The organism is Aeromonas sp. L_1B5_3, assembly GCF_963866575.1.
Taxonomy (GTDB): domain Bacteria; phylum Pseudomonadota; class Gammaproteobacteria; order Enterobacterales; family Aeromonadaceae; genus Aeromonas; species Aeromonas jandaei.
This window is the reverse complement of sequence record NZ_CAWMDN010000125.1, coordinates 1-55,565: the sequence shown is the minus strand read 5'-3', so window position 1 is coordinate 55,565 and position 55,565 is coordinate 1. Positions and strand designations below refer to the sequence as shown.

The following is a 55,565-nucleotide window of genomic DNA, read 5'->3' as shown; positions in this document are numbered from 1 at the left end:
CTTTGACGACCAGCGTTTCGCCGAGCGCAAGGCCTTGATGGAGAGCCGGGTGGCCGCCATGCAGGCCGGGCATCCCAAGGCGCGCATCGAGCTGACCCTGACCGACAGCTATCGCAATATGCGCAGCCAAATCGAGCCGCACATGCATATCGTCGAGCTGGCTCGCACCGCCATGGAGGCCGCCGACGTGGTGCCCAAGATCAAACCCATTCGCGGTGGTACCGATGGCGCCCGCCTCTCCTTTATGGGTCTGCCCTGCCCCAACATCTTTACCGGTGGTCACAACTTCCACGGCAAGCACGAGTTCATCCCGCTGCAATCCATGGAAAAAGCGGTCGCCACCCTGGTCGAGCTGGTGCGCCTCACCTCGGCCTGGCGCGGCTAAACCGGCCATCGTCACCACAGTGACAACCAAGAGGGGAGCAGCTTAACCGGCCCCCCTCTTTGCCATCAAACTGTCATCCGGTCGACATCTGCCGGGAACAGTAACCCGCCATGCTGGGGGCAAAGGATCGCCGGAGCCCCCAGATGTTCACTATCGATACCCTGCTTGCCCAGCACTTCCCGCGCCTCAATGGCCATCCCCGGCTGGCCAGCCTCGGCAAACGAGCCCTTGGCTGGCTGCTCAACGAACCCGCCTTTAACGACTTTGCCCTGCGCCATCCTCACCTGCGCGGGCTCGACTTTGTCGAGCAGGTGCTGGCGGAGCTGGCGGTAGATTGCCGGGTGAACGAGGCGCAGCTGGAGCACATTCCCGCCAGTGGCCGGGTCATTATCGTTGCCAATCACCCCATCGGCTCCATCGACGGGCTGGCATTGCTGCGCCTGCTCGGCCGCATCCGCCCCGATGTGAAAATCGTTGCCAACCGCTTGCTGGCCCAACTCGCGCCGCTGCGTCCCCTGCTGCTGCCGGTAGACAACATGGAGGGCAAGACCGACCGGCAGGCCATTCTGGCCATGGGGGATCATCTTGCCAGAGAGGGGGCGCTGGTGATCTTCCCCGCCGGCGAAGTGTCGCGCCTCGGCCCCGGCGGAATCAAGGATGGCCCCTGGCAGGGCGGTTTTATCAAGCTGGCCAAACGCACCGCCACCCCGTTGGTACCCATCCACGTGGGAGGGCGCAACAGCGTCGCCTTCTATCTCGCCTCCTGGCTCAACAAACCCGCCTCAGCCCTGCTGCTGGTGCGCCAGCTGTTTCGCCAGCAGGGGCAGATCCTGCCGCTCACCATAGGGGCGCGCATCCCGGTCACCGGCTTTCAGGAGCTGCCAGCCAAGAGCGCGGCAAAACTGGTGCGCAGCCACCTCTACCGGATTGGCTGCGGCAAGCCGGGACGACTGCAGACCGAAGCCCCCATCGCCCTGCCGGAGGATCGTCGCCAGCTCAAACAGGCCATCGAAAGCTGCGAGCTGCTCGGCACCACCCCGGATGGACAGGGGATCTACCTCTACCGCCGCCACGAGGCGAGCCACTCGGTGATCCTGCGCGAACTGGGTCGGCTGCGGGAGATCGCCTTTCGCGCAGTGGGGGAAGGTTCGGGCAAAAGACGGGATCTCGACCCCTTCGATGATGACTACCACCACCTTATCCTCTGGGATCCTGCCCGGCTCGACATCATCGGCGCCTACCGCTTCGCGCCGGTGGCCGAGCTGCTGGCCAGCAAGGGGCTTGGCGGTCTCTACAGCCACACCCTGTTCGGCTTTGAAGAGAAGCTGCTGCCACGGCTGGAGCTTGCCATCGAGCTTGGCCGCAGCTTTATCCAGCCCGCCTACTGGGGCAAACGGGGGCTCGATTATCTCTGGTTCGGCATCGGCGCCTATCTGGCCCGTTATCCTCGCTACCGCTACCTGTTTGGCCCGGTGTCGCTCTCCGGCAGCCTGCCACCGCAGGCCAAGGATCTGCTGGTGAGCTTCTACCGCCAGCACTTTGCCCCCGAGCTGGCGCTCGCCCCCTCCCGCCGCCCCTATCCCGCCACGCCAGCGCTGTTTACCGGTCTCGACTACGGCGTCGACCTCAAGGAGCTCAAGGAGCGTCTCGGCAATCTGGGTTGCGCCATTCCCACCCTCTACAAGCAGTACTCCGAGCTGTGCGAACCGGGCGGCGTCCAGTTCATGGACTTTGGCATCGACCCCGACTTCAACCACTGCATCGACGGGCTGGTGTGGGTCGATGTGAGCCGCATCAAGCCCCACAAACAGGCACGCTATATCGGCCCCCTCGCCAGCACGATAACCGGCGAATAGCCGAAGCTGACGGGCAACAAATGAAAAAGAGAGGGAGGCCAGCGCCTCCCTCTCTCATCTTGTCCGGCAATCCACTCTTACTCGGCAGCAGGTTTGCGATCCGAGTGACCCAGATCCCGCTCGGGTGCGATGACATCGCGCACCCGCTGCTTGATCTCCTTGGCCTCGGGGAAGCCGTCATCGACCACCCGATCCCACACCAGCACACCGTCCACCAGAATGCGGAACTCCCCTTTGCTGGCGGGCACCAGCGCCACCTCGCCCAGCTCGCTGTCGAAGGTGGAGAGCAGCTCCTGCGCCAGCCATGCAGCGCGCAGCATCCAGCGGCAGAGAGTGCAGTAGCGGATCTCGATCCGCGGTTTAACTGGGGAAAGGGTCATGTCGCTCATGCGGTTCTCCATCAAGGGCATCGAAAGGGAGCAGGGTAGCTCACTGCTCGACCCCGTGGAAGTCGGCCAGCCAGTAACGGGCGATGGTGCGCATGGTGGACTCCGGCAGCTCGAACAGGCCGGGCGCCAGCGGACCGGCGGCCAGCATGCGGATCCCCTCCATGATCTCAGCCAGCACCAGATAGACGTATTCGCCAATGACGGCGCCATGGACGAAATTGACCGCCTCGCCCCGGTTGAGCAGATAGATCTGGGTGCCATCGGGCCGGTTGAGGGCCAGCACATGGGGGCACACCTCCTCCGTCGGCCAGGGCAGCTGGGCTAGCGAGAAGGCGAACTCGTCGTCGGCGGAGGTGACCGAGGCGACCATGGTGCCGGGGCGCAGCAGTTGCAGATCCGCCAGATCGAGCGAACCGTTGCCGGTGGAGCAGATCACCAGCTCGGCGCGGCTCAGGGCCTCCGCCTTGCTGATGAGACGAAAACCGTGGGAGAGCGCCTCCACCTGACGCAATACGTCGGTCTCTACCAACCCGAGGTGAAGGTTGCGACAGCGCAGGTCGCGCGCGATGCTGCGCCCCACCTTGCCATAGCCAAACAGCGCCGCCTCGCAGACGTTGAAGGTACGGTTGAGATTGCGGGCCAGCGACTCGGCGGAGTAGACCACGCTCAGACCAATCTGGATATCCTCGGCCTGTTTCAGGGGGCTGCGCGCCACCGAGACCACCGGGGTCGCCAGCACCTCCTGCTCATAGCGCTGATGGCCGTTTTCGGTCATCTCCACCACCCCGAGCAGACGGGGGCCAAAGTATTCGCTGAGGGTCACCTGAGTCGTAGCAAAGTAGCCACCGATATCGAGGATCAACAGCCTCTCATGGGGGGCCACCAGCGGCGCGATCTGCTCGATGACGCCCTGCGGACAGTTGGTCCACTGGCGATTGAGTGGTACGACCGGATAGTGACGGGAGACCCACTCCAGGGTCGGGCCGTGTACCGATTTGGGTTTGGGCAGGATGGCGCCGATACGGCCAATCTGGCTGAGAGCCTCGATGAAACGGGGACGATCAGGAAGCAGGTGGGTAACCAGCAGAATGCAGAGACCTTCGATACGGCCCTGCCCGGTGAAATGGCGAAAAAACAGATGCTCAGATCCTTGACTGCGCAACTGTGGCCTCCTTAATTTGCCCCAAAATGTGTGCTGCAAAGCAAGCAAACAGAACCCGGCGCAGCCGGGTTCTGTGTGTGTCCAGATAAGTGAAAATCCTTTTTATCTTAAACACATAGGAGGGCTCAATCTTTATATCTCAAGAGTATGAGCAGGTATGCAAAAATGACCGTAATTGGCTGTTTTTCATGCGAAAATCAGTATAAAGAAGCGGCAGGCCAGACATGCCACAGACTGAGTCCGCTACCCGCCCCGGCCAGCAGGAGCAAAGCCCCCCAACGCAGAGGTGCTCCCTTGCCGCGCAATAGCCACTCCAGCAGCGGCAGCAACCAGACCGGCAGCAGAACTACCAGCGGCACCTCCACATATTGCCAGGCGAGCATCTGGACGAAAGCGAGGGCCAGCGCCAGACCGGCAGGCGCCACATTGACCCCGGCAAACGTGGCAAGCAGTGCCCGAAAACCGGCGAAGGCGGCCAAGGCGCCGGCCAGCTGGGCAATCAGCAGGCTGCCATCGATACCGATCACCAGCGCCAACCAGATGAAACCAAGGGCAAAACCAAGCCCCTCGCGGCTGTCACCGCGCAAGGCGCTCCAGCCAAACCAGAGGATGGCGGGCAACAGCGCCAGCCAGATCATCGGCTCGCTTGTCAGCACCGAGGCCAACCCCTGCCACCAGATCAGGGCGCCGACCACGGCAAAGAGCAGCAGCGAACCGCGCAGATCGCTCACCTGCCCCGCGATGGCCGGCACCAACAGCGCGAGCGGCAGCCACTGCCACGCCTTGACCGGCAGACCATAGGCTCCGCCGAGCAAGGATCCCACCAGCCAGATCGCCAGCGCGCCCCAGAGATAGCCCAGCCGTGGCCAGCGCCACGACAGCAAAGCGGCTCCCAGAGGAGCCGCCAGGGTTTTCAGCAGAAGTGAAGCGCCCATTACTTGCGCACGCCTTCAACAAACAGATTGATACTCATCTCGTCCGGGATGTTCGGCACCATGTAGTTCACGCCAAAATCGCTGCGCTTGATGGTGGTGGTGGCGTTGAAGCCGCTGCGGTAGCCACCCCAGGGATCCTTGCCTTCACCAACCTTCACCAGATTGAAGGCCACCTCTTTGGAGACGCCGTGCAGGGTCAGGGTGCCTTTCAGTACACCTTTATCCTTGGTTCCTTCGTAAGCAGAGCTGACGAAGGTCATCTTCGGATACTGCTTCACATCGAGAAAATCGGGGCTGCGCAGGTGTTTGTCACGGGGCTCATGGTTGGAGTCCACGCTGGCTGCATCCACCTCGAAGCTCGCCTTGGCGGCAGCCGGATTGGCGTCATCCATGCTGAAGGTGCCGCTGAAGGTGTTGAAACGCCCCACCAGCTCGGAGAAGCCAAGGTGGCCCACCTTGAACTGCACTGTGGTGTGCGCCGGGTCGACATCGTACTCCGCCGCCATCAGGGGGGCAGCCATAAAGAGGCAGGAGGCCAGCAGGGCTTTGCTCATTTTCATCCGTTCGTTCCTTCATCTTGGGGTTCACATCATTGGCTGACATGCTAACCTCGTCGTTAGAATGAATAATCAGTGATTCATTAAATTCATTATTTACTGAGGATGGAAAATGGATCAGATCGCCGCCATGCGCACCTTCATCAAGGTGGTGGAGTGCCAGAGCTTTACCAAGGCAGCCAACCAGCTTGGCATCTCGGTGGCCATGGCCTCCAAACTGATGCAGCAGCTGGAGGAGTCCCTCGCCACCCGCCTGCTGTCGCGCACCACCCGTCAGGTCAACCCCACCGAAGCGGGCCAGTTTTACTACCAGCGCTCCCTCGCCCTGCTGGCGGAACTGGAAGAGACCCACAGCCAGCTGACCCACCACAACCAGCAGCCCAACGGCACCCTCAAACTCTCGGTGCCGATGGACTTTGGCTACCTTCACCTCTCCCCCGCCCTGCCGCTGTTTCGCGAGCGCTTCCCCGATCTCAAGCTCGATATCGAGTACAGCGACCGGCGAGTCGCGCTGGTGGAAGAGGGGTTCGATCTGGCGCTGCGCATCGGCCACCTCAGCGACTCCTCGCTGGTGGCGCGCCAGCTTGCCACCATCCGGGTCGAGCTTTGTGCCAGCCCCGGCTATCTGGCACGCAAGGGGTGGCCGGAGAAGCCCGAAGATCTCAAGCAACACGACTGTCTGGTCTACACCCTGACCCAGCCGGAGTGGCACTTCAAACGGGGAAGCGAGCAACAGAGCATCCGGCCACAGGGGCCGCTGCGCGCCAACAACGGGGTAGCGCTGACCCGCGCCGCTTGTGATGATCAGGGCATCATATTGCAGCCCACCTTCATCGTCGGAGAAGCCTTGCAGGATGGCAGGCTGGTCAGCCTGCTGCCGGAGTGGGAGAAGGGCGAGGTGGGGCTCTATGCGGTCTATCCGCACCGCCGCTTCGTCTCGGCCAAGGTGCGCTGCTTTATCGAATTCGTGCAGGAGCGCTATCTCGCCCCGCAGCAGTGGGAAGCTTAAGCCTTGGCGGGCGTTGCCGGGGACAGGAGTGCCCGCAGTTGCAGCTCATCCGGGATCAGCTGCCAGCGCGGCAGTCGGGTGCGGATGGTGGCAAGCTGTTGTTCGCTCAACGCATAGGGAAGAGCTACCGTCACCTCGGGGCAATCGAACATGGCGGCCAGTTGCAGGATCAGGATGAGGTTGGCCTCATCACTGCGGCGATTGTTGACCCGCTTGGCAATTTCCTGGCGCAGCTGGGTTTGCGGATCCTCGGTCATCGCCTGCCAGCCAAAACCAAACAGGGGCACCAGCGCACTGACAATGCCAAGGGCAGTCAACGGCCGTTTGGGTGGATGATAGAGCGCGTTGAGATCCAGCAGAAGAGGCTCCTGCATCTGCTCACCGCCACCAAATAAAATCGTTTTCGTCATTGGATTACCCATTATATTCCACTAGACTGCGCCGCATATTAAGCCCGCCATGCCAACGAGGTGCTGATGCTAAGCGATATCGAGATCTCCCGCCACTCCCCCCGCCTCCCCATTCACGAACTGGCCAAGCGCCTCGCCATCCCGACCAACATGCTCAGCCCCCATGGCCACTACAAAGGCAAACTCAGCCTCGACCTGCTCAAATTACAGCCAGAACAGAGCGGCAAGCTGGTGCTGGTGAGCGCCATCACCCCCACCCCGCTCGGCGAAGGCAAGACGGTGACCACGCTGGGCCTCTCCATGGGGCTCAACCATATCGGTCAACCCAGCATCGCCACCATCCGCCAGCCGAGCCTCGGCCCGGTGTTCGGGGTCAAGGGGGGGGCAGCCGGCGGCGGCCACGCCCAGGTAGTGCCGATGGAGGAGATGAACCTCCACCTCACCGGCGATTTTCACGCCCTCACCGCAGCCCATAATCTGGCGGCGGCCGCCCTCGATGCTCGCCTGTTCCATGAGCGCAAACTCGGCGACCAGTTCAGCGCCAAAACCGGCCTGCCGCGACTCGATATCGATGCAGACAACATTCTCTGGCCACGTACCCTCGACATGAACGATCGCGCCCTGCGCCACCTCACCATCGGTCAGGGTGGCGCCGCCGACGGGGTTGAACGCAGCGATCGCTTCGTCATCACCGCCGCCTCCGAGCTGATGGCCATTCTGGCGCTGGCAAGCGATCTGAAAGACCTGCGACAGCGCATCGGTCGCATCCAGCTGGCCCGCGACCTGCACGGCAAGCCCATCACAGCCGAACAACTGGAAGTGGCGGGCGCCATGACGGTGCTGCTCAAGGATGCCCTGCAGCCGACCCTGATGCAGACCACAGAGCAGACCCCGGTGCTGGTGCATGCCGGCCCCTTTGCCAATATCGCCCACGGCAACTCCTCGGTGATCGCCGATCGCATGGCCCTTGGTCTCACCGATTACGTGGTGACCGAAGCGGGTTTTGGCTCCGACATGGGGCTGGAGAAGTTCTTCAACATCAAGTGCCGCCAATCCGGCCTGACCCCCGCCTGCGTAGTGCTGGTGGCCACAGTGCGCGGCCTCAAGGCCAACAGCGGCCTGCTCGACATCCGTCCGGGCCAGCCGCTGCCGGAAAGCCTGCTGCGTGAGGATCTGCCGACCCTAAAGCAGGGCTGCGCCAACCTCGCCTGGCATATCGCCAATGCCCGTCGTTACGGCGTGCCCGTGGTGGTCGCCATCAACCGCTTCCCCACCGACAGCGAGGCCGAACTGGCGTTGCTGGCCCGTGAGGCGATGCAGGCCGGCGCCTGTGGCAGCGCCATCTCCAACGCCTTCACTCTGGGTGGCTCTGGCGCAAGCGAGCTGGCCCGCGCCGTGGTTGCCGCCTGTGAACAGCCGGGCAAAGTCAAATTGCTCTACCCCGACGAAGCGAGTCTCGAAGCCAAGCTGGCTACTCTGGTGGAGTGTGGCTACGGTGGCCGCGGGGTACAGCTGTCGGACAAAGCGCGCCAGCAGCTGGCACAACTCTCTGCCGAGGGGTGGGATCACTTGCCGGTCTGCGTGGCCAAGACGCCGCTCTCCATCAGCCATGACCCGTCCCTCAAGGGGGTACCGACCGACTTCGAAGTGCCCATCGACGAGGTGAAGCTCTGCGCCGGTGCCGGTTTCGTCTATGCACTGGCGGGCCCCATCATGACCATGCCGGGCCTTGGCAGCCTGCCGGCCTATCGTCACATCGACATCGATGATAACGGCGACATCGTCGGCCTGAGCTGAATGGTCGGATAAAGGATCTGGTTCCGGCTGATTAGGCTGCGCTAATCAGCACTGCGATAAAAAAACTGCCAGAAACAACAAGGCCCCGTCACTGGACGGGGCCTTTTGCTATCTGCCAAACGCTCTTAGAGGGTAAAGCGCTGGGTCATATGATGTAGCGAGGTGGCCAGTTTGCTCAGCTCGATGCAGGCCTGAGCGATCTGCTGCGCCCCCTGGGCATTCTCATCAGCCGCGTTATGGATGTTGACGATGCTGCGGTTAAGCTCTTCGGTCACCGCATTCTGCTCCTCGGTAGCGGTAGCGATCAGGGTGTTCATGTCGGTGATGTGCACCACGGCACCATTGATGGTATCGATGCTGTGTCCCGCTTCCCGTGCCAGACCCACACTCTCCTGCATCTGCTGACGGCTCAGCTGCATGGCGCTGCCCGCCTCGGCGGTGCGCGCCTGCAGCACCTCGATCATCTTGCTGATCTCGGCAGTGGAGTTCTGGGTTCGCTGGGCCAGGGAGCGCACCTCGTCCGCCACCACGGCAAAGCCACGCCCCTGCTCGCCAGCGCGGGCCGCCTCAATGGCCGCATTGAGGGCCAGCAGATTGGTCTGCTCGGCAATACCGCGAATGACGTCGAGCACCATGCTGATATTGGTGCTGTCCTGCTCCAGCTGCTGCACCACGGAGCCCGCTTCCTCTATCTTGACCGACACCGCCTCGATGCTGCCGATGGCGCTGCGCACCACCTGATTGCCCTGGGTCGAGGTGCGGGAGGCATCCTTGGCGGCGCTCATGGCATCCGTGGTATTGCGGGCCACCTCGTTCACTGTGGATTGCATCTCGTTCATGGCAGTCGCCACCTGAGAGACTTCGCTCTGCTGACGCGCCATGCCGCTGGCAGATTGATCGGAGATGGCGCTCACCTCCTCCACCGCGCTGCTGAGCTGACTCACCGAGCCGGCGATCTCGCTCACCAGATCAGCAAGGGCACCCTGCATGCGGTCAATGGCTGTGCCGAGCTGACCCAGCTCGTCACGCTTGAAGCGATTGCCACGAATCCACTCCTGCAGCTCCCCCTTGCCCAACGCGCCGCTTGCGATGCGCTGGGCCTGACGGGCCAGCATCACCAAGGGATCGCGGATCTGGCGGGTCAGTACCACGGAGAGCGCTACCGCAAGAATCAGACCGATCACCAGCGCGATGGTGACGCTCAGATTGGCAGATTGATAAGACTCGACAATGTCACTGCGGGATTCAGATGCGTAGCCATGGTTAATCTGGATAAGGGAGGCCACTGACTTGCTCAGCGCGGTGTAAAGGGGAACCCCCTCCTCCAGGAATATGCGTTGGGCTTCAGCAAGCTGATCGCTGTCTTGCAGTTGTTTGACTCGCTGGTGCAGGGCGACATAACGATCCCAGTCAGATTTCACCGTATCGAAGGTACGGCGCTCCGCCACATCCTCAGGCCAGATAGTCTTGTCATGGGCACTCAGCTGCTGTGCGATCGAGTTAAGCTGTTGACTGGCAATATTCCGATATTCAGCCCTTTTTAGCGGCTCGGCGGCCACCACGAAATAGCCCAGCTCATAACGACGCAACTCACCGAGAGAATCCCCAATCGCACTGGTGCGATTGACAGCAGGCAAGATACTGTCGGTAAACCGGATAGCAACATCATTCATGTTGCCAAACTGGACAAGGGCAAAACCGCCGATAAAGGCGACCATCAAACCGAGCACGGCAAAGCCGGCGGTGAGTTTTTTACCTATGGTCATGGTATTCATGGCATGTCCTGGATTTGAGTGAACAGATAACGCCCGTCTGAACCGTATGAATACGGTTCGCTGTCACCACCTCCATGGCGGCTCATCCAGCCTTGATCAATCTGTGTCCCTACCTGAACGAAGCGAACGCGTTAACAAGATGCTGCCAGCCTGACCGCCCACGGCAGCAGTAACGGCAGGCTATGTTGGCCAAAAAGCCAGCGAAAGGAGGCACCTTGCTGGCTTGCTTGCACTCTCCAGGAGAGCCAGACAAGCCATGGCGACTTATATCGACCGGGAGGGGCGATCCCTTGAGGAGATTTATCGATGAAACTGACGGGCTACGAGCAGGAAAAATTGAGAGAAATATCAAGGAGACACGGCGCTGCGGCACCATGTCTCCTTGCCTGTCAGCCCTTCAGGCCGGAGAGAAACTCGGCGCGGGTATCGGGCTGGGTCTTGAAGACGCCACCGAGGGAGGTGGTGGTGGTATAGGAGGTGGAATCCATCACCCCGCGCGCCTTGACGCAGTAGTGGGTCGCCTTGATGCTGATGGCCACATCCTTGGTGCCAAGCAGGGTCTGCAACGCCAGCAGGATCTGCTGGGTCAGTCGCTCCTGCACCTGGGGGCGGCGGGCAAAGAACTGCACGATACGGTTGATTTTGGAGAGCCCGATCACCTTGCCGCGAGGGATATAGGCCACATGGGCCAGCCCGTCGATGGTGACGAAGTGATGCTCGCAGGTACTGGTGAGACTGATGTCCCGCACCATGATCATCTCGTCCACCTGCATCTTGTTCTCGATCACCGTCACCTTGGGGAAGGTGGAATAATCGAGGCCGGAGAAGATCTCGTTGACGTACATCTTGGCAATGCGATGCGGCGTTTCGGCCAGACTGTCATCGGCCAGATCGAGCCCCAGCGTCTCCATGATGGCACGCATGTGGCCTTCGATCTTTTCGCGCTTCTGCTGGCTGTCCAGCTCGTTGGCAACCAGGGGGGTTTCCAATCCCTGGGCCTCGAGGGCCGCCCTGACCAGCAAGGCTTCCTGACTCAGTGTTGTCATTCTCTTCTCTCCCATGCTCAGGGACGTCGGGGCCGCCACACGGGCCACCCCAAGCTTGATGATTGTAAGGCGGCATAGTAAACGGCCATTGCCGCCAATATTCAAGTCAACTTGCGTCCGTCATCATACTTTATGACCATAGCCCGACTTTTACCGCCCCATCCGCTGCCCATCCCCGGCAATTTTTGTGATAATCCCGCCCTCAATCATCACAAGAGGTCATGACGATGGGATTTGATACCAGCGGACTACTGCCGTTAAGCGATGCCCTACAAGGAATGCTGGAGCAACTCGCCTGCTGTTGCGACAGCGAGCAACCGCCCCTGCCACAGGCCCTTGGCCGGATCCTTGCCAGCGACATCGCCTCTCCCCTCGCCGTGCTCCCGTTCGACAACTCCGCCATGGACGGTTACGCCGTGCGGTTGGCCGATCTCGCCGCTGGCATCCCGCTCATCATGGCGGGCAAAGCCTTTGCCGGTCAGCCCTATCAGGGCGAGTGGCCCGCCGGTCACTGCGTGCGGATCATGACCGGCGCCCCGGTTCCCGAAGGGACAGATGCAGTGGTGATGCAGGAAGAAACGCAGGCCGACGGCGATCGGATCACTTTTCTGGCACAGCCCGAATCGGGCCAGAATATCCGCCGCGCCGGCAGCGATATCGGCAAGGGGGCCTGTGTGTTGCAAGCTGGCACCCGCCTTACCCCGCGCGAGATGCCGCTGCTTGCCTCCCTCGGCATCGCGACCGTGCCGGTACGCCGACCGCTGAAAGTGGCTATTTTCAGCACAGGTGACGAGCTCAAGCCGGTTGGCACCCCGCTCGCCCACGGCGACATCTACGACTCCAACCGCTACGGCGTGCGGGCCATGCTGGCGCGGCTGGGCTGCGACTGCCTCGACCTTGGCATCATCCCGGATGATCCCGCCCAGCTGCGTGCCGCATTTATCCGCGCTGATGAAGAGGCCGATGTGCTCATCACCACCGGCGGCGTTTCGGTAGGGGAAGCGGATTTCACCAAACAGCTGCTGGACGAGCTCGGCGAGATCGGCTTCTGGAAGCTGGCCATCAAGCCGGGCAAGCCATTTGCCTTCGGCCGCCTGCCCCGCGCCTGGTTCTTCGGCCTGCCGGGCAACCCGGTCTCCGCCATGGTCACCTTCGATCAGCTGGTGCAACCGGCGCTGGCCAAGCTGGCTGGCCAACGCTTCGAGCGCCCGCTTCAGCTGCAGGCCGTCACCACCGAGCAACTCAAGAAGAGTCCGGGCCGACTCGACTTCCAGCGCGGCATCCTCAGTCAGGGACCAAACGGTCTCGAGGTACGCAGTACCGGCTCGCAAGACTCCGCCGTGTTCAGCTCCCTGTCACGGGCCAACTGCTACATCATTCTTGAGCGCGAGCGGGGCCGCGTCGCTATGGGTGAAACCGTCACCGTCGAACCCTTTGGGGGATTGCTGCTGTGAGCGAGATCCTGAGCGACGTCGAGCTACTGCGCTACAACCGCCAGATCATCCTCAAATCCTTCGATTTCGAGGGACAGGAGGCGCTCAAGCAAGCCAGGGTGCTGGTGATCGGCGCTGGCGGTCTTGGCTGCGCCGCCAGCCAGTATCTGGCCGTGGCCGGAGTAGGCCAGCTTACTCTGGTCGATTTCGACAAAGTGGAGCTCTCCAACCTGCAGCGGCAGGTGCTGCACACCGATGAGCGCATCGGCCACTACAAGGTGGACTCAGCAGCGCAGTCCCTGCGCGCCCTCAACCCCTGGCTCAACGTGGAAACCCACGCCGCCGTGGCCGACGAGGCGCTGCTCGATACCCTGTTGCCCCGCCACCAGCTGGTCTTGGATTGCACCGACAACCTGGCCATTCGCAACCAGCTCAATCAAAAGGCGCGCCAGCACAGGGTACCGTTGGTCAGCGGCGCCGCCATCCGGCTGGAGGGTCAGCTCTGCAGCTTCACCTGGCAGGAAGATGAGCCCTGCTACGCCTGCCTCAGCGCCCTGTTTGGCGAGCAGGCCCTCACCTGCGTCGAAGCCGGGGTACTCGCCCCCGTGGTGGGCCTGGTGGGCAGCCTGCAAGCGCTCGAAGCCATCAAGATCCTGGCCGGCATAGGCAAGAACTACAGCGGCCGCCTGCTGATGATCGACGGCCTGAGCGGCACCTTCCGGGAGATGAAGCTGCCCAAGCGCCCCGACTGCCCGGTCTGCTCACATCCGTAAGCACGGCAACTCATGCATAGCGAGGAGCTCAGTTGCCGCCAATAAAAAGCCGACCCCATGGGTCGGCTTTTTGCATTGTTTTTTACGTCAAGTGCCGTCAGAAAATACCCTTGGCCTTGACTCGTTTGATGTTGGCGACTTGAGCTGACAGATCTTCCACTATGGGCTCAGCCTCAGCGCCATCACTCCCCTGTCGCACTGGCGCACTGGCCAGCCGCTGGATCAATCTGTGCTGCTCGCGGATCAGACGCGATTGCTCTTCCAGCTGACGGGATAGCAACTGGATGCTGCTCTGCAGCGGCGCCAGATCCTGCTCGCCTGCAGTTGATGGCAACTTGCCCGCAATCGCTTCAGCCAGCTGATCATGATCGAGAGGGGTTGGCAGACCTTGCCTCCGCTCATCCCACAGCTCGGTGGGCTGCTGCTCGCCAAGGCGGCTCACTATCTCCTCCACCAACTGGTCAGAAGAGGGTGCTCCTCCCTGCTGGCCAAGACGACTCACGATCTCGTCAGCCAGCGAACCATTATCTGCCTGCTCCAGCCGCGGAGCCAGTCGCGCCACTATCTCCTCAACCATGGCATCCGTAGCGGGGCGTTCGTTGCCCTCCCCGCCCAGATGGAAGCCACAACTGGCAAAGGCATGGCGCAGGGTGGTCATGCTCACCTGCTCCGGCCCCAGTGCATTGGCAATTGCCTTGCAGAGGTTGGGCGCCAGCACATACATGAACATGCCCGAGAGATAGATATCCTTGTGGAAACGGCTTTTGGAGAAGTCGAACTCCTCGCTGCCATCCTGGATCTTGCGCGCCCGCTGATACCAGTTCTGCAACACCCCGACCGCATAGCGATCAGACTCCAGCGCCCCCGGATCCATATAGATGGAGAAGGACATGCGCTTGAGTTGACTACTCATCGCCGACCTCGGCCATCACGGGCGCTTCGCGATAGACCTCATCCTCTTCGGTGGTGTAGAGGCAGATCTCGCGGGCCAGTGCGGACTGGGCATCATCCAGCAGCTCGACTCTGTCACCCAGGGTCGGGTAGGCCGCTTTGATGGCATCGTGGATGAGGGAAGCACCACCGCCGACCAGATAGACGCGGTTCGGGTTCTTGGCAAACTTCTTCGCTTCGTGGGCAACCTGGGAGCCCAGTTCGTCGATCTTGTTCTGCATCTTCTCGAGGATGCGCGGGATCTGGCTCTCGTCGTTGACCACCTCGCGCACGAAACTCATGTCGTGACGACGCTTGATGAACTCGTTGGCCACCAGATAGCTCGAATCGCTGTCTGCTGCCGCCAGCGCCTTGCGGGTGGCGTCGGTCACCATGGAGACGCCGATCTCGTTGTTGCCGTAGACATCGGAGACATCGTCAAACTCGCCAACGATAATACCCATGTCCAGGGTGGTGCCACCGCAGTCGATCACCAGCGTCTTGGTAAATTCGTTGCAGCCCGAACCGACCAGACGGGAGAGTGCCGCTGGCAGGCTCTCCGGCATCACTTCCACGCTGACGATGTTGAACAGTTCGCCCTTGTTGAGGGTGATGGCACGCATCAGGTTGCGACGCTTCTTCTCGATCTTCTCTTCGTTACGCTGGCAGTCATCCGGGTGATAGAACTCGGTGATGGGCAGGGTCACGGTAATGGCTACGTCACATGGAGTTACACCGGTTTGCAGCAGGGCATGATGCACGGAGAGCAGGTTGAGATCGTCATACTGGTACTCAACATGAGTGGTCGCCAGCGATTTGTCCGACGTCGCATCATAGGTGTACTTGGTATTGCCTATCTCGTAGTTGTAGATCTTCTTGTCTTTGCGCAATGCGGCGCTCTTCCAGTCCTTGCGAAAAGAGTTGGGAGAGATGATGGTCTTGAGCACCTTGTTCTCAATCCAGCTCACCTTGACGTTGGTCGAGCCATCATCGATGGCCATTTTCATTACTTCAGACATGGGGGAAGCACCTGTTGATAGAGCAAAATTGGTCCGATTGCCTTGCCAACTGCCACTGGCAAGGCGATCGGACCACTACATACACGGAGTTGAAAGGCGACAAGTTTAATGAGTTTCTAAAATCCGGTGAAGCAAATGATTGAAACCGGAAGGGTCTTCCGCCGGCCAGGCGTGGTGACCCTCGGGGGTGTGGATGGTGGCGTTGGGCAGGGAGGCGAACTGCTCCACCCGCTTGGCGAGCGGCAGATAGTCGTGACTGGTGGAGATGATGGCCACCGGCTGCCAGATGTTGCCGAGCCGGGCGCGTACCGACCAGCCGGGCAGCGCCTCCAGCAGCGCCTTGTAGGTTTTCTTTTTATTGCGCACGAAACGCAGCCGGAAGGTGTGGCGCACCTGAGCCAGCTCAGGGCCGGGAAAGAGCTCGCGGCCGAGCCACCAGGCGAGCGGACGCATGCCAAACCAGCGCAGCCACTTGAGGCGCTGGGCAAGCCGCTCCTGCTCTTTGGGAGTCTCCAGCAGAAATTCGCTAAAGCCGTTGACCAGCACCAGCCCCTGCACCTTGTGCGGCAGTTGCAGCGCCAGCTCCAGCGCCACCATAGCCCCGAGCGACAACCCCACCACCCAGGCGGGGCCGGATTGCTCATCAAGCCAGCGCACTACATCTGCCGCCAGAGTGGCCACGTCAAACGGTCCCTCCTGCATGCTCTGGCCGTGGCCACGCAGGTCGAGTGCCACCACCCGGTAGTGCTCGGAAAAATGCTCAATTTGTGCCTGCCAGTCGAGGCTGGAGGAACCCAGCCCATGCAGCAGCAACAACAAGGGGCCCTCCCCCGCACTGCGCAGGGCAAGACCGTTGGATTTCATCACCTGATTGCGGCGCATCAGTTCATTGCCTCTCGACTCATCCGCTGAACCATCCTGTTGTTCGTTTTTTATGCTTCAACCAGATATATCCCGCTCAGCCCTCGCTGACCAGACTCACCGCCTTGATGTAGGCGTAGATCTGCTGGTTCGGGGCGAGCGCCAGCCGTCTGGCGGAGCGGCTGGTGATCCGGGCCAGCAGTATCTGCTGACCCAGCGCCAACTGCAACAGGGTCTGGCCAGGCCGAACCTCGCGTTCAGCCAGCAATCGGGTGGTGAGGCAGTTGGAGAGACTGGAGTGCTCGATGGGGGACGTGGCGATCACCACGTCCCGCCCGGCCACCTTGATCTGCAGGGGCCCCCCCTCGTCCGGCACATGAGTCATGGTGACGCGCAACTGTTGCTCACCAAGCTGCAGAGTCGCCATCTGCTCGTCGTTATCGTAGTGAGAGAAGGTCGCCGTCAGCATCACCCCGGCATCGTCGCGACTGGCGAGCGAAAGGTCGGTACGGGCGAAGATCTCGCTCGGTCGACCTTGCGCCTCCACCCGGCCATCCGCCAGCAGCACCAGCTGATCGCAGAGCAGGCTCACCTCCTCCATAGCGTGGCTGACGAAGATCATCGGAATGCCGCTCTCCTGCTGCAAGCCCTTGAGCACGTGGGCCTGATGGATGCGGCTGCGTCTGTCCAGCGCAGAAAAAGGCTCATCCAGCAACAGCAGATCCGGTTCGGCCAAGAGGGCCCTGGCCAGCGCCACCCGCTGGCGCTGGCCACCAGATAGAGCATGAGCAGGCTGCCCCAGCAGTTCGGCAAAGCCAAGCCGCGTTGCCAGCGCCTCGGGCTGCCAACGTCCTCGCCCCTTGCGGGCCGCCAGTTGCAGATTGCCGAGCACCGTCAGATGGGGAAAGAGGCGCGAATCCTGAAACACCAGACCGATGCGGCGCGCTTCTGGCAGCAGATCGCTCAACCCCCGGCCCTGCCAGTTCAAGGTGTCGTCCGGTGCGCGGTCCAGCCCGGCGATGATGCGCAGCAAGCTGCTCTTGCCGCAGCCGGAGGGGCCGAACAGGCCGAGGATGCCCCCAAGCGCCAGCGCCAGCTCGCAATCGAGAGTAAAGGCGCCGAACTTGCGCTGCACCTTGAGTTGCAGCGGGCGTGCCGTGAGCTGCAGCGGGTGTGTCGTGAGGATTTCACTCATCCGAACAGCCTCCGTTGCCGGCGCTGCAACACGCCGTACACCAGCACCAGCATCACCAGCGAGAAGCCCATCAGGCCGCCCGCCAGAATATGGGCATTCTGGTAATCCATCGCCTCCACATGATCAAACAGGGCAATGGAGAGTACCTGGGTCTCGCCCGGGATATTACCGCCAATCATCAGCACCACCCCGAACTCCCCCAGGGTGTGGGCAAAGCCTAGCGCCGCCGCCATCACAAAGCTGGGCAGCGTCATCGGCAAGATGATGTGAAAGAAGCGCTCAACCGGGCCGAACCCCAGGGTGGCGGCTGCCTCAAGCTCCTTGTTGCCCATGTTGACAAAGGCGGAGGTGAGCGGCTGCACCACGAAGGGAAGCGAGTAGAGGATGGAGGCGAGCAGCAGGCCGGTAAAGCTGAAGGCGAGCGGCGCCCCGAAGGTGTCGCACCACCAGGCTCCCAGCCCATAGGAGGGGGAGAAGGCCAGCAACAGATAGAAGCCGAGCACCGTTGGCGGCAGCACCAGCGGCAGGGCCACCAGGGCCTCTACCACGGGTCTGAGCCGATGCTGGCTGCGCGACAGCCACCAGGCCAGCGGCGGCGAGAGCAGCAACAGGATGATGGTGGTGCTGGCTGCCAGCTTCAGGGTGAGCCAGACCGCCAGCAGATCCCCTTCACTCATCGCCTTCCTCCCGGGTAGATACCGACAACCATAGAAAGCGTTCCTTCATCGCACAGGCGGGCCGACCCGAAGGCCAGCCCGCCCTTAGCAGATCTGCCATGCCATCACTGCGGCAGTGCATAACCCGCAGCCTTGATCTGTGCCTGACCCGGCCCCTTGAGCCAGGCCACCAGCGCCTCGACTGCGGCCCCTTTCTTCAATACCAGCCCCTGCTGTTCGATGGGGGGGTAGAAATCAGCCGGCACGGCCCAGGCTTCGCCGGTCTTGCCCGCTTCCACCAGGTTGGCCCAGGCGACAAAGCCCAGCTCGGCGTTGCCGGTGTCGACGAACTGCCAGGTCTGGCCGATGTTGGTGCCGGTCAGCAGGCGGTACTGCTTGGGATCGATCTTGAGATGGTCGAGGGCCGCCATGGCTGCTGTGCCATAGGGCGCGGTTTTCGGGTTGGCGATGGCAAGGTTGCCTTTCCAATTGCGCAGAGTTGCCTCGTCAGGTGCAGGCCCCCCCTTCTTCCATAGCCCCAGCTGGCCGATAGCATAGGTGAAGCGCTCGCTCCCCTTGCCCTCCTGCTCCAGCTTCTGCGGGGTTTTCACATCGGCGGATAGAAAGAGATCAAACGGAGCACCGTGGCTGATCTGGGTATAGAGCACCCCGGTCGCGGCGGAGGAGATGGCCAGGGTGTGGCCGGTCTTGGCGGTGAACTCCTTGCCGATACGCTCTATGGTGCCCTTGAAGTTGGCGGCCACGGCTACCTTGACCTCGTCGGCCTGCACGGCACCGACGTGCAACGCACTGGCGCAGACCCCGGCAATGACAACGGATAACAGCGGTTTCATTCCTTTACCTCCTGACTGGGGCAGCTTTTGTTACTCCCCAAAACAGGGCCACGGCTCCCGATGAACCTGCGCCCCTCAAACAGGTCAAGCTTGCCAGCGGGCGGCGGCAGTGTTGTCGCTCTCCTTGGCCTCGACCCAGCGTTGTATCCCTTCGGCGGTCAGCTCTTTTTTCCAGAACGGTGCCCGGGTTTTCAAGAAATCCATGATGAAGTGGCAGGCCTCGAAGGCCGCCTCGCGGTGGGCACTGCTCACCACTACCAGCACGATCTGATCGCCGAGCAGCAGCTCGCCGATGCGGTGAATAAGGGTGCACTCCTGCAGTGGCCAGCGCTCGCGCGCCTCCTGCACGATGGCGGCCAGCGCCTTCTCGGTCATACCGGGGTAGTGCTCGAGGGCCAGCCCCTTGACGTGCTCCCCCTGATTGAAGTCGCGCACCTTGCCGACAAAGCTGACCACGGCGCCGGTGTCCTGCCGGTTGGCAAGGCGGGCATATTCGTCAGCCAGCGAGAAATCCTCCCGCTGTACCAGAATGCGATCGGTCATGGTTGCGTTGCTCATCCTTAACCTCCGGTCGTTACTGGAGGGGCAGGGAAGAAGGCCACCTCATCGCCACCACACAGCTCAGTGGTGCGATCCACGGTCATTATTTCACTCATCATCAACCTCCGGTAACCGGTGGGAAGAAGGCGACCTCATCGCCATCGGTGATGGGCGTGTCGAGGGGCACCAGGGTCTGGTTGACCGCCACCAGTAGTTTGCCTGCTTCCAGCGCCAACGCCCACTTGTCGCCGCGCTCACACAGGGCTGCACGCAGCTGCTCGGCAGTGGCGTACTCACAAGGCAGGCTCAGCTCGTCGCAGGCCACCAGCTCTCTTACTTGCGCAAAAAAGAGTACCTTGATCATGCTTGCTCCCCGCTATTTGACCCCAACTGAAAATGGCCGGACTTGCCGCCTTTCTTCTCTACCAGACGAACCTGTTCGATCACCATGTCTTTTTGCACCGCCTTGCACATGTCGTAGATGGTCAGCGCCGCTACCGACGCAGCGGTCAAGGCCTCCATCTCCACCCCGGTCTTGCCGGAGAGCTTGCAGAGGGTGCGAATATGCACCCGGTTCTGCTCGGCCTGCGGCACTATCTCCACCTCGACCCGGGTCAATGCCAGCGGATGACAAAGGGGAATGAGATCCGCGGTCTTCTTGGCCGCCATGATGCCGGCGATACGGGCGGTGGCGAACACGTCGCCCTTGTGGTGCTGGCCGCTCAGGATCAGAGCCAGCGTTTCCGGCGCCATGGCGATAAACGCCTCGGCGCGAGCCTCACGCTCGGTCACCTGCTTGTCGGTCACATCCACCATGTGGGCTTCGCCGCTCTGGTTGAGATGAGTCAGGTTGGAATGGTTCTGGTTCATCACTTGCCCTCAAAGATGGGAGACAAAATTGCACGGCTTGGTGCGGGCATCGAGCTGATCGCGGATAAGCTTCTCCCACCCCAGCTGGCAGGCGCCGGTAGAGCCCGGCAGGCAGCAGATCAGGGTGCGATTGGCCAGGCCTGCCAGCGCGCGACTCTGCATGGCGGACCCCTTGATTTCGGCAAAGGAGAGCTGGCGGAACAGTTCGCCAAAGCCCTGTACGGTGCGCTCGAACAGCACGCCGACCGCCTCGGGCACCCGGTTCTGCTCGTTGAAGCCGGTACCGCCGTTGACCAGCACCACCTGCACCCCCTCATCGGCGATCCAGTCGCTTACCTGAGCCCGGATACGAAACAGGTTGTCGGGGCAGAGCGCGCGATCGGCCAGCTGATGGCCCGTTTCTGTCAGGGCGGAAACCAGATAGTCCCCCGAGCTGTCATCGGCGGCAGTGCGGCTGTCGGAAACCGTCAGCACGGCGATCTTGAGGGGAATGAATGCGTTGTTTTTCTGTCCCATCGGGCAGCTCCTTGTGGCTATGGGCCGTCAACGAGGCAGGAAGAGAAGAGAGTATGAGAGGCCATCCGCCACTACCAGAACCGGTGTGGACAGAGTGGACTACTTGCTCAAGCGTTTGACGGCGGGCTGATTCTATCAAAGGTTTCACGAGATATGGGATTTAAAAGACTCACAAATCTGATGCTTGTCCCAGATATGCCGACTTGTTGCGGCACGCTCAAAAACACAGGCCGGGATACCCCGGCCTGAACTGCATGGTTAGAACCCTTTCACCCCGGTCATGTCGGGTAGCTGGTGCGCAATCCCCTTGTGACAGTCGATGCAGGTGGCCTGCCCCTCCTTGCCGAGGTTGGCCGAGTGCATCTTGGCGGCACGCTGCCCCTGCAGGGAGAAGTCCATGTACTCGAAGTTGTGGCAGTTGCGGCACTCGCGCGAATCTGTCTCTTTCATCCGCTGCCACTCCCGCTCCGCCATTTCGCGGCGGTGACTCTCGAACTTCTCGCGGGTATCTACCTTGCCGGTGATCATGCCCCACAGCTCCTTGGAAGCCTGCACCTTGCGGATGATCTTGTAGGTCCACTCATGCGGTACGTGGCAATCAGGGCAGCTGGCGCGCACACCGGAGCGGTTGGAGTAGTGGATGGTGTCGCGATACTCCTCGAACACGTTGTCCTTCATCTCGTGACAGCTGGTACAGAAGGCTTCGGTGTTGGAGGCCTCCATGGCAGTGTTGAAACCACCCCAGAAGATAACGCCGCCAAAGAAGCCCATCAGCAACAGCACCCAGAGGGCCGCCTTGGAGGGCGATTTGAAAGTGATCCACAGACGCTGGATAAAGCCGGGTAATTTCATCTATGGATTCCTCAGTTCAGCGCTTCAACCGGTTTGAACGTATTCCCCACCAGCGGCTTGGCATCCGCTTGCGGCACGTGGCACTGCAGGCAGAAGTAGCGACGCGGCGACACTTCGCCCAGGGTCATGCCATCGCGGGTTTCAAAGTGGGTCGGGCTTATCTTGGGGGCCTTCATGGCACTGGCATTCTTGAAGCTGTGACAAGCCAGGCACTTGTTGACCTTGGTATCCACCTCGTAGTTGCGGATATCGTGGGGGATCAGCGGCGGCTGATGCATGTACTGGCGATCATAGGGCTCGCCATCCTTACGGAAATTCTTCATGGGGGCGGCATTGGCATCAGTCACCAGATCGGTGGCGCCCCGCTCGGACTTGAGCCCACCGGTGCTGTTGGTGATCTCGGGGACGGCCGCCATCAGGGAACCCGCCATCAGGCAGGCCAGCATTGCTCCAATCAGCTTTTTCATTATGTGTTCTCCGACGTTTTTTCTGCCTTGATGGCAAAACCTACAGTGATTTCAAAAACTTGTTCCGCGCAAACATCGATGCAGCGGCCACAGTTGGTACACTCCTGAGCCGCAATCAAGGGCCCGTGACCGCGCTTGGCACCGTGAACGGGGCCGCGCAGGATCGGACGCTCCGGGCAGACCGCATAACAATCCATGCAGTTGTTGCACCGCTCGCGCCCTTTGGCAGAAATCTTGATGAATCCGACCCGGTTGAGCAGGGCATAGAAGGCCCCTACCGGACAGAGATGACCGCACCAGCCTCGCTCAACCACGAAGAGATCGAACAAGAACAGTACCGCCAGCAGGGCCCAGCCCGCCCCCATGCCAAACAGCAGACCGCGCATGACGAGCGACACCGGGTTGACCAGTTCCCACACCAGCACGCCTGTCACCGCCGGTGCCACCAGCGCCATAGCCAGCAGCCAGTAACGGGTAGCACGGCTGAACTGACCGTTGCCCTTGAGGCCAAGCCGCCCCCTGAGCCAGGCCGCAGCATCCGTGATGAGGTTGACCGGACAGACCCAGGAGCAGAAGACCCGCCCCCCGACCAGCCAGTAACCGACCAGCACAATGGCAGCACCCAGCCAGAGTGAGGTGATGGGCCAGTGGCCTGCCGCTACTGACTGCAGCAGGGTCAGCGGATCGGTCAGCGGCACCGTCTCCAGCAACAGCGAGCTGGAGAGGTTGCCCTTGAGGATCCAGACACCCGCCAGCGGCCCCAGCAGGAACAATGCGAGCACACCGAACTGACTGAGCCTGCGCAGCAGCAGGAAACGGTGGGAACGCCACCATCCCAGCTTGATGCGCGCCTCGGTCCCCGGATAACGACTCATAGTCCCTCCGGTTTACGGGTGGGCAGAGTGAGCCTGTCGCCAATAAGCGACTTGCCCGCCTTCGCCTTCTCTTCCCAGCCAAGCCGGTAGTGATGACCCAGCTCCCCCTTGGCGAGCTGGCGCGGAACCACCTTGATGGCGGCCTCCTCCAGCACGCAGGCATGCTCGCACTTGCCACAGCCGGTGCAGATATCGCTGTGCACTGTGGGCAGGAACATGGCGTGCTTGCCGGTACGCTGGTTGTGCTGCAGATCCAGGGTGATCGCCTTGTCGATCAACGGGCAGACCCGATAACAGACATCGCAACGCAAACCCAGATAGTTGAGGCAGGTCTCGTGATCGATGAGCACTGCCACCCCCATCCGTGCCTGATCGATGTCGGTCATCTGCTGATCCAGCGCCCCGCTCGGGCAGGCCACCACGCAAGGGATGTCATCACACATCTCGCACGGGACGGCTCGAGCCTTGAAGTAGGGAGTCCCCGTGGTCACCGGCTCAAACAGCCGGGCGAGCTTGAGGGTGTCGTAGGGGCACGCCTCGACGCAGAGTCCGCAGCGCACGCAGGCGCCGAGGAACTCAGCTTCGTCGAGGGCGGCAGGCGGCCGCAGCGCCTGAGCCGGCACTGCATGCACCTGCTGGCGGGCCATGCCGCCGAGCCCCACGCCAAGCAGGCTCACACCGCAAGCCCCTTTTGCCAGAGAGGCCATGTCGGCCAGAAACTGGCGACGACTACGACTCATCTCGACTCCCCGCCTCAGGCCTTCATCACCTTGACGGCGCACTTCTTGTAATCCGTCTCTTTGGAGAGCGGATCGGTGGCGTCCAGGGTCAGCTTGTTGACCAGCTGGCTCGCATCAAAGAAGGGCATGAAGACCAGTCCCTTGGGCGGACGGTTACGACCACGGGTCTCGACCCGGGTTTTCACCTCGCCACGGCGGGAGGAGACAATCACCTCTTCGCCACGGCGCACGCCACGGGCTTTGGCATCGTCCGGGTGCATGAAGAGCACCGCATCCGGGAAGGCGCGATAGAGCTCGGGCACCCGACGGGTCATGGTGCCGGTGTGCCAGTGCTCCAGCACGCGACCGGTGGAGAGCCACAGATCGTACTCTTTATCCGGCGACTCGGCGGCAGGCTCGAACGGCAGGGCGAAGATGACTGCCTTGCCATCGGGTTTGCCATAAAAACGCACCCCCTCGCCCGCTTTCACATAGGGGTCAAACCCTTCGCGATAGCGCCACAGAGTCTCTTTGCCATCCACTACCGGCCAGCGCAGACCGCGCGCCTCGTGGTACTGATCGAACGGCGCCAGATCGTGGCCATGGCCACGACCAAAGGTGGCGTACTCCTCAAACAGACCCTTCTGGACGTAGAAACCGAAGTGCTCGGCTTCGTCGTTCAGCAGCCCTTTGCTCTGCTCTTTCGGGAACTGGTTGACCTGACCGTTGGCATAGAGCACGTCGAACAGGGTTTTGCCCTTCACTTCCGGCATCTTGGCAATCAGCTCAGCCGGCCACACCTCTTCCACCTTGAAGCGCTTGGAGAACTCCATCAGCTGCCACAGGTCGGACTTGGCCCCTTCCGGCGCTTTCACCTGCTGGTGCCAGAACTGGGTCCGGCGCTCGGCATTGCCGTAGGCCCCCTCTTTCTCCACCCACATGGCGGTGGGCAGGATGAGGTCAGCGGCCTGGGCGGTAACAGTCGGGTACGGGTCAGAGACCACGATGAAGTTGCGCGGGTCGCGATAGCCAGGCAGACGATCGGTATTCATGTTGGGACCGGCCTGCATGTTGTTGTTGCACATCACCCAGTAGGCGTTGAGCTTGCCATCCTTGAGCATGCGATCCTGCAGCACGGCGTGGTAACCCACCTGCTCCGGGATGGTGCCTTCCGGCAGTTTCCAGATCTTCTCGGCGATGGCGCGATGCTTGGGATCGGTCACCACCATGTCGGCTGGCAGACGGTGGGCAAAGGTGCCCACTTCCCGCGCAGTGCCGCACGCAGAAGGCTGACCGGTCAGGGAGAAGGGGCCAGAGCCCGGCTCGGAGATCTTGCCGGTGAGCAGGTGGATGTTGTAGCAGAGGTTGTTGGCCCAGACGCCACGGGTATGCTGGTTGAACCCCATAGTCCAGTAAGAGACCACTTTCTTGCTCGGATCGGCATAGAGCTTAGCTAGCTTTTCCAGCTTCTCTTTGGAGACGCCGGAGAGCTTGGAGACAGACTCCACATCGTAGTCGGCCACGAACTTGGCAAACTCTTCGAAGGTCATCGGAGTGGCATCGCCACTGTCCGGATTCTTCGCTTTCTGCTGCAGCGGGTTGGTCGGACGCAGACCATAACCGATGTCGGTGACACCTTTCTTGAACACGGTGTGCTTGTTGACGAAGTCCCAGTTCACCTTGTCGTTCTGGATGATGTAGTTGGCGACATAGTTGAGGATCGCCAGATCGGTCTGGGGCGTGAAGACAATGCCGTTGTCCGCCAGCTCGAAGCTGCGGTGCTCAAAAGTGGAGAGCACGTGCACCTGCACATCCGGATTGGAGAGACGGCGATCGGACATCCGCGACCAGAGGATGGGGTGCATCTCGGCCATGTTGGAGCCCCACAGCACAAACGCATCGGCCTGCTCGATATCGTCGTAGCAGCCCATCGGCTCATCCATACCGAAGGTCCGCATGAAGCCGACGACCGCGGAGGCCATGCAGTGACGGGCATTGGGGTCGATGTTGTTGGTACGGAAACCGGCCTTCATCAGCTTGGCGGCGGCGTAACCTTCCCAGACGGTCCACTGGCCTGAACCGAACATACCGACGGCAGTCGGGCCCTTCTCTTTCAGGGTGGCCTTGAACTTCTCGGCCATGATGTCGAACGCCTGATCCCAGCTGATGGGAGCGAAGTCGCCATCCTTGTCGAACTTGCCGTTCTTCATCCGCAGCATGGGCTGGGTGAGGCGATCCTGACCGTACATGATCTTGGAGAGGAAGTAACCCTTGATGCAGTTGAGGCCACGGTTGACCGGCGCATCGGGGTCGCCCTGAGTCGCCACGACACGACCATCCTGGGAACCGACCAGCACGGAGCAACCGGTACCGCAGAAGCGGCAAGGCGCTTTATCCCAGTGGATGGCAGTCTTGTCGGTACTGGTGATGAGATTGGCCGCCAGGGTGGGGGCACTGACACCGGCCACGGCAGCGGCAGCCGCCACCGCATTGGCCTTCATAAAGTCGCGTCGACTCAGCTTCATGACATATCCTCGCATTGCTTGTCGCGTAAGTTATCGAGTGTATTTAACTGGCGCTCGCTCAAGGCTACGAACCGCATACCAGTGCCTCGTTTTTATCGCATCAACTAGAAACCACTCAGTCAGGTCATGGAGACCCGACTTCACGGCACCTTATTCACTGCTGGGCATCGAGTTCATCGAACTGATGGTAAATCAGGGCGGCAGAAAGCACGCCCGGCATCGCCTGTATCGCATCGATGGCCGTCATGATCGGCCGCTGGCTTGCCCCCTCCAGGGTCACCACCAGCTTGCCTTCGTCAGTGACGGCGTGGATCTCGGCACCGTCGAGGGCCGCGATCTCTTCTGCGAGCTGGTGACGCAAGGTAGGCTGGGTCAGCACCACCAGACTCGAAACATGAAACTCCTGACTCATTGTGACTCCCGGGTCATTCAATGCCTGATTCATTCTGACTCTTCTGCGCTCTGGCCGCCGAGCCATCCACCTTGATGCTGCCAACTGGGCAGTCCTGCACACAGGCACCACAGCCGTTGCAGCTATCGAGTTCAATGACCGGGGTGGGTACCCGCCCCAGTGTCGGAATAAAGCGAATGGCCCGCGGTTCACAGCTGTCCTGACAGCGCTGGCAATAAACCTGGCTATTGGCCAGGCAGTTGGCGGCAATGGACGCCTTGTATTGCCAAGGCGTCTCCGATGCTGGCCGGAACAGCGGCTCCTTGCAGGCGGCAACGCAGTCACCGCAAAAGGTGCACTCGCCGCGCTGAAAATCGACGGTGGGAAAACCGCCCTCGCCGTTTATCAGGATCTGCTCCGGGCAGGCGGCCAGACAATCACCGCAGCGGGTACATCCGGCCGAGAATTGCGACCAGGCCACCGACCAGGGCAGATGCACCGGAGGCTCGGCAACCCGCAAGCGCCCCCGAAACAGGCCACGGCGGGCAAGATCGATCTCTTCCGGCATATTGACTCCCGTTTCAGTGATGAAGGGTGCGGCACGAGTCCTTGATTGGCATTTTCGATACCAATTATAAGAGTGGGTGTATATTGCGGCCCTGACAAGTTAAGGGATATACCACCAGGGAGATAAACAGGGGGGATTTTTGCGCCAGATCAAAGCCTTGGCGCAGAACAAAAAGGGAGGTATCGATGAAAATACCTCCATATGAGGATTGCTATTTAATCAATGGCTATTTTTTGTGGTCAGCCACCGATTGAAGCAAGGTGAGGGGTTGCTCCGGCATTGCCTTCGTGCAAACGGTGGGTGGCACTCTTGCCGCTCAGGGCAGAACGAATCCGCTGTTGCAGCGCCTCCTGCTGCTCGTCTGCAGTTAGCAGATCCCGCAGCTCGACCCCATTGTCGCCAAACAAACAGAGGTGCAGCTTTCCTGCCGAGGAGACTCGCAGCCGGTTGCAACCGGCACAGAAATCCTTGCTGTAGGGCATGATGAGACCCACCCCACCCTGCGATTCCGGATGCATGAATACCTGCGCCGGGCCGTCATCCTTGCCGCGCAGCTGCTGCAGCCAACCACTCTCCAGCAGGCGCTGCTTTATCCCCTCACCGCTGACATGGTGATCGCGAAACAGGGTATCCATCTCGCCGGTCTGCATCAGTTCGATAAAGCGCAGCTCGATGGGCTTGTGCTTGATCCAGTCGAGGAAAGCCTCCAGCTGATAGTCATTAAGCCCTTTGAGGAGCACGGCGTTGATCTTCACCGATTTGAAACCGGCGGCGAGCGCCGCTTCGATCCCCTCCATCACCTCTGCCAGCTTGTTCTCACCGGTGATCTGGTGAAACTGGCGCGGGTCCAGGCTATCGACGCTGACATTCAGCACATTGAGTCCGGCGTCAAACCACTCGCGGGCCCGCTCTTTCAAGCGATAACCATTGGTGGTCATGGCGACTTTTTCAATGCCCGGCGTGGTCGCGATCACATTCACGATCTCGGTGAAATCACGACGCAAGGAGGGCTCGCCGCCGGTAATTCGTACCTTGCGGGTCCCCATGGCAGCAAAGCCATTCACTACGCGGCGGATCTCGTCGAGCGAGAGAAAGGATTTTTGTCCTCCCTTGTGACCTTCCGGAGGGCGATAGCCATCCGGCAGACAGTAGGTGCAACGGAAGTTGCACACATCGGTCACCGAGAGACGCAAATAGTAAAAACGACGGGAAAAACCATCTTCAAGAGGCAACATAAACACCTTTCCAAATACGGGAGGCCAGGGCATTTCTTTCCTGACCCTTACAGCTCGAACATCGGCTGACGGCTGGTTCTCCCCTATCCCAAGGACTTAGGCAGAACCGCTCGGAGTTCATCTAGTTTTTCGATGCTAACACAAGTTGGAGTACACTCCCACGCATCTTGACGACGCCTTGTCACAATTCAGAGGTCAATATCAACATGAGCATGGGACACAGATTCAGAGTCCATTCGGTCAGCAGCGCCATCGGGCGCGCAATGGTATTGATCCTCTTCATGGCCAGCCTTATTGCGGTCGTTGCCATGGTCACCCTCTTCTACTCGGTACCCGATGCCAAGGCGATCAACCTCTCCGGTTCGCTGCGGATGCAGGCTTACCGGATGGCTTACGAAATCGAGCGGGGCGAGAGTGTACTGGGCCGCCTCTCCCAGTTTGAAGAGACGCTGCACGCCGCAGAGCTGCAGGAGACCCAGCGCTGGATCACCCCTGCCTCCCTGCGCCGCACCTACGGCGAAGTGCTCGATCAGTGGCAGGAGATGCGCCAGCACATCGAAAACAGCACTCCCAGACGGTACACCGACAACACCGAGAAGTTTGTGGCGGCCATCGACAATTTCGTCAATCAGATGCAGTACCACGTCGAGTTCAAGGTACGGATGCTGGCACTGGCTGAGGGGCTCGGTCTGCTCGCCATCATCCTCATCGCCTGGTTTACCGTACGCTTTACCCGCAAGCAGGTGGTCGCCCCGCTCAATCAGCTGGTCTATTGTGCCCGCCAGATCCAGCGCCAGGATTTCGATCTGCAACTGCCCAGCCACGGTGAAAACGAGCTGGGGGAGCTGTCGCGCGCCTTTGTCACCATGGCCGACGAATTGGGCAAGCTCTATCGGGAGCTGGAGAACAAGGTGGAGGAGAAAACCGCCAAGCTGCAACAGGCCAACGACACTCTCTCCTTCCTCTACAGCACGGCCCAGAAGCTGCACGCAGCACCGCTCAGCACCCGCACCCTCATCAAGCTGCTGGACAGGGCGGCAGCCCACCAGCATATCGATTACATCCGACTGACCCGCTTCGAAAATAACGCCATGCCGGTCTACACCTCCGGGCGCACCGGCTGGCCCGGCGATCTCGATGCGGTGGCCAGTTTCTATCTGCAGATGGATGATCAGGAGTTTGGCCGGCTCGACATCATCAGCCAGCACCCCATTGACGAGCGGCTGATCAGAAACTTCACCATGCTGCTGGCCCAGGTGCTGCACAAGGATCAGACCCTGCTGCAACACCAGCGGCTACTGCTGATGGAGGAGCGGGCCGTCATCGCCCGCGAACTGCACGACTCGCTGGCACAGGCTCTCTCCTACCTCAAGATCCAGTCCACCCTGCTCAAACGCTCCTACGCCAAGGGGCAACAGGATAAGGCACAGGAGGCGATGCAGCAGATCGACGAAGGGCTCAGCAACGCCTACACCCAGCTGCGCGAGCTGCTCGGTACCTTCCGCCTCACCATTGGTGACGCCAATCTGGGTGAAGCGATCCGGGTAATGCTCGATCAGCTGCAGCCCCAGACCAACGCCGAGATCCGGTTCCACTACGGTCTGGCCGACTCGGATCTTGAAGCGGGCCAGCACATCCATATTCTGCAGCTGATTCGTGAGGCAGTGCTCAACGCCATCAAACATGCCAATGCGCAAGTGATTGATGTTAGCTGTGAGACCCTCGCCAGTGGTAACATTGAGGTTCAGATTTCAGATGACGGTGTCGGTATTGGACTCGCCAGCTCGGCGATTAACCATTACGGCTTGAGTATCATGAACGAACGCGCCAACAAACTGCACGGCCTGTTGACCATCAACGAACAGCAGCCACAAGGCACCCGTGTGCATCTGACTTTTCCCACCAGTCTAGCGAGAGACGCCTGATGGACGAGATGAAATACAGTGTTCTGGTCGTAGATGACCATCCCCTGATGCGCAAAGGGATTGTGCAGTTACTGGCTCTGGAAGAGAACATGGAGGTGATCGGTGAAGCCTCCAACGGTACTGACGCCGTGGCACTGGCCAAGGAGTCCGAGCCGGACCTGATCCTGCTAGATCTCAACATGAAGGGGCTCTCCGGTCTCGATACCCTCAAGGCGCTGCGGGCCGAAGAGGTCACCTCCCGGGTCGTCATCCTGACCGTCTCCGACGCCCGCCAGGATGTGGTCGCCCTGCTCAAGGCCGGTGCCGATGGCTACCTGCTCAAGGACACCGAACCGGATCTGCTGCTGGCCCAACTGGCCGACGTGATGACCGGCAAGCAGATCCTGAGCGAGCCGCTGCGCCCCTACCTCGAGAATATCTACGAGCTGGATCACCTGCAGCAGAAGCTTGAGAGCTTAACGCGTCGCGAAATGCAAATCCTGCGTGAAATTGCAAAAGGCCTCTCCAATAAACAGGTCGCTTCCGTGCTCCATATCTCCGAGGGTACGGTCAAGGTTCATGTGAAGAGCCTGCTGAAGAAACTCGAGGCGCAGAGCCGTGTGGAAGCGGCTGTCATGTATCTTGAGCAGCGTAACTAAACGCCCTCAACCACTCGAAAAGCCACCCTTCGGTGGCTTTTTTCATTCTCTGGCACAGTCGCTGCATTGACCTATTCAGCAACTACTCAATGGAGGATGGAACATGAAACTGCAACCTTTGGCCCTGTTCCCCTTGCCTTCCCACATACTCCCGGGCGGCAAGCTGCCTCTGCGTTTGTTCGAGCCCCGTCATCTGCAGATGCTCAAAGAGTCATTCATCAACGATCAGGGCTTTGGCATCGTGATGGAAGAGTCTACCACCTCGGGACAAGCAGGTCGCATCCTGCCGGTCGGTACCCGGGTCAAGGTGACTGACTTCTACACCCTGAACGATGGGATGCTGGGGATCACCGTACTGGGGCTGGAGCGCTTCTGCATCCACGAGATGGAGACCGATGAGCTGGGACTGCGTCGTGCCAAAGTGGAAACGCTGCCCAACTGGCCCAGCACCCACTCCGATTTCCACGACAAATTGCTGGTGAATCGCCTGCGCGAGGTGTTCGAGCAGTATCCGGAACTTGATGAACTCTACCCGGAAAAGCGCTTTGAAGATGCCGCTTGGCTCTGCCAGCGCTGGCTCGAAATCCTGCCGATGCCGATTTATGAAAAGCAGATGCTGATAGCCAAACAGAACAGCGAAGCGGCTCGCAAATTTCTGCATCGCCTGATTTCACAATGACAAAAACAGCTTTGCAAAATGCAATTATTCCAACAATGAAAATCGAAATTTCGCATTTTGCAAATGAGTAGGAACACAACAAGCCATAACAAGAGAGAGCCGCTGCGCTAAACGGCCAAATTGAACATAAAAGAGTCATTTAAAAGTTGGCACAGATTTTTCATATAGATTTGTACAACCCGATTTATCCCGTGCTCTCTTCAGTATTTGCTGAAGATCTGGTCAACCCACAAAGTTGACCATTTTTTTTATCCGCGCGTCGGCAAACGCTGACCAAAGTGACGCTGCAGGCAGTCACGCAGCCGTGACAAGGTGATCGGCTTGGCGAGAAAATCATCCATCCCCTGCGCCAGACAGCAGGCCTTGTCCTCTGCCATTGCATTGGCCGTCAACGCGACGATGGGCATGGTGTAACCCATCTCCCGCAGCCGTCTGGTCGCCTCCAGCCCGTCCATCTGCGGCATCCGCATATCCATCAGGATCAGATCCGGCTGCTGTTGCTCCACTTGCGCCAGCGCATCCAGCCCATTGACGGCCAACCGGACATGGCTCACCAGTTTTTGCAGCATCAGTGACACCACCAGCTGATTGACCGGACTATCCTCCACCACCAGCACATCGAGCGGCAGCAGGGCGGGAGCACTCTCTTCCCGCGCTGGCTGGCAGTGACAGGGCAGCGCCATGTTGCTGAGCTCAAACCAGAAGCAACTCCCCTTGCCTGGCTCACTCTCCAGCCGGATCTCCCCACCCATCAGGGAAACCAGCCGCTTGCTGATGGCAAGGCCAAGGCCGGTCCCCGAGAAGCGACGGGTGGCCGAGTTATCAACCTGCGAGAAGGGTTCAAAAAGCTGGGCCTGATCCTCCGGGGCAATCCCGATCCCGGTATCACTCACCGAAACCCGCAATTTCTCCTCATGCCAACTCAGCCGCAGGGTCACCCTCCCCTCATCGGTAAATTTGAGGGCGTTGTCGAGCAGATTGCCAATCACTTGGGAGAGCCGCATCGGGTCTCCCTGCAACTCCCCGGGCACCACATCGTCTACTTCACAGCACAACTCGATCCCCTTGGCATCGGCCCTTGCCTGCAGCGGCTCGATAAGCGACTGACAGAGGCGTTCTGTCTGCATCGTCTCGCAGTGAAATACCAGGGTCTGGGATTCGATTTTCGAGAAGTCGAGCACATCATCGATAATGGTTTGCAGCAGTCTGGCCGAATGGGTCGCGTGACGCAGCAGGCTCTGCTGATCCGGTGCCAGCTCGGCATGTAGCAAGAGATCGAGCATGCCCAGCACCGCGTTCATCGGAGAGCGGATCTCGTGGGTCATCATGGCCAGAAACTGGGATTTGGCGCGGTTGGCCGCCTCGGCCTCGTCCCGCGCCCGAGCCAGCTCCTCCTCACGCCGGATCTGGCTGCTGATGTCCCGGGCAGTGCCGCGATAGCCGATAAAGTTGTGCTCTTCATCAAAGCTGGGCTCGGCGCTCACCTCCATCCAGCAAGGTCCTCCCTGCAGAGCGACCTGCATCCGCACTGCGCGAACCGGCTGACGCTGTTCCAGCAATTCGAGGTAGACGTTGGCTTCCCGGCTGCCCTTGTTGCAAACATAGTCATAGAGGGTCGGCCGGGTAGAGAGTGGCATCTGCTCATCAAGATAGCCGGGCTCGGAGGCGTAGCTGAGTCTGTGCTCGGCATCCGTCTCCCAAAACCAGTCCGACGCCATGGCGGCAAAACTGCGAAAACGGCGCTTGCTGGCCTGCAGCGCCTCGGTCTTGGCCGCAACTTGCTCCTGCAAGCGGGCCCGATAAGTGATGTTGACCAGTGCCTGCGAGATGAGCGGGCGGCAGCGCTGCATCGCCGCCTTGCTGGTGAGGTCGAACGTGCCGGCACGGGAGTGGCGGCAGATGATGGTGGCGCTGAATCCTGGGGCCTGCAGCCCGGTGAGCATCAGGCTCGCCCATCCCGGAACTGCAGCGAGATCCGACAACTCCGGCAACTGGGAAGGGTCGTAGATCACCAGCGTCTCTCCCGCTATCGCCCGGCCAAATGCCGGTGTCATGGCCCAGTTACGTCCCTGCTCCACAGGATCGGTTGTGAGATGGGTGACCCCTGCTTTTCCTTCCCAGGCCACCACATCCGCATGCTCAAACCCGATAAAGGGCTTAAGAACCTGAATGAGGCTCTCCAGCACCTGCTCCGGCGTCTGGGCATCGGCCAGTGTCGCAACCCCGCTCAACAGGGTCTGGGATTCATGCCGGTATTTGGCCTCGCGCTCACGACAACGCATCAGATCGACCAGAGTGGTCTGCAGTTTGTCGCCTAGAGCTTCCAGTTCGCTGTTGCCAATCATCTTGTTGCCTGTTCTCTAACGGGTCAGGAAGATCACGCTCGATACCATCAGGTTGCCGTGAGCCAGCTCACCGTGGGGCAGCCGCCCCTGCTCGCCGAACGTAAAGGGAGTGATAAAAGGGATCTTGCCGAGACGAGCACGGCTCTGTTCGACAAACTCGCACAACATATCACCAAGCGCCAAACGACAACCAGCACAAAAGATGATAAGCGCGCCGATAGGCTGCAATTCCACATCGACACCATAGCCCGGCTCGATCCGGATTGCATTGAGGCTACGTTGCAACAATCCCTCCTGACTGCTGTACATCAGGAGCAACCGTTCGCCCGGCGCCACGTCGGTAAAGAGGCGCAAGCCTCCCTGCTCGGTAACCGCCTCCGGATGAGAGAGCTTGTAATAGGGAATGCCATCGAGGGAGCCCACCTGACGAGCCAGTGGATTAAGCGTGGTTTCGCGCAAGATGGGGCCCACAGGCCAGGGGGACTCGCGCCCGCACCAACGGGCATAGACCTCTGCGGCAGGCTGGTGATCAATAGTCAGCACCTCCCGCCCATGGCCGGCAGTGATCTCGCCGCTGCATTCGGCGGGGACGTAGCCGGAGTGAAACTGAAACGCGAGCTGGCAGTCGGGATAGAGCACCGCCAGCACGATGCCATCGCCGGTCATCGACTCATCCCAACAGAGTTGCCAGTTGCCGCTGACACTGTTGTCAGCTGCAGAGCCCCCCACCACGGGTACGGATGCACCCAACTCTGCCTCAATGCCGGCCAGCAACCCCTCCTCCTGGCCGGGACTGGCATGAAAGAGGATAAGCTGGGGCAACTCGCCGGGTCGGCCACAATCACTCATGGCGCGACGCAGCAACTGCCTCACATCGACCTGACTACCGCTGGCCCCTGCTATGCCGTAGGCACCCGCCTCATCGTAAAACGCCGCGACAGCGAGACCATATCCCTGTCTGGCATGATGGCCCACTTCGGTCATCACCCCGCCGCAGGAGCTGCACCCCAGCACACGGGTGGTCGGGAATTGGCGTTTTAGCTCGGAACAGACTATCTCGCCCTCATGGGCCTCGGTAAAATAGATCAGCAACAGGGAGGGAGCCTGCATGGAATGGTGGCGCAGTCGCGCACAGATCTCTTGAGCCGCCAACGCTGAGCTTTCAGCGAGGGAGTGAACGGTCAGAAATTTCAACACCATCTCCTTGTCGTATTAACGGATGCCAGTCGCAAGCAAAAATCATACCCTTATCAAACAATTACCTCGATTCACTTGCTAATATAGCGGTCAACTGAGACCAATGACAGGATGCCTTCATGTGGCAGAAAAACATCAATGACTTCGAGCGGGTCGTAGCCATCGGTGGTGGCCACGGTATGGGACGAGTGCTCTCATCCCTCTCGTTCTTGGGTCAACGCCTGACCGGCATAGTCACCACAACAGATGATGGTGGCTCCACCGGACGCCTGCGCAAGAGCCAGGATTGCATTGCCTGGGGCGATCTTCGCAACTGCCTCAATCAGCTGGTGACCGATCCCAGCATCGGCAGCATGCTGTTTGAATATCGCTTCGCCGGCCGGGGTGAACTGGCGGGACACAACCTCGGCAACCTGATGTTGCTGGCACTCGATAACCTCTGCGTCCGTCCTCTTGATGCTATCAAGCTGATCAGCGACATGCTCAAAATCGAGTCACAATTGCTACCCATGTCTGAATTTCCGACCGATCTTTGCGCCAACATGGAGTGTGGCACCCGGATCCTGGGAGAGGTCTCGATTGACCAGCTCGCCTCCCCACCGCTCTCCCTTGGCCTGATGCCCGAAGTGCAGGCCACCAGAGAGGCGGTACAGGCGCTGCAACAGGCGGATATGGTCATACTCGGACCGGGCAGTTTTCTCACCTCCATCATGCCCCCCTTGCTGCTGGCCGAGATCTCCCAGGCCATCAGCGAGAGCAACGCCATGGTGGTCTTTATCTGCAATCTGGTAGCGGAGAAAGGGCCAGCTGGCCAGCTTGATCTGAAGAGCCAGTGTCGCTGGCTGGAATCAAGAATAGGTCAGGGACGGATTGACGCCATCCTCGCCCCCAGCGAGGCCGGAGGAGCAGGGGAGTGGCAAGGCAAACTGATCGAGGCGGAGTTGGGGGAGAGCGAATTGCCTCACCGCCACGATCGCTTGAAGCTGAAACTTGCGCTGGACAGAGTGATCCAGCATCTGCTCAACGCACGCTGATTAATCTGCATGCGCCGAACCAAACAGCCTCACTGATAGGTTGCGAGGAAAGAGAGAACCTGGGGCAGGGAGTGCTCCAGCTCTTGCAATTGACGCCCCGCTTCACCGGCATCGGCCTGCTTGCAGGCCATCTCCAGCGCCATCACCTGCTGGTAGCTGGGCATGGCGCCGTAGCTACCACAGGATGATTTCATGCTGTGGGCCACTCTGGCCAGTTGTGCCCAATCGCCCTGCTCATAGAGTGGCCTGAGCTGACCCAACTGCTCACCCACCTCTTCGATAAAGACAGAGATCACCACCGGCAACATCTCCTGACCAATGTCATCGGCCAACTGCTGCAATACCTTGCGATCTACCCACTCCATGTGCGCCTCCCCAGAAAGGTATTCAAACAGACCATACTATAGATAATTCCATCAACAAGATCGCCTGTACAGCCGTTATTCCTCTGATGATGAAGTGAGCTCCAAGGTGAAAAACGTGAGAGATCTCTCACTATCGATACAGTACAAATGGCAAAAGATACAAACAAATTGCCATTAATTAACAATTGAACAACAATCTGTTTTGTCAGAGTGATATTGCTCAGCAACACCTCTCATCCCTTTTTGCCTTTATGGCTGCTGCGAAGAACCAGGGTAGTTATCTACCCTGGTATTTTTTTATGGTGTGACGCCGATTTGGTTAGTCGCCACCCGCTCCCCAAGCCGGAACAGATTGAATTCGCCGGGGGCCATCTTGATCCAGTTCTCATTGCCGGTCAGCGGCCGCGTCGTGACCAGCGTCACCACATCGTTGGGTGTGGTCTCGCTCTGGAAATCGATCACCACCTCTTCATCCAGTAAACTCGCCTCGCCAAAAGGTGCACAGCGAGTCAGCCAGTGCAGGTTGTTGCTGCAGTAGGTCATCACATACTCCCCGTCCGAGAGCAACATGTTGAACACCCCCAACCCCCTGAGCTCATCACACAAGGTGGCCATATAGCGAAACATGGCGGGAAAGTTGGCGGGACGCTTGGGGTATTTCTGCTCCAACCGGTCGAGCAGCCAGCAGAAGGCGTGTTCGCTGTCGGTGTCTCCCACCGGACGATGTCGCCCGGTTGGCAACTTCTTGTAGCCGGTGAGCTGGCCATTGTGGGCAAAAGTCCAGTAACGGCCCCACAGCTCGCGGGTAAAGGGGTGGGTATTTTCCAGCGAGACGCAGCCACGGTTGGCCTGGCGGATATGGCTGACGACAGCGCAGCTCTTGATGGGCAGCGCCTGCACCAGTCTGGCGATGGGTGACTGGGCGCTGGGTTCGGGATCCTTGAAGGTGCGAAAGCCCTTCCCTTCGTAAAAGGTAATGCCCCAGCCATCCTTGTGGGGGCCGGTCTTGCCGCCACGCAGCATCAGGCCGGTAAAACTGAAACAGATATCGGTCGGCACATTGGCACTCATGCCGAGCAGTTCGCACATATCCGGATGCCCCCTTCCTTGACTACATAACAACTGGCTTAGCTCTCGGGCTGGCCAGCAAAAACCGGATTAGAAGAGCAGAGAGGAGTGCATCACTGCTACTCCTCCCTACTCCTTTATCGACGAGTTGCCGATTACTTGGCCATCTCTTTTTCGACCAGCTGGATCAGGATGTGGATCACCTTGATGTGCACTTCCTGAATGCGATCGGCATAGCCAAAGTGCGGCACGCGGATCTCGATGTCGGCCAGACCGGCCATCTTGCCGCCATCCTTGCCGGTCAGGGCGATCACTTTCATCCCCTTGGCGCGGGCAGCTTCGATGGCCTTGATGATATTGCCGGAGTTGCCGCTGGTGGAGATACCGAGCAGCACGTCGCCACGACGGCCGACCGCTTCCACATAACGGGAGAATACGTAGTCATAGCCAAAATCGTTGGAGACACAGGAGAGGTGGCTCGGATCGGAGATGGCGATGCCGGCGTAACCCGGGCGGTTCTCGCGATAGCGACCGGTCAGCTCTTCGGCAAAATGCATGGCATCGCAGTGGGAACCGCCATTGCCGCAGGAGAGCACCTTGCCCTCCTCCTTGAAGGAGTCGGCCAGCAGCTTGGCAGCCGCTTCGATGTTTTTCAGGTTCTGCTCGTCAGCCAGGAAAGCCTGCAGCACGCTGGCAGCTTCAGTCAGTTCGTTGCGGATCAATTCTTGGTACATGATGTCTCTTCCACTGTTTTTAGTGTGCGTGTAAGTCACCGCTATTCTCGCACAAGCCAATCCCGGAGTCGCCCCCTCCCCCCTGCAACACAACCCTGTTGCCACGAGCGTTACGGGGATCACAGTCGCAAGGTAATGAAGATGTAAACAGCTTGATAACTTTGTGCGTATGAATTACAACAGGGGCCATATCCAACAGGTCTGACCTCTGGATCAGTGACGCCACGTTGGCAATCTTTCACGCAAGGAGCAAGCAATGACGACGACCCTCACTCTGCTCGGGGTGATCCTGGTTATCGGAGCCCTGGCCTACCGCCGGACATCCCTGTTCATCTCCACCCTGGTCACCGGCGCTGCGCTGGTGCTTGGTGCTATCTATGGTCATGTGCCCTTGCTGGTCTGGGCGCTGTTTGCGGTGATCGCCATCCCGCTCAACCTGGTGGAATTTCGCCGCACCCAGATAACCAAGCCGCTGTTCAAACTCTACAAATCGATCATGCCGGAGATGTCTCGCACCGAGAAAGAGGCGATTGAAGCGGGTACTACCTGGTGGGAAGCCGATCTGTTCGCGGGCAACCCGAACTGGAAAAAACTGCACGCCATTCCGGTCGCGACCCTCTCGGCTGAAGAGCAGGCCTTCCTCGATGGCCCGGTGGAAACCGTCTGCCGCATGGTCAGCGACTGGGAAGTGACCCACGAGCGTGCGGATCTCTCCCCCGAGGTGTGGCAATACCTGAAGGACAACAAGTTCTTCGCCATGATCATCAAGAAGAAATATGGCGGCCTCGAATTCTCGGCCTACGCCCAGTCCTGCGTCCTGCAAAAGCTGTGCGGCGCCAGCGCCGTGCTCGCCTCCACCGTCGGCGTGCCCAACTCGCTGGGCCCGGGCGAACTGCTGCAGCACTATGGCACTGACGAGCAGAAGGATTACTACCTGCCGCGTCTGGCGGTGGGCAAAGAGATCCCCTGCTTCGCCCTGACCAGCCCGGAAGCGGGTTCTGACGCAGGCTCCATCCCCGACTTCGGTATCGTCTGCAAGGGCGAGTGGGAAGGTAAAGAGATGCTCGGCATGCGCCTCACCTGGAACAAGCGCTATATCACCCTGGCACCTATCGCCACCGTACTGGGCCTCGCCTTCAAACTGCGTGATCCGGAGCACCTGCTGGGTGACGAGGAAGAGCTCGGCATCACCTGCGCGCTGATCCCTACTCACATCAAGGGGGTCGGCATCGGCCGTCGCCACTTCCCGCTCAACGTGCCGTTCCAGAACGGTCCGACTCAGGGCAAGGATGTGTTCGTCCCGCTCGACTTCATCATCGGCGGCCCGGCCATGGCCGGTCAGGGCTGGCGCATGCTGGTCGAGTGTCTGTCGGTAGGACGCGGTATCACCCTGCCCTCCAACAGCACCGGTGGTGTCAAGATGCTGGCCCTGGCGAGCGGCGCCTACAGCCGCATCCGTCGCCAGTTCAAGCTGCCCATCGGCAAAATGGAAGGGATTGAAGAGCCGCTGGCCCGCATCGGCGGCAACGCCTATATCATGGGCGCCGCAGCCAACCTGACCGTGACCGGTATCGACCTTGGCGAGAAGCCCTCGGTCATCTCCGCCATCGTCAAATACCACCTCACCGACCGCGCCCAGAAGTGCATCATCGATGCCATGGACATCCACGGCGGCAAGGCCATCTGCATGGGCCCCAACAACTATCTGGCTCGTGGCTATCAGGGTGCCCCCATCGCCGTTACGGTGGAAGGGGCCAACATCCTGACCCGCAGCATGATCATCTACGGTCAGGGCGCCATCCGCTGCCATCCGTACGTGTTGCCGGAGATGCTGGCGGCCAGCCACCCGGATCAGGAGCAAGCCCTCAAGGACTTCGACAAAGCGGTATTCAGCCACGTCGGTTTTGCCATCAGCAACATGGTACGCAGCTTCTGGCTGGGTGTGACCGGCGCCCGTTTTGCCGCAGCACCCTATGGCGACCAGACCAAAGGTTACTACCAGAAGCTCTCCCGCCTCTCTGCCAACCTGGCCTTCCTGTCAGACATGGCGATGGGCACCCTGGGTGGCGAGCTCAAACGCAAGGAGCGGGTCTCCGCCCGTCTTGGCGACGTGCTGAGCCAGCTCTATCTGGCTTCCAGCGCCCTCAAGCGCTATCAGGACGAGGGACGCCAGCAGGCTGACCTGCCGCTGCTTCACTGGGCACTGCAAGATGCCATGTTCAAGGCACAAGAGGCGATCGACGAACTGCTGCGCAACTTCCCGAACCGCTGGATTGGCCTTGTCCTGCGCGCCGTGGTGTTGCCGCTGGGTCGCGACATAAAGCGTCCGAGCGACAAACTGGACAACCAGGTTGCCCGCCTGCTGCAAACCCCGAGCGAGACCCGCAGCCGCCTGGCCAAGGGCCAGTACCTGACCCGCGAAGAGGGTAACCCCTTCGGTCTGTTGGAGCAGGCGCTCGATGACGTGCTGGCTGCCGAGCCGCTGTTTGACAAGGTGTGCAAGGCTGATGGCGTCAAGCGCCCCTTCCTGGCACTGGACAAGGTAGCCGACATCGGCCTGGCCGCTGGCGTGCTGAGCCAGAGCGAAGCGGAGCTGCTGCGCCGCGCCGAAGCAAGTCGCCTGCGCACCATCAACGTCGATGACTTTGACCCCATCGATCTGGTAGCCAACAAGAAGCTGTTTGAAGCCTCGGCTTACCATCGCGCCGCCTGATATCCAGGCACTCTGACAACGCCTCCCTTGTGGAGGCGTTTTTTATTTCATGGCTGCAACAGCGTGCACCAGCTCCCCCGACCAGCGCCCTTCCCCGGTGTCCTCGCCCGCAAAACAGTGCACAATAGCCGGCAAACCGAATCACAAAGGAAGCCAGGATGACCCTTGAGCACCTGATCCAGTGGCGTCGCGACCTGCACCGTCTGCCGGAAGCGGCCTGGAAAGAGTTTCGTACCACCAGCCTGATTGCCCACCATCTGAATGAACTCGGCTATCACATCGTGCTTGGCGACAAGCTGCTGGCCAGCAATCTGATGATGGGGCGCGATGTCGATGTGGCCGCCGAGAAAGCCCGCGCCCGCCGTCAGGGTGCCCATCCCGACTGGCTGGAGCGCATTGGCGACGTGACCGGGCTGATGGGAGAGCTGGATACCGGCCGCCCTGGCCCGACTCTGGCCTTTCGCTTCGACATCGATGCCGTGGAGGTGGAGGAGTCTGCCGCCGAGCAGCACCTGCCGCAGCAGGAGGGCTTTGCCTCCCACAACAAGGGGTGGATGCACGCCTGCGCCCACGATGGCCATACCGCCATCGGTCTTGGGCTGGCCAGCCGCCTGATGGCGATGAAAGAGGAGCTGTGCGGGCGCATCAAGCTCTTCTTCCAACCCGCTGAAGAGGGGTGCCGCGGTGGCAAGGCGCTGGCCGCAGGCGGTGCCCTCGATGATGTGGATGCCCTGCTCTCGCTCCATATCGGCATTCACGCCGGCAGCGGCGAGCTGGTGATCAACCCCACCGAGTTCCTCTGCTCAACCAAGTTCGACGTCCACTTTATGGGCACCGCCGCCCATGCAGGGCTCGAACCCAATGCCGGCAGCAATGCGCTGGCTGCCGCCTGCATGGCTACCACCGCCATGCTCGGCATTCCGCGCCACCGCGACGGCATGACCCGCATCAACATCGGCCAGCTCCACGCCGGCAGCGGGCGCAACGTCATCCCCGACCATGCCGAACTGCACGGTGAAACCCGCGGCGCCGACAGCGCCCTCAACGACTACATGTTCAGCCAGGTGCAACGCATCGTCGAAGGCACCGCCCTTGCCCACGGCGTCACCTACCGCATCATCAAGCAGGGTGAGGCCATCGCGCTCGACAACAGCCCGGCGCTGCAGGCCGAGCTGGCTGCGCTGGCTCGCAAGCAGGGGCTCGCCACCATCCAGACTCGCCGCTTTGGCGCCAGCGAAGATGCCGGTTTTCTGATGGAGCGGGTGCAAAAGCAGGGGGGCGAAGCGGCTTACCTGATCCTTGGCGCCGATCTGGCTGCGCCGCACCACCACAACGCCTTCGATTTCGACGAGCGGGTGATGCAGAGCGGGGTCGATCTGCTGGCGGCGTGGGCCCATGCCAGACTGGGGAATTGCGCTCATATCAAGGAATAAACCCGGTGGCCATCAGCTCGGAAACCTGAGCAAACAGGATCAAAAAAGGCGCCCATTGGCGCCTTTTTATTTGCCAACCGCTTGCTGCGGCGCAATGTCACTCAGCCGGTTGGCCATCACCGCGCTTGCGGTTGGTATTGGGACGACCGCCGGTCACAGCATCGGCACGCCCCTCCTCCTTGGCCTTCTCGGCGCGCTTTTTGCGCATCTCGCGCGGATCGGCGATGAGAGGGCGATAGATCTCGATGCGATCGCCATCCTGCAGCAGATCACTCCCTTTTACCGGACGGCTATAGATGCCGAACTTGTTGACCGACAAGTCGATCTCGGGGTGCTTCTGCACGATGCCGGACTGCTCGATGGCTGCTTGTACGCAGGTCTCGGGAGATACCCGCAGCGCAATCACCGTCTGGCGCTGCGGCAGGGCATAGACCACTTCGATATTGAGCTGATCAGGCACCGTACACCACCTTGGCCCGGTTGGAGAAGGCGGAGACCATGGAGCTCACCAGATCGCGGAACACCTGGCCAAAGGCCACTTCGATGAGCTTGGAGGTAAATTCGAAATCGAGGTCAAACTCCACCTTGCAGGCATCCACGTCGAGGGGAGTAAAGGTCCACCAACCCGCCAGCTTGCTGAATGGGCCGTCCACCAGCTCCATCCTGATCTGGCGGTTTACATCCAGCTGGTTGCGGGTAGTAAAGGTTTTGGCGATGCCCGCCTTGGCCACATCGACCGACGCCATCATGTAATCGTCACCCGCCTCATGCACGCGGCTGCCAACACAACCGGGCAGAAACTGCGGATAGGCATTCACATCGTTGACCAATTTGAACATCTGTTCGGCACTGAACATCACCAGGGCACTGCGAGTAATACGGGGCATGGCTTTTCCTCATCCAATCGCCGCGATTTTATCACCATGTTGGCGCTTTTGGAGGTAAAACCTCGGCCAAACTGCTCAGAAAGCGGCCACTTGACCCGTCGCGCGTTTTACAGCCGCCCCCGCCTACGTATAATACGAGCCTCCTAGTCATTGCCGGAAATCGCCCGTCATGAGCAAAAAAAACAGTAAAAACAAAGCCGGGTCCAGCACCATTGCACTCAACAGAACCGCGCGCCACGAATACTTCATCGAAGAGAAGATCGAAGCGGGTCTGTCCCTGCAAGGGTGGGAAGTCAAATCCCTGCGGGCGGGCAAGGCCAACATCAGCGAAGCCTATGTCATCTTCCGCGATGGCGAAGCCTACCTGTTCGGCTCCAGCTTCCTGCCACTGCAAGCGGCCTCCAGCCATGTGGTGTGTGACCCGACCCGTACCCGCAAACTGCTGCTGAGCCGTCGTGAACTCGACAAACTCGAAAGCCTGATTGCCCGTCAGGGCTATACCGTCGTCCCCCTCGCCCTCTACTGGAAACAGTGCTGGGTCAAGGTCGAGATCGGTCTGGTAAAAGGCAAGAAAGAGCACGACAAGCGCGAAGATACCAAGGCCCGCGAGTGGGATCGGGAAAAAGCCCGCATCATGAAGAACAAGTACCGCGGCTAACCCTCTGATGTCCGGACGATTCCCGTCCGGACACCTCACTTCCGGTTCCCCTCCCCCGGCCACTGCGCACAATAAATCGGCAAACAGACCACCCGCTGGCGGGAATAGCCATCAACGCCTTGCCATACCAGCATTTTTGCGTACAATCGCTCTTAACAACTTGGGGCTGATTCTGGATTCGACAAGATTCACGAAACCCAAGGTGCATGCCGAGGTGCGGTAGGCCTCGTTAATCAACCGCAAAAAAATAGTCGCAAACGACGAAAACTACGCACTCGCAGCTTAATAACCTGCGCTGAGCCCTTCTACCCTAGCTTGCCTGTGTCCTAGGGAATCGGAAGGTCATCCTTCACAGGATCGTGTGGAAGTCCTGCTCGGGGCGGAAGCATTAAAACCAATCGAGCTAGTCAATTCGTGGCGTGTCTCTCCGCAGCGGGTTGGCGAATGTAAAGAGTGACTAAGCATGTAGTACCAAGGATGTAGTAATTTTGGACGGGGGTTCAAATCCCCCCAGCTCCACCAAATACCGGTCCAACGAGGACCAACGAAGTCCAAGAAACCCGCATAACATAAGGCTTTGCGGGTTTTTTGTTGTCTTACGCTGTCCAATGGCATGCGTTGCCATCCAACCCTTTTAGGCATATCGTTAGGCATATGGTTTTGTATGCCTTCAGGAACGTATGCCTATGCCTCGTATCACCCGCCCCTTGTCCCCAACTGAGATCAAAGCTGCCAAGCCCAAGGAGAAGGAATACACCCTCTGCGACGGGGCTGGCCTGGAGATCGTCATCAAGCCCAATGGTTCCAAGTTGTGGCGCCTGCGTTACTACCGCCCTCTCACCAAGCAACGAAACATGATCAGCTTCGGATCATGGCCGGAGATGTCGTTGGCTGAAGCGAGAGAGAAACGCTCCGAAGCCAAATCGTTGCTGCAACAAAACATCGATCCCCAACATCATCGTAACGAGCAGGCATCCGCCGCGTTATCACAGAGCGAGCACACATTTGAAGCAGTCGCCAAGCGCTGGTTTGATGTCAAACGCCCTTCCGTCACCCCGGCATATGCCGAGGATCTCTGGCGTTCGCTCGAAATGTATCTGTTCCCCGAGATCGGCACTGTGCCCATTATGGAAATAAAGGCACAGCGAGCCATCAGGATCATCGAGCCCATCGCCGCCGCAGGAAAACTCGAAACCGTGCGCCGTCTCACCCAGCGAGTGAACGAGATCATGACCTTTGCCGTTAACTCCGGCCTGATCGATGCCAACCCTTGTTCGGGGATTAGCAAGGTGTTTCAGCGGCCAGCCAAACAGCACATGCCCAGCATCACCCCCAACCAGTTGCCGGAACTGATGAACAGGCTATCGAAGGCCAGCATCAATTTGCAGACCCGTTGCCTCATCGAATGGAGCCTGCATACCTTGGCTCGCCCCAGCGAGGCCGCTGGAGCCCGGTGGGCAGAGATCGATTTGGAGAAGAAACTCTGGCGGGTCCCACCAGAGCGGATGAAGAAGCGTAGAGGCCATGACGTCCCCTTGACGCCGCAGACACTTGCCTATCTGGAGCTCATGCGACCGATCAGTGGCCATCGTGAATTTATCTTCCCAGGGCTGCGCAATCCGAAAACTCACACCAATGAGCAAACAGCCAATGCTGCCTTGAAACGCATGGGATATGAAGGGACTTTGGTCGCTCACGGCTTACGCGCATTGGGTAGCACAACCTTAAACGAGAGAGGATTTGACAGAGACGTTATTGAAGCCGCTTTGGCACACTCTGACAAAGATGAAGTGCGCAGTGCATACAACCGCACTGATTATCTGGAACGTCGCCGAGAAATGATGGTCTGGTGGTCAGAACATATTGATGCAGCATCCAAAATCGGCTCAGCGCTGACATGGATACCACCAACAATGGCGGGTTGAATCGCCACCAGTGATCTAGACACGTCCCAGCCGTTCTAGGGCAGGATCGTCTACTGGGGCGAGGTCAGTCTATCTATCAAGTGATCCTCAGTCCGCAGGTGGCGTTCCGAGTGGGACCAAGCTCAGCTCCGGCGATTCTGGAGAACTTAGGAGACGAGGCTCACACTTCCACAACTCAGCCTTAACTGTCCGTTTTCGGTGTGGTACTCAGTAGAGCATGTAGTACCAACTGGAAACACACATGGAAACGACCAACAGTGATGGCACCAAACTGCGCGATAAGCTCAAACACCTACATGGTGCGGCACATGATCTAAAAAACAAGCTGCTCAAATTTAAGTTTATCTCTCGAAATGACTTACTGCTCACGATGCGAATCAGTCGAGACCTTCTACGTAACGAACGACGGCTGGGTGCTTGGCAAGTTCACGGTGAAGCGCCTAAACCAACTGGCTTACCTCCGTTTGAAGTAGAAAAGGGGTACTATGTTAATTGCCCTAAGATCCTGATGCCTGCTCGCCTATATCTACGACTTGCCTACCTAGACTTCCGGCGGCAGCAGTATGAGCAAGCATGGGGCAATCTCACCCAAGCCAGCTATTACATCGGTGTAGTCGATGCAGCTTTTTACTTCCTCTCACTTAGCAAACAAGCACAGGCTAAACGCGGTGGTATCAAACTAGCTGGGGTTAAAGCACGAGCTCGAGAATTGCTTACAGAACTGCAGCCCAGTGGTAAGACCGCAGAAGGAGGCTTGAGAGGCTGGAATGGAGATGTTAAATCTGCGCTAAATGCCATTCGTGACCAATTGATGCTTGAGATTCAGGAAGGCAAGTTGGTCTGGGATTTTCCAAAACCACCTAAAAACGATGAAAATCTAATGAAGAGAACGGAAAAAAACCTTCGGGAATGGCTCAAGCCTGGTGGCATTTTACATTACGACTTTAAACACAAAGATACCGCCCGCCCACCACCAACTGTGCGTTCTGAAGCTGAGCTCTGTGCATGGTGGGATAGTTTCTCGGTCAACCCGATGAGCATAAAAGCCTCACAGGTTATCAAAGAGCATATTCCGGCGACGAAACAGTCCAGCGAATACTGGGACTGGGAATAGCTATCTGCACAGGTACCGCCCCCTTGGTTTTGATGAATGGTATTCTCTTGGATGCACGAGAGACGCCATGTGAACTGGGAGGCAAGGGCTGCTAGCTTAGGAAGCCTCGAAAGGCTTCCTTTCGACATAAAGCCGTAGTCCATTATTCACCTAGCAAATTCTCCAGTTCACCATCGTTCAAGTGAAGTAACTCCCCGAGTCGGCGATACTTGGACCTGATATACGTCCGGCTACGTACCGGACCAGGCTTGGACTGGGTTTTGCTTGGGAGCTCTCCACGAAAGAATACTCTACCAGCACCCCCTTTCGGCCCCACACCAATGGGGGGTTTCATATACAGTTCCGGCTTGGTCATATAGTCGATAGCCAGCTCGATGTTTTTGCGCATCTTGCCATCCTTGTAGTGGATCAATCCTATCCCGACCTCCTTGTAGCTGCGTTTGTGATAATTGCAGTTGTAATAACGTCCCGGCTCGCCAGTCAGCTGTACCCAGTACTCCCCAATCTGCTGGGCAATAACGACATCCTCACGTCTCTTGGAGCCGTTGTAGATGAACATGCAGTGCAAGTGAAAACCCGCCCCTGAAGCAAACTCCAGCTTAGCCGCATAGCCTACAAAGTCATCAAAAATCCGGTTGTTCTTTCGGTTGTTCAGTAGTCGGCGGAACTGACCGAGTAGCTTGTCTGGGTAGCGATGACGCCACACTGGCTCCTGATAGTGCAAGTCAATACGCAGCAGCAGCAGCTTCTGATGCTGCTCAAATAACGCATCAATATAACGGACCAGACTAGCTCGATTTTTCTTAGGTCCAAGCATAAAGCTGTGCACAGCTTGACGATGCTCCGGTGTGCTGAGTTTCTCACGTAACAGCGCAATGTACCGTTGTAGCCCCTCATCTAACTGCTTTCTCGCTGCGGGGATCAGTGGGGGAGACTGTTGGAGTAGTGTTACCAGTGCTGCTGGAAACGGGTAGCTGAGACATATGTCCAGATCGGGATGCAGTCGGAACATTCTCATTGTTCTCAGAGGTGTAGAGGCCTCCAGCATAAGCTTTAACCACTTACAAGCTCGTTTGAACTCCCGATGGTCCCAAGCCTTGTGTTCTTTAGGCAGAAGATGAAACAACGCTTTGGAGAGCTTCTGAGCGCTCTTCAACGCGGAGCTCACCAATAGTCCTGGACCAGCCTGATAATCCTCCCATTCTGAAAGATGCGGTATAGCATGCAGCGATTTACTCACTGCTTTATCGACGCCCATATATAGCCCTCATGCTTTTAATGCGTATAGCTTACCCAGAGCTGTATTAGTACAGCCTGTATGTGACGTGTGGTTGTATTACGGCACTGTGGGTGCCGATATATGCCGTGTGGCAGGGCTGCTATTAGATAGACACAGGTATAGAGATTAGATAGATATCAAATAAACCCATATCGCACTTACTCTTGACATCTGTAAATTACAGGCGGCCATATTCAATATGGCAAGCCTAGCCTGGCTTTTTGCCTACGCTGTTACTATTCAAAGTTAAGTGCTGACCAGCAGCTATTCGTTCGCCCCTCTAGCCATGCATCTATTTCATTGCTCATCCACCCGACCACCATTCTTCCCAGCCTTATCTTTGGGGGAAAGGTTTTATCGAATCGAGGGGACTTTGGATTGGTCCAGTCATACAAAGTCGAGCGAGATATACCCAATTTCTCCGCAACTTCTCGTACTCTGAGTAGTTTCTTTTGACCGTTGTGTGACATGTGTTGTCTCCTTCCCGTTTGATGATGAGAGGGAGGGTAACGAGACTTTTTCGAGCACGCCAGCAGGCTTTTTCCCTCAACCGGTTCAGGTCGGGAAAAAGTGCAAAAATGCACAAGCTAAGGCTCCCTACACCTGCATACAAGTTAGTAAACCCCTGTGATGACTTGCCCTGTAGGGGAAGATGGTGGGGACAGTGTCCGATGCTCTGGTTAGTCACCGTAGCTGAACAGAAAGGTGTGGTTGCGAGTATTGCGTGGCTCGCATGGATATCATTGCTAGCCTCACCGACCTCCGACGAGCCATGGTGAAACCATGTCTCAGCACGATATTGCTTGGGCTCGCATTTCAGCCCAACAGCCTTAAGAAAAAATGTGTAGGGAATTTTCGACGAGAGGCCCTGTGATGCAAAGATAACAAGGACACGATCAGCTGCTCCCCTATGTTTACGTTGCATATACACCTAGCCTACTTGGTCGGTAATTACTTAGGGCGGCCCCTTAAACAACCAATGGACACGTTTCCTATCGCCATACCCGCTAATATATTGTCGCCTCTGTAAAAAAATAACACCCAAGGCATGCCCACTCTATCAAAGACAGACGCCAGACCTTTACCACAAGACTTGCTTGTTTCCTTACCTCTGAGCAAAAATGTGCATGCAATATTTTCGCAGAATCTTAATTCGAGCTTTTCTCATACACACATTACCTCCTGACACATTGAGATATATGTCCCACCAACTCAGGAGAAACTTATGGCGCACCTTATCGACACCATGGCCTACGTTGGCCAAACGCCCTGGCATGGCCTCGGCAATATATTGCCCCCACAACAATCTTTGGATATCTGGCTGCAGGCAGCCGGGATGGATTGGACCATCGAGCAGAGCGACGTGATGTTTAATGTCGCCTCCGATGCACTGCATATCCGCCCCTATTCCGACAGCAAGGTGCTTTACCGCTCGGATACCCTGTCGCCCCTGTCAGTGGTCTCCCAGCGCTATAACGTGGTGCAGCCTCACGAGGTGCTGCACTTCTATCAAGACCTTGTCGAAGCAGGAGGCTTTGAGCTGGAAACCGCTGGCTCCCTCAAGGGCGGCCGCAAGCTCTGGGCGCTGGCCAAGACCGGCCAGGATCTGAAGCTCAAAGGCGGCGATCTGGTGAAGTCCTATCTGCTGCTGGCCACCAGCTGCGATGGCACGCTCTGCACCACCGCTCAGTTCACATCCTTGCGGGTGGTCTGCAACAACACCCTGCAGATCGCGCTGCGTGACAGTACCGGGGCCATCAAGGTGCCCCACTCCACCCAGTTTGATGCCACCGCCGTGAAAGAGTCGCTGGGGTTGGGGCTCTCCCATTGGGATGAGTTCAAAGCTCAGACCAAGGCATTGGCCCAACGTCCGGTTGCCCCCGAAGAAGCGCTGCGCTTCTTTAGCGACCTGCTGGCTCAGCCGCTGGATGAGGAGAGCATCATCCTCACCCGACCAGTGCAACGCCTGCATGAGCTCTACCAGGGCGCAGGTATGGGCTCTGAGTTGGCCAGCTCCCGCAATACCGCCTGGGGCTTGGTCAATGCTGTTACCGAATTTGTGGATCACCATCGCCGGGCTCGCAGTCAGGATCACCGGCTCGATTCCGCCTGGTTCGGTCAGGGCGCTCAACTCAAAGCCCAAGCCTTGAACCAGGCACTCACCCTGCTGCAGTAATTACCCGCCCCTAATTCAAACCGCATAGCAACCTCACCCGGACTGGTGCAAGCCAATCCGGGCGGTGTCGTTTATGCCGCCGGCAAGGAGTCGTCATGAAAGCAAAAGCCAAATATGGTCAGGCACTGCGCCTGGCCTCCACCACCCAATTAACCCGCGAGCAATGGCTGGCAATCCGCAAGCAGGGCATCGGCTCTTCCGATGCCGCCGTGGCGGTGGGGCTCTCCCCCTACAAATGTCCATTGTCACTGTGGCTGGAAAAAACCGGCCGCAAGGAGCCGGAGGATATCGCCAACAAAGAGGCCGTACTGTGGGGCATCGAGCTCGAGCCAGTGCTGGCACAGGTCTACGCCAAGCGCACCGGCTACAAGGTGCGCCGGCTCAATGCGGTGCTGCAGCACCCCGAGCTCGAGTTCATGCTCGCCAACCTCGACCGTGAGGTGGTCGGTCATCCCGATGGTCCCGGCATCCTCGAGATCAAGACCGCCAGCTATCACAGTGCCCCGCAATGGGAAGAGGGAGTGCCGGTGGCCTATCAGTGCCAGGTACTGCATCAGCTCGCCGTCACCGGCCATGCCTGGGCCGAGGTGGCGGTGCTGATCGGCGGCCAGGATTTTCGGATTTATCGCATCGAGCGCGATGAGGAGAAGATCGAGGATCTCACCGAGCGGGAAGCGCAGTTCTGGCAGAGGGTGCAACAAAATCAGCAGCCCGAACCCGATGGCTCCAGCGATGCAGCTAATGCGCTGGGCTGGCTATTCCCCCGTGACGATGGCCAGACGGTGGATCTCTCCGATTCCCCCGAGTTCAACCAGATGTTCGGGCAACTGCTGCAATTGCGGGAACAGAAAGAAGCCGTCGAGCAACAGGAGTCCCTTATCAAACAGCGGCTGCAAGCCACCCTTGGCGAGGCCACCGCAGGGTTGTTTGCCGATGGCAAGATCACCTGGAAGCGCAGCAAAGACAGGATGGCGCCTGACCTGGAACGACTCGGCCAGGATCACCCCGATCTACTGAGCCACTACGTTAAGCCGGTGCCCGGCTCACGCCGCTTTACCATTCAACCCTTGAGGCAAACACCATGATCAAAGGACTGGCGATCACCCCGCCCGTGATCGGGCGGATCTGCATCGGCAAGCTGGTGCAAAAACAGGATAAGTGGGTACCGGAGAAGGATGACAGCTTCACCCTCACCACCCAGGTACAGCAGAAAGGGGGATGGTTGCTCCACCCCCTTCATCAGCACTATTTGTCACAAAAGAGTGCCCAAGGGCATGAGCAGGCCAAGATCCGCGCCATCCCGGTGCGGGTACTGTTCAACGACAGTGACCTGAACCTGCGGGCGGAATACAGCGCCTTTGACAGGCAAACCGGCAGGCCGCTGTGTGTCGGTAATGGGGAGGTGGCAAAACGGGTGGGAACACAGGGGATGGAAGAGGTCAGCTGCCCAGGCCCTGAGCGCTGCGCTTACGGCGGGCAACATGGCTGCAAGCTCTATGGGAGGCTGAACCTGTTTGTGGAGGGGCAAGGGGATGAACTTGGCAGCTTTATTTTCCGCACCACCGGCTACAACTCGGTGCGTACCCTGGCAGCAAGGCTCAAGTATCTGGAAGCGGTCAGTGGTGGCCAGACCCGCTATCTGCCGCTCACCCTGCGGCTGAGGGCCAAGAGCACCACCCAGTCTTATCGCACACCGGTTTACTACGTGGACCTGACGCTGCGCGAAGAGACTACCTTGACCGAGGCGGTCAGACTAGCGCAGGAGGCGGCCCTGCACGACCGTGAGGCGGGCCTTGCCATCGACCAGATGGAACAAGCCGCCCGCGAGCTACTGCGTAACGGTCAGTTTGAGGATGGGGAAGAGGAGATCCCGCTATTGCTGGAAGAATTTTACCCGGAGGTCAGTACAGAGGAAAACCGCGCCGAAGGCCCTGATACTCAAGGCCATGAGCCCCAAGCCACGGCCACCTCAGCGCAAAGAGGGGTGCCCGAAGTTCGACCGAAAGTGCAACCCAGAAAGACACCGTTGACCAACAAGCTTGGCAAGGGCGCTCGGGTGCCCAACCAGCCTAACGGCGGGTGATCACTTGGGACGGGCGAGCCGCTCGACTAAGCGCTCAAGAGTTTCCAGCAACAGGGTCCGGTCCGCATCATCCAGCCGGGCCAGTTGCTGGCTCAGCACGATGCCTTGTTCGGTGGGGCGGTTGCTGGTCTCGCGCAAGAAGTCCGCCAGCTCACAATCAAACAGTTGGGCCAACTCGGCCAGTCGCACCACGGTCGGCACTACGATGCCCCGCTCCATCCGGGAGACTGCCTCCATCCCGATATCGAGGTGCTCCGCCACTTGCTCCTGGGTCAGTCCAGCTTGCTGACGCTGACGGGCAATGGCTCTGCCAACCGTCTTGGCCAACTGCTTGATGTTGATGTCTGTCATAAGTCCTCCAGTCAACCCGTATGGTTGACCATGGACTCATTGACGATAAGGACTCAAAAAGGCGAATATCAACCCTATCAGTCCATCACAGACACATCAGGAGGCGTATTACCTATCAGGGATAACCTGCGATCCCATCGCCTGCAGCCCGGCTGCGTCCTTAGCACCCGATTTACCCCTCCCTGCGGCTGGCGAGTTATTGCTGGCCGGGGAACCTTTTATTCACTCAATCATGAGGAAAACCATGAAGCGTTATTTTGTTATTGCTGGCCTGCTCTTCTTGGCCCTGACCATCAACATCGCCTGGACCGACAAAGCCCCCTGGCTGGGCTTTTGGGGGCATAGCGCCACCTTTGTCTTCGGCACTCTGTTCACGGGTGTGGGGATGTGCCTCGGTGAATGGTTTCGCCGCTTCACCCACCCCGACTGGATTGCAACCAGCAGCGCCGTGGACACCTTCAAAGCCAGAGTGTTCTGGATGATGGGACCACAGGCCATCGGTGCCCTAATTGGCTTTTTCGCCTTTCAGGGCTTTATGACAAACATCCTCGGCTATGCCGTGTAAGGAGCCTGTGATGCATCAATGGATGATCGCCCTGCTGGGCCTGCTGCTGACGCCTGCGGTACTGGCATTTGGCGACCATGGTCGCTGGAATGATGGCTGGGGTCAGGGGGTGACGGAATACTCCGCCACCGTTGACGACTCCACCTACCTGTACCTCTCCTGCCGCATGGGACAGTTGAGTGGCATCGAACTCAATCAAGCCGGGAAGGCAGCAACAGAGTCTGTCTGGCTGCGAATAAATGGCCATACCTACCCCACGCTCCCCAGCATGGTGGCAGGCAATGACAGCAAGACCTTCTATGCCATGTGGGCCGCGCTGCGCACCGCAACCTCGCTGCAAGCCATCACTCAAGATGGCCAAAGCGTTGAACTGCCAGTCGCAGGCGTGCAAGAGACACTGAGTGCAGCCACAGATGCCGCCTTTGCTTGTGCCTTTCCGACACCGGAACCTGAACCGGTCCAGGCGCCTTTGGCGTTTGAACTGCAATCGCAGCCTGGGATACTCCGGGTGCGGTCACGCAATGACCCGCTCACTATCACTGGCGTCACGGTCAACCGAGGCCAATGCAAGGTTCATGAGCAAGCCGTTGGCTACGACGAAAAGGGTAATAAGAAAGGCTATGTTCCCGTCTTCCCTGCCCCCCTAGCCTTTGGCCAGCAGGCCAGATTCCAGATGGCAACACCGCTTTGCCGGGTACTGGAGGTGGTTATCCATACCGACCGGGGGGATGCCGGTTACACGTTTGAATAAGCAAAAACACGCCTCTCTACGCCCGGTTTTGTACCGGGCGTTTTCTTTTGTAAAAGGAGAAGATATGCAACCTGGTGACCATCTGGTCGTGATGAAATGGGGCTATGACCATCACGGTCTCTACGCAGGCGATAGCAAGGTCATTCACTACGTGGGCCCCCTGTCCAGCGAGGCCCCGCTGACGGGACGAGTGGTGGTATCTGCACTGGAGACATTTGCAGGGGACGGCCCCTGTTATCTGCGAACCTACAGCCACCGTTACTACAGCCCGGCGCAAAGCCTGGAACGGGCTTATCGCCGGCTCGGGGAGCGGGCCTATCACCTGCAGTTCAACAACTGCGAGCACTTTGTCACCTGGTGTATCCAGGGGGAGCATCGCAGTGAACAGGTTGAGCAAGCCTGGAGCACGGCCATGCTGAGCATTGCATTGACACAAGAGCCGCCACCACCTGAACTCACTACCGTTCCTACCACGTTGTCTACTTTGACCTCGTGGGTTCGCACCCTGTCCACCCTACTGCCACCCTGGCCCTTTCGTTAAATTCCCCTGTCATTTGTTTGGAGAGAATCATGATCATTCCCTTCTACCGGGGCGGCTTTGCCCTGCCCGTCGCACAAACCCTGCTGGTTCTGCTCTGTCAGGAGGTGGCGAACACCTCACTCGATCTGGAGCGTCTGACCCAGCTGACGTTCAACTTCCGCAACCCCGGCTACAGCGCCGAGCAAGGAGGTGTGCACCCCGTCGAGATCCGGCTGATCCGTGGGCTAGATGGCTGGCTGTTCGATTACGTCACCGACTTCAGCTACCAGGGGCTCGGCCATGATGCCGAGCTCTGCAAGGAGATCGACTTCAACTTCCTCGATGGGGAACACACCATGTTGGGCTGGGGACCGCTGCGGCTGGCCGAAGCGCGGGAATTGTTCGATATCTGGCAAAGCAACTTCATTGCCTACTGCCGGTTGGAATGCTTCAGCGTCACGGTCGCAGGAGATTAGGAGGTCACGATGACCCAAGAATTAGCTCTATCCCACTACTCACGCCAGT

57 protein-coding genes, 1 other RNA gene and 1 riboswitch (1 of these 59 running past the window's edge) are annotated in these 55,565 nt (G+C 59.3%); of the genes, 23 read left to right on the top strand and 35 right to left on the bottom strand.

Translation table 11 applies throughout. From position 1 onward, the window contains the following. Positions 1–385 carry the 3' portion of a peptidase T gene (pepT, locus tag AACR93_RS15510; RefSeq protein WP_043851249.1) on the top strand. It extends 839 nt beyond the left edge of the window, so only the last 385 of its 1,224 coding nucleotides appear in the window; its start codon lies beyond the left edge, outside the window; the stop codon is at positions 383–385. A gap of 143 nt (positions 386–528) precedes the next feature. Continuing rightward, positions 529–2,241: a lysophospholipid acyltransferase family protein gene (locus AACR93_RS15505; protein ID WP_043851248.1), complete on the top strand. Its 1,713-nt coding sequence runs from the start codon at positions 529–531 to the stop codon at positions 2,239–2,241. 77 nt (positions 2,242–2,318) lie between these two features. On the opposite strand, the gene AACR93_RS15500 is transcribed toward AACR93_RS15505, so the two are convergent. From AACR93_RS15500 to AACR93_RS15485, 4 genes are all read right to left on the bottom strand, one after another. Continuing rightward, positions 2,319–2,630 carry a SelT/SelW/SelH family protein gene (locus AACR93_RS15500; RefSeq protein ID WP_043851247.1) on the bottom strand — a complete coding sequence of 104 codons (312 nt, stop codon included), beginning with the start codon at positions 2,628–2,630 and terminating at the stop codon, positions 2,319–2,321. 40 nt (positions 2,631–2,670) lie between these two features. Continuing rightward, on the bottom strand, positions 2,671–3,792 hold the full coding sequence (locus AACR93_RS15495) for an adenosylhomocysteinase (protein ID WP_043851246.1): 1,122 nt from the start codon (positions 3,790–3,792) through the stop codon (positions 2,671–2,673). Positions 3,793–3,989: 197 nt separating this feature from the next. Then, on the bottom strand, positions 3,990–4,727 hold the full coding sequence (locus AACR93_RS15490; protein WP_043851245.1) for a hypothetical protein: 738 nt from the start codon (positions 4,725–4,727) through the stop codon (positions 3,990–3,992). After that, positions 4,727–5,287 (bottom strand): YceI family protein, encoded by a 561-nt coding sequence (locus tag AACR93_RS15485; RefSeq protein WP_041208710.1) that lies wholly within the window; start codon positions 5,285–5,287, stop codon positions 4,727–4,729. The genes AACR93_RS15490 and AACR93_RS15485 overlap by 1 nt, the downstream gene beginning before the upstream one ends. 109 nt (positions 5,288–5,396) lie before the next feature. On the opposite strand from AACR93_RS15485, the gene AACR93_RS15480 reads away from it, so the two are divergent. Then, on the top strand, positions 5,397–6,293 hold the full coding sequence (locus AACR93_RS15480) for a LysR family transcriptional regulator (protein WP_043851244.1): 897 nt from the start codon (positions 5,397–5,399) through the stop codon (positions 6,291–6,293). On the opposite strand, the gene AACR93_RS15475 is transcribed toward AACR93_RS15480, so the two are convergent. Then, positions 6,290–6,703 carry a hypothetical protein gene (locus tag AACR93_RS15475; protein WP_041208712.1) on the bottom strand — a complete coding sequence of 138 codons (414 nt, stop codon included), beginning with the start codon at positions 6,701–6,703 and terminating at the stop codon, positions 6,290–6,292. The two genes, AACR93_RS15480 and AACR93_RS15475, sit on opposite strands and share 4 nt — an antisense overlap. A gap of 66 nt (positions 6,704–6,769) precedes the next feature. Between AACR93_RS15475 and AACR93_RS15470 the strand changes: the two genes are divergently transcribed. Next, on the top strand, positions 6,770–8,500 hold the full coding sequence (locus AACR93_RS15470) for a formate--tetrahydrofolate ligase (RefSeq protein ID WP_043851243.1): 1,731 nt from the start codon (positions 6,770–6,772) through the stop codon (positions 8,498–8,500). Between the two features lie 125 nt (positions 8,501–8,625). On the opposite strand, the gene AACR93_RS15465 is transcribed toward AACR93_RS15470, so the two are convergent. Beyond that, positions 8,626–10,275, bottom strand: a complete 1,650-nt coding sequence (locus tag AACR93_RS15465; RefSeq protein ID WP_043851242.1) for a methyl-accepting chemotaxis protein — start codon at positions 10,273–10,275, stop codon at positions 8,626–8,628. A 389-nt stretch (positions 10,276–10,664) separates the two neighbouring features. Then, positions 10,665–11,321: a GTP cyclohydrolase I FolE gene (folE, locus tag AACR93_RS15460; protein WP_043851241.1), complete on the bottom strand. Its 657-nt coding sequence runs from the start codon at positions 11,319–11,321 to the stop codon at positions 10,665–10,667. Positions 11,322–11,548: 227 nt separating this feature from the next. Between folE and moeA the strand changes: the two genes are divergently transcribed. Together moeA and moeB are read left to right on the top strand one after the other, a co-directional pair. Then, the gene (moeA, locus tag AACR93_RS15455; protein WP_043851240.1) at positions 11,549–12,775 is read left to right on the top strand and encodes a molybdopterin molybdotransferase MoeA; all 1,227 of its coding nucleotides are present in this window, start codon (positions 11,549–11,551) and stop codon (positions 12,773–12,775) included. Beyond that, positions 12,772–13,527, top strand: a complete 756-nt coding sequence (gene moeB, locus AACR93_RS15450; RefSeq protein ID WP_043851239.1) for a molybdopterin-synthase adenylyltransferase MoeB — start codon at positions 12,772–12,774, stop codon at positions 13,525–13,527. Before moeA ends, moeB begins: the two co-directional genes overlap by 4 nt. 97 nt (positions 13,528–13,624) lie before the next feature. Here moeB and AACR93_RS15445 read toward each other — a convergent pair whose 3' ends face one another. From AACR93_RS15445 to moaA, 18 genes are all read right to left on the bottom strand, one after another. Further along, complete coding sequence (locus tag AACR93_RS15445; protein ID WP_231556961.1) at positions 13,625–14,440, bottom strand: hypothetical protein; 816 nt, start codon at positions 14,438–14,440, stop codon at positions 13,625–13,627. Next, positions 14,433–15,476, bottom strand: a complete 1,044-nt coding sequence (gene parM / locus AACR93_RS15440; protein WP_185226818.1) for a plasmid segregation protein ParM domain-containing protein — start codon at positions 15,474–15,476, stop codon at positions 14,433–14,435. The genes AACR93_RS15445 and parM overlap by 8 nt, the downstream gene beginning before the upstream one ends. Positions 15,477–15,581: 105 nt before the next feature. Continuing rightward, positions 15,582–16,358, bottom strand: coding sequence for an alpha/beta fold hydrolase (locus AACR93_RS15435; RefSeq protein WP_043851238.1), 777 nt, complete (start codon positions 16,356–16,358; stop codon positions 15,582–15,584). A gap of 76 nt (positions 16,359–16,434) precedes the next feature. Beyond that, positions 16,435–17,532: a molybdenum ABC transporter ATP-binding protein gene (modC, locus tag AACR93_RS15430; protein ID WP_043851237.1), complete on the bottom strand. Its 1,098-nt coding sequence runs from the start codon at positions 17,530–17,532 to the stop codon at positions 16,435–16,437. Beyond that, positions 17,529–18,209, bottom strand: coding sequence for a molybdate ABC transporter permease subunit (gene modB / locus AACR93_RS15425; RefSeq protein ID WP_043851236.1), 681 nt, complete (start codon positions 18,207–18,209; stop codon positions 17,529–17,531). Before modB ends, modC begins: the two co-directional genes overlap by 4 nt. Positions 18,210–18,313: 104 nt before the next feature. After that, positions 18,314–19,042, bottom strand: a complete 729-nt coding sequence (gene modA, locus AACR93_RS15420) for a molybdate ABC transporter substrate-binding protein (protein ID WP_043851235.1) — start codon at positions 19,040–19,042, stop codon at positions 18,314–18,316. Between the two features lie 84 nt (positions 19,043–19,126). Next, the gene (gene moaE / locus AACR93_RS15415; RefSeq protein ID WP_043851234.1) at positions 19,127–19,600 is read right to left on the bottom strand and encodes a molybdopterin synthase catalytic subunit MoaE; all 474 of its coding nucleotides are present in this window, start codon (positions 19,598–19,600) and stop codon (positions 19,127–19,129) included. A gap of 100 nt (positions 19,601–19,700) precedes the next feature. Next, positions 19,701–19,946 carry a molybdopterin synthase sulfur carrier subunit gene (gene moaD, locus AACR93_RS15410; protein ID WP_043851233.1) on the bottom strand — a complete coding sequence of 82 codons (246 nt, stop codon included), beginning with the start codon at positions 19,944–19,946 and terminating at the stop codon, positions 19,701–19,703. Continuing rightward, the gene (gene moaC / locus AACR93_RS15405; protein WP_043851232.1) at positions 19,943–20,452 is read right to left on the bottom strand and encodes a cyclic pyranopterin monophosphate synthase MoaC; all 510 of its coding nucleotides are present in this window, start codon (positions 20,450–20,452) and stop codon (positions 19,943–19,945) included. Before moaC ends, moaD begins: the two co-directional genes overlap by 4 nt. 9 nt (positions 20,453–20,461) lie before the next feature. Beyond that, the gene (gene moaB / locus AACR93_RS15400; protein WP_041208733.1) at positions 20,462–20,968 is read right to left on the bottom strand and encodes a molybdenum cofactor biosynthesis protein B; all 507 of its coding nucleotides are present in this window, start codon (positions 20,966–20,968) and stop codon (positions 20,462–20,464) included. Positions 20,969–21,226: 258 nt separating this feature from the next. Beyond that, a complete protein-coding gene (locus AACR93_RS15395) occupies positions 21,227–21,820 on the bottom strand; it encodes a cytochrome c3 family protein (RefSeq protein ID WP_042031377.1) in 594 nt (197 codons plus the stop codon). An 11-nt stretch (positions 21,821–21,831) separates the two neighbouring features. Further along, positions 21,832–22,287, bottom strand: coding sequence for a nitrate reductase cytochrome c-type subunit (locus tag AACR93_RS15390; RefSeq protein ID WP_033114992.1), 456 nt, complete (start codon positions 22,285–22,287; stop codon positions 21,832–21,834). Continuing rightward, complete coding sequence (napH, locus tag AACR93_RS15385; protein ID WP_043851231.1) at positions 22,287–23,162, bottom strand: quinol dehydrogenase ferredoxin subunit NapH; 876 nt, start codon at positions 23,160–23,162, stop codon at positions 22,287–22,289. Before napH ends, AACR93_RS15390 begins: the two co-directional genes overlap by 1 nt. Continuing rightward, a complete protein-coding gene (napG, locus tag AACR93_RS15380; RefSeq protein WP_043851230.1) occupies positions 23,159–23,902 on the bottom strand; it encodes a ferredoxin-type protein NapG in 744 nt (247 codons plus the stop codon). The genes napH and napG overlap by 4 nt, the downstream gene beginning before the upstream one ends. Positions 23,903–23,916: 14 nt before the next feature. Then, complete coding sequence (gene napA, locus AACR93_RS15375; RefSeq protein ID WP_043851229.1) at positions 23,917–26,406, bottom strand: nitrate reductase catalytic subunit NapA; 2,490 nt, start codon at positions 26,404–26,406, stop codon at positions 23,917–23,919. A 154-nt stretch (positions 26,407–26,560) separates the two neighbouring features. After that, the gene (locus AACR93_RS15370) at positions 26,561–26,818 is read right to left on the bottom strand and encodes a chaperone NapD (protein ID WP_043851228.1); all 258 of its coding nucleotides are present in this window, start codon (positions 26,816–26,818) and stop codon (positions 26,561–26,563) included. Positions 26,819–26,831: 13 nt separating this feature from the next. After that, positions 26,832–27,365, bottom strand: a complete 534-nt coding sequence (napF, locus tag AACR93_RS15365) for a ferredoxin-type protein NapF (RefSeq protein ID WP_043851227.1) — start codon at positions 27,363–27,365, stop codon at positions 26,832–26,834. A gap of 239 nt (positions 27,366–27,604) precedes the next feature. Then, positions 27,605–28,600, bottom strand: coding sequence for a GTP 3',8-cyclase MoaA (moaA, locus tag AACR93_RS15360; RefSeq protein ID WP_043851265.1), 996 nt, complete (start codon positions 28,598–28,600; stop codon positions 27,605–27,607). Continuing rightward, positions 28,588–28,728: riboswitch (molybdenum cofactor riboswitch) on the bottom strand. Its footprint overlaps the gene before it by 13 nt. A gap of 84 nt (positions 28,729–28,812) precedes the next feature. Here moaA and narQ point away from each other — a divergent pair. The 3 genes from narQ (at position 28,813) to AACR93_RS15345 (ending at position 31,842) form a co-directional block, all read left to right on the top strand. Further along, positions 28,813–30,525, top strand: a complete 1,713-nt coding sequence (gene narQ / locus AACR93_RS15355; protein WP_041208739.1) for a nitrate/nitrite two-component system sensor histidine kinase NarQ — start codon at positions 28,813–28,815, stop codon at positions 30,523–30,525. Beyond that, positions 30,525–31,163, top strand: a complete 639-nt coding sequence (narL, locus tag AACR93_RS15350) for a two-component system response regulator NarL (RefSeq protein ID WP_033114985.1) — start codon at positions 30,525–30,527, stop codon at positions 31,161–31,163. Before narQ ends, narL begins: the two co-directional genes overlap by 1 nt. A 103-nt stretch (positions 31,164–31,266) precedes the next feature. Further along, positions 31,267–31,842: an LON peptidase substrate-binding domain-containing protein gene (locus AACR93_RS15345; RefSeq protein ID WP_033114984.1), complete on the top strand. Its 576-nt coding sequence runs from the start codon at positions 31,267–31,269 to the stop codon at positions 31,840–31,842. Between the two features lie 248 nt (positions 31,843–32,090). Here AACR93_RS15345 and AACR93_RS15340 read toward each other — a convergent pair whose 3' ends face one another. Further along, the gene (locus AACR93_RS15340; RefSeq protein WP_043851226.1) at positions 32,091–34,187 is read right to left on the bottom strand and encodes a PAS domain-containing hybrid sensor histidine kinase/response regulator; all 2,097 of its coding nucleotides are present in this window, start codon (positions 34,185–34,187) and stop codon (positions 32,091–32,093) included. A 15-nt stretch (positions 34,188–34,202) separates the two neighbouring features. Next, positions 34,203–35,387, bottom strand: a complete 1,185-nt coding sequence (locus tag AACR93_RS15335) for an FIST signal transduction protein (RefSeq protein WP_043851225.1) — start codon at positions 35,385–35,387, stop codon at positions 34,203–34,205. A gap of 116 nt (positions 35,388–35,503) precedes the next feature. Here AACR93_RS15335 and AACR93_RS15330 point away from each other — a divergent pair, with 116 nt between their 5' ends. Further along, positions 35,504–36,418 (top strand): gluconeogenesis factor YvcK family protein, encoded by a 915-nt coding sequence (locus AACR93_RS15330; RefSeq protein WP_043851224.1) that lies wholly within the window; start codon positions 35,504–35,506, stop codon positions 36,416–36,418. 29 nt (positions 36,419–36,447) lie between these two features. Here the strand turns inward: AACR93_RS15330 and AACR93_RS15325 are convergent, their stop codons facing one another. The 3 genes from AACR93_RS15325 to lpcA all read right to left on the bottom strand — a co-directional run bounded on the left by AACR93_RS15325 (position 36,448) and on the right by lpcA (position 38,585). Continuing rightward, the gene (locus AACR93_RS15325) at positions 36,448–36,783 is read right to left on the bottom strand and encodes an Hpt domain-containing protein (RefSeq protein ID WP_043851223.1); all 336 of its coding nucleotides are present in this window, start codon (positions 36,781–36,783) and stop codon (positions 36,448–36,450) included. 297 nt (positions 36,784–37,080) lie between these two features. Then, positions 37,081–37,872, bottom strand: coding sequence for a class II glutamine amidotransferase (locus tag AACR93_RS15320; RefSeq protein ID WP_043851222.1), 792 nt, complete (start codon positions 37,870–37,872; stop codon positions 37,081–37,083). 134 nt (positions 37,873–38,006) lie between these two features. Continuing rightward, positions 38,007–38,585 (bottom strand): D-sedoheptulose 7-phosphate isomerase, encoded by a 579-nt coding sequence (gene lpcA / locus AACR93_RS15315; protein WP_033114978.1) that lies wholly within the window; start codon positions 38,583–38,585, stop codon positions 38,007–38,009. A 256-nt stretch (positions 38,586–38,841) separates the two neighbouring features. On the opposite strand from lpcA, the gene fadE reads away from it, so the two are divergent. Together fadE and AACR93_RS15305 are read left to right on the top strand one after the other, a co-directional pair. After that, positions 38,842–41,298, top strand: a complete 2,457-nt coding sequence (fadE, locus tag AACR93_RS15310; RefSeq protein WP_043851221.1) for an acyl-CoA dehydrogenase FadE — start codon at positions 38,842–38,844, stop codon at positions 41,296–41,298. A gap of 158 nt (positions 41,299–41,456) precedes the next feature. Next, complete coding sequence (locus AACR93_RS15305; protein WP_043851220.1) at positions 41,457–42,731, top strand: amidohydrolase; 1,275 nt, start codon at positions 41,457–41,459, stop codon at positions 42,729–42,731. Between the two features lie 97 nt (positions 42,732–42,828). On the opposite strand, the gene AACR93_RS15300 is transcribed toward AACR93_RS15305, so the two are convergent. Together AACR93_RS15300 and AACR93_RS15295 are read right to left on the bottom strand one after the other, a co-directional pair. Continuing rightward, positions 42,829–43,191 carry an RnfH family protein gene (locus tag AACR93_RS15300; protein WP_005344097.1) on the bottom strand — a complete coding sequence of 121 codons (363 nt, stop codon included), beginning with the start codon at positions 43,189–43,191 and terminating at the stop codon, positions 42,829–42,831. After that, complete coding sequence (locus tag AACR93_RS15295) at positions 43,184–43,618, bottom strand: SRPBCC family protein (protein WP_005344096.1); 435 nt, start codon at positions 43,616–43,618, stop codon at positions 43,184–43,186. The genes AACR93_RS15300 and AACR93_RS15295 overlap by 8 nt, the downstream gene beginning before the upstream one ends. Positions 43,619–43,787: 169 nt before the next feature. On the opposite strand from AACR93_RS15295, the gene smpB reads away from it, so the two are divergent. From smpB to AACR93_RS15275, 4 genes are all read left to right on the top strand, one after another. Then, positions 43,788–44,276, top strand: coding sequence for an SsrA-binding protein SmpB (gene smpB, locus AACR93_RS15290; RefSeq protein WP_005344095.1), 489 nt, complete (start codon positions 43,788–43,790; stop codon positions 44,274–44,276). Positions 44,277–44,438: 162 nt separating this feature from the next. Continuing rightward, positions 44,439–44,798: a transfer-messenger RNA gene (ssrA, locus tag AACR93_RS15285) on the top strand. Positions 44,799–44,962: 164 nt separating this feature from the next. Next, entirely contained in the window at positions 44,963–46,201 is a 1,239-nt protein-coding gene (locus tag AACR93_RS15280) for an integrase domain-containing protein (RefSeq protein ID WP_043133121.1), read from the top strand. A 241-nt stretch (positions 46,202–46,442) separates the two neighbouring features. Beyond that, entirely contained in the window at positions 46,443–47,315 is an 873-nt protein-coding gene (locus AACR93_RS15275) for a hypothetical protein (RefSeq protein WP_043851219.1), read from the top strand. A 142-nt stretch (positions 47,316–47,457) separates the two neighbouring features. Here the strand turns inward: AACR93_RS15275 and AACR93_RS15270 are convergent, their stop codons facing one another. Both AACR93_RS15270 and AACR93_RS15265 read right to left on the bottom strand, forming a co-directional pair. After that, a complete protein-coding gene (locus AACR93_RS15270; RefSeq protein ID WP_052497083.1) occupies positions 47,458–48,573 on the bottom strand; it encodes an inovirus-type Gp2 protein in 1,116 nt (371 codons plus the stop codon). Between the two features lie 257 nt (positions 48,574–48,830). Then, positions 48,831–49,064 (bottom strand): helix-turn-helix transcriptional regulator, encoded by a 234-nt coding sequence (locus AACR93_RS15265; protein ID WP_081000975.1) that lies wholly within the window; start codon positions 49,062–49,064, stop codon positions 48,831–48,833. A 755-nt stretch (positions 49,065–49,819) separates the two neighbouring features. Here AACR93_RS15265 and AACR93_RS15260 point away from each other — a divergent pair. The 3 genes from AACR93_RS15260 (at position 49,820) to AACR93_RS15250 (ending at position 52,853) form a co-directional block, all read left to right on the top strand. Further along, positions 49,820–50,770: a DUF932 domain-containing protein gene (locus AACR93_RS15260; protein WP_043851218.1), complete on the top strand. Its 951-nt coding sequence runs from the start codon at positions 49,820–49,822 to the stop codon at positions 50,768–50,770. Positions 50,771–50,865: 95 nt separating this feature from the next. Further along, on the top strand, positions 50,866–51,855 hold the full coding sequence (locus AACR93_RS15255; RefSeq protein WP_043851217.1) for a YqaJ viral recombinase family nuclease: 990 nt from the start codon (positions 50,866–50,868) through the stop codon (positions 51,853–51,855). After that, positions 51,852–52,853, top strand: coding sequence for a recombination directionality factor (locus tag AACR93_RS15250; RefSeq protein ID WP_043851216.1), 1,002 nt, complete (start codon positions 51,852–51,854; stop codon positions 52,851–52,853). Before AACR93_RS15255 ends, AACR93_RS15250 begins: the two co-directional genes overlap by 4 nt. On the opposite strand, the gene AACR93_RS15245 is transcribed toward AACR93_RS15250, so the two are convergent. Continuing rightward, positions 52,854–53,204, bottom strand: coding sequence for a helix-turn-helix domain-containing protein (locus tag AACR93_RS15245; protein WP_043851215.1), 351 nt, complete (start codon positions 53,202–53,204; stop codon positions 52,854–52,856). It abuts the gene before it with no gap. A 244-nt stretch (positions 53,205–53,448) separates the two neighbouring features. On the opposite strand from AACR93_RS15245, the gene AACR93_RS15240 reads away from it, so the two are divergent. From AACR93_RS15240 to AACR93_RS15225, 4 genes are all read left to right on the top strand, one after another. After that, positions 53,449–53,769: a hypothetical protein gene (locus tag AACR93_RS15240; protein WP_043851214.1), complete on the top strand. Its 321-nt coding sequence runs from the start codon at positions 53,449–53,451 to the stop codon at positions 53,767–53,769. Positions 53,770–53,779: 10 nt separating this feature from the next. Then, a complete protein-coding gene (locus tag AACR93_RS15235; protein ID WP_043851213.1) occupies positions 53,780–54,520 on the top strand; it encodes a hypothetical protein in 741 nt (246 codons plus the stop codon). A 64-nt stretch (positions 54,521–54,584) separates the two neighbouring features. After that, entirely contained in the window at positions 54,585–55,061 is a 477-nt protein-coding gene (locus tag AACR93_RS15230) for a lecithin retinol acyltransferase family protein (RefSeq protein ID WP_052497082.1), read from the top strand. 29 nt (positions 55,062–55,090) lie between these two features. Further along, positions 55,091–55,516: a DUF2787 domain-containing protein gene (locus tag AACR93_RS15225; RefSeq protein ID WP_043851212.1), complete on the top strand. Its 426-nt coding sequence runs from the start codon at positions 55,091–55,093 to the stop codon at positions 55,514–55,516. Positions 55,517–55,565: the final 49 nt, after the last annotated feature.

Bases quoted from the DNA above. Each gene is read 5' to 3' on its own strand.
- AACR93_RS15505 (WP_043851248.1), top strand. From the start codon at position 529: ATGTTCACTATCGATACCCTGCTTGCCCAGCACTTCCCGCGCCTCAAT.
- AACR93_RS15500 (WP_043851247.1), bottom strand. From the start codon at position 2,630: ATGAGCGACATGACCCTTTCCCCAGTTAAACCGCGGATCGAGATCCGC.
- AACR93_RS15490 (WP_043851245.1), bottom strand. From the start codon at position 4,727: ATGGGCGCTTCACTTCTGCTGAAAACCCTGGCGGCTCCTCTGGGAGCC.
- AACR93_RS15485 (WP_041208710.1), bottom strand. From the start codon at position 5,287: ATGAAAATGAGCAAAGCCCTGCTGGCCTCCTGCCTCTTTATGGCTGCC.
- AACR93_RS15480 (WP_043851244.1), top strand. From the start codon at position 5,397: ATGGATCAGATCGCCGCCATGCGCACCTTCATCAAGGTGGTGGAGTGC.
- AACR93_RS15475 (WP_041208712.1), bottom strand. From the start codon at position 6,703: ATGACGAAAACGATTTTATTTGGTGGCGGTGAGCAGATGCAGGAGCCT.
- AACR93_RS15470 (WP_043851243.1), top strand. From the start codon at position 6,770: ATGCTAAGCGATATCGAGATCTCCCGCCACTCCCCCCGCCTCCCCATT.
- AACR93_RS15465 (WP_043851242.1), bottom strand. From the start codon at position 10,275: ATGAATACCATGACCATAGGTAAAAAACTCACCGCCGGCTTTGCCGTG.
- folE (WP_043851241.1), bottom strand. From the start codon at position 11,321: ATGACAACACTGAGTCAGGAAGCCTTGCTGGTCAGGGCGGCCCTCGAG.
- moeA (WP_043851240.1), top strand. From the start codon at position 11,549: ATGGGATTTGATACCAGCGGACTACTGCCGTTAAGCGATGCCCTACAA.
- AACR93_RS15445 (WP_231556961.1), bottom strand. From the start codon at position 14,440: ATGAGTAGTCAACTCAAGCGCATGTCCTTCTCCATCTATATGGATCCG.
- parM (WP_185226818.1), bottom strand. From the start codon at position 15,476: ATGTCTGAAGTAATGAAAATGGCCATCGATGATGGCTCGACCAACGTC.
- AACR93_RS15435 (WP_043851238.1), bottom strand. From the start codon at position 16,358: ATGCGCCGCAATCAGGTGATGAAATCCAACGGTCTTGCCCTGCGCAGT.
- modC (WP_043851237.1), bottom strand. From the start codon at position 17,532: ATGAGTGAAATCCTCACGACACACCCGCTGCAGCTCACGGCACGCCCG.
- modB (WP_043851236.1), bottom strand. From the start codon at position 18,209: ATGAGTGAAGGGGATCTGCTGGCGGTCTGGCTCACCCTGAAGCTGGCA.
- modA (WP_043851235.1), bottom strand. From the start codon at position 19,042: ATGAAACCGCTGTTATCCGTTGTCATTGCCGGGGTCTGCGCCAGTGCG.
- moaE (WP_043851234.1), bottom strand. From the start codon at position 19,600: ATGAGCAACGCAACCATGACCGATCGCATTCTGGTACAGCGGGAGGAT.
- moaD (WP_043851233.1), bottom strand. From the start codon at position 19,946: ATGATCAAGGTACTCTTTTTTGCGCAAGTAAGAGAGCTGGTGGCCTGC.
- moaC (WP_043851232.1), bottom strand. From the start codon at position 20,452: ATGAACCAGAACCATTCCAACCTGACTCATCTCAACCAGAGCGGCGAA.
- moaB (WP_041208733.1), bottom strand. From the start codon at position 20,968: ATGGGACAGAAAAACAACGCATTCATTCCCCTCAAGATCGCCGTGCTG.
- AACR93_RS15395 (WP_042031377.1), bottom strand. From the start codon at position 21,820: ATGAAATTACCCGGCTTTATCCAGCGTCTGTGGATCACTTTCAAATCG.
- AACR93_RS15390 (WP_033114992.1), bottom strand. From the start codon at position 22,287: ATGAAAAAGCTGATTGGAGCAATGCTGGCCTGCCTGATGGCGGGTTCC.
- napH (WP_043851231.1), bottom strand. From the start codon at position 23,162: ATGAGTCGTTATCCGGGGACCGAGGCGCGCATCAAGCTGGGATGGTGG.
- napG (WP_043851230.1), bottom strand. From the start codon at position 23,902: ATGAGTCGTAGTCGTCGCCAGTTTCTGGCCGACATGGCCTCTCTGGCA.
- napA (WP_043851229.1), bottom strand. From the start codon at position 26,406: ATGAAGCTGAGTCGACGCGACTTTATGAAGGCCAATGCGGTGGCGGCT.
- AACR93_RS15370 (WP_043851228.1), bottom strand. From the start codon at position 26,818: ATGAGTCAGGAGTTTCATGTTTCGAGTCTGGTGGTGCTGACCCAGCCT.
- napF (WP_043851227.1), bottom strand. From the start codon at position 27,365: ATGCCGGAAGAGATCGATCTTGCCCGCCGTGGCCTGTTTCGGGGGCGC.
- moaA (WP_043851265.1), bottom strand. From the start codon at position 28,600: ATGTTGCCTCTTGAAGATGGTTTTTCCCGTCGTTTTTACTATTTGCGT.
- narQ (WP_041208739.1), top strand. From the start codon at position 28,813: ATGGGACACAGATTCAGAGTCCATTCGGTCAGCAGCGCCATCGGGCGC.
- narL (WP_033114985.1), top strand. From the start codon at position 30,525: ATGGACGAGATGAAATACAGTGTTCTGGTCGTAGATGACCATCCCCTG.
- AACR93_RS15345 (WP_033114984.1), top strand. From the start codon at position 31,267: ATGAAACTGCAACCTTTGGCCCTGTTCCCCTTGCCTTCCCACATACTC.
- AACR93_RS15340 (WP_043851226.1), bottom strand. From the start codon at position 34,187: ATGATTGGCAACAGCGAACTGGAAGCTCTAGGCGACAAACTGCAGACC.
- AACR93_RS15335 (WP_043851225.1), bottom strand. From the start codon at position 35,387: ATGGTGTTGAAATTTCTGACCGTTCACTCCCTCGCTGAAAGCTCAGCG.
- AACR93_RS15330 (WP_043851224.1), top strand. From the start codon at position 35,504: ATGTGGCAGAAAAACATCAATGACTTCGAGCGGGTCGTAGCCATCGGT.
- AACR93_RS15325 (WP_043851223.1), bottom strand. From the start codon at position 36,783: ATGGAGTGGGTAGATCGCAAGGTATTGCAGCAGTTGGCCGATGACATT.
- AACR93_RS15320 (WP_043851222.1), bottom strand. From the start codon at position 37,872: ATGTGCGAACTGCTCGGCATGAGTGCCAATGTGCCGACCGATATCTGT.
- lpcA (WP_033114978.1), bottom strand. From the start codon at position 38,585: ATGTACCAAGAATTGATCCGCAACGAACTGACTGAAGCTGCCAGCGTG.
- fadE (WP_043851221.1), top strand. From the start codon at position 38,842: ATGACGACGACCCTCACTCTGCTCGGGGTGATCCTGGTTATCGGAGCC.
- AACR93_RS15305 (WP_043851220.1), top strand. From the start codon at position 41,457: ATGACCCTTGAGCACCTGATCCAGTGGCGTCGCGACCTGCACCGTCTG.
- AACR93_RS15295 (WP_005344096.1), bottom strand. From the start codon at position 43,618: ATGCCCCGTATTACTCGCAGTGCCCTGGTGATGTTCAGTGCCGAACAG.
- smpB (WP_005344095.1), top strand. From the start codon at position 43,788: ATGAGCAAAAAAAACAGTAAAAACAAAGCCGGGTCCAGCACCATTGCA.
- AACR93_RS15280 (WP_043133121.1), top strand. From the start codon at position 44,963: ATGCCTCGTATCACCCGCCCCTTGTCCCCAACTGAGATCAAAGCTGCC.
- AACR93_RS15275 (WP_043851219.1), top strand. From the start codon at position 46,443: ATGGAAACGACCAACAGTGATGGCACCAAACTGCGCGATAAGCTCAAA.
- AACR93_RS15270 (WP_052497083.1), bottom strand. From the start codon at position 48,573: ATGGGCGTCGATAAAGCAGTGAGTAAATCGCTGCATGCTATACCGCAT.
- AACR93_RS15265 (WP_081000975.1), bottom strand. From the start codon at position 49,064: ATGTCACACAACGGTCAAAAGAAACTACTCAGAGTACGAGAAGTTGCG.
- AACR93_RS15260 (WP_043851218.1), top strand. From the start codon at position 49,820: ATGGCGCACCTTATCGACACCATGGCCTACGTTGGCCAAACGCCCTGG.
- AACR93_RS15255 (WP_043851217.1), top strand. From the start codon at position 50,866: ATGAAAGCAAAAGCCAAATATGGTCAGGCACTGCGCCTGGCCTCCACC.
- AACR93_RS15250 (WP_043851216.1), top strand. From the start codon at position 51,852: ATGATCAAAGGACTGGCGATCACCCCGCCCGTGATCGGGCGGATCTGC.
- AACR93_RS15245 (WP_043851215.1), bottom strand. From the start codon at position 53,204: ATGACAGACATCAACATCAAGCAGTTGGCCAAGACGGTTGGCAGAGCC.
- AACR93_RS15240 (WP_043851214.1), top strand. From the start codon at position 53,449: ATGAAGCGTTATTTTGTTATTGCTGGCCTGCTCTTCTTGGCCCTGACC.
- AACR93_RS15235 (WP_043851213.1), top strand. From the start codon at position 53,780: ATGCATCAATGGATGATCGCCCTGCTGGGCCTGCTGCTGACGCCTGCG.
- AACR93_RS15230 (WP_052497082.1), top strand. From the start codon at position 54,585: ATGCAACCTGGTGACCATCTGGTCGTGATGAAATGGGGCTATGACCAT.
- AACR93_RS15225 (WP_043851212.1), top strand. From the start codon at position 55,091: ATGATCATTCCCTTCTACCGGGGCGGCTTTGCCCTGCCCGTCGCACAA.